Below are 57,671 nucleotides of genomic sequence, written 5' to 3' on the forward strand. Positions count from 1 at the left end.
GAGCTACGTGATGCGATTCTTGACTTATCTAAAAAACCAGGAAATGAATATTTAAAAGAATTGGTAAACCGAAAAGATGTAGATTGGCAAACAGTTCTATTAACTCAAAAAGACTGGGACTATAAATCACAAGGTTTAACAGCAGCTGGAGCTGCGATTATTGTTATTATTGTGACAATTCTTACGATGGGTTCAGGAACTGCTGCAGCGGCAGGTGCGGCTGGAGGAACAGCAGCAAGTGGGACTACAGTTGGTTTGGGCGCAAGTATGATTGGTTCAGCAGGCGTTACAACTGCAACAGTGGGAGGTGTTACAACAATTACAGGTGTTTCTACGCTTGGGGCTATGGCAAATGCTGCTATTACAAGTTTAGCAACTCAAGCAAGTGTAGGATTAATTAATAACGGTGGAGATATCGGCAAAACACTAAAAGATTTAGGAAGTAAAGATTCTGTTAAGAATTTAGCAGCATCAGTAGTCACTGCTGGATTGTTGAATGGGGTAGCGACAAACTTAAATATCAGTAGTAATGCTATTGTGAATGACATTGCCAATAATATGGCTACTGGAATGATACAAGGTGTTGGCAGTACATTGATAGATTCTGCTGTTAATGGTAGAAACCTAAGCGAAGGACTGGAAAAAGCTTTATTAGCAGGATTGGCAAACTCACTGCAAGCACCATTAGCAGGTGCTATTGGTGACACATTAGGAATGAGTAGCAATGCCTTTGTGAGTAAAGTTGTTGCTATTGCTGCGCATGCTGCAGCGGGTTGTGCAACTGGTGTGATTGACAAAGAATGTCAGTCACGAGCACTAGGAGCCGCTTTAGGTGAGGTCATTGCAGAAAATATGTTCAAACCAGCAAATGGCATTGAATATACGGAAGCAGAAAAATCAAAAATTCTCAACATTACTAAACTTACCACTGGGGTGGTTGCTGCGTATGTAGGATATGATGTGACTGCTGCTGCAAATGCAGCAGATACAGCCGTTAGCAATAATTATTTGAACCATGTGCAAGAGAAGCAAAAGAGTCAAGAACTTAAAGATTGTAATGTTCTTACTTGTGGTGGAGTAGTTGTTAAATGGGCTGCAATTAGTGCAGGACAAGATGCAAATTATGCAGCAGGCTTTGCAGTAGGTATTCCGACCTCTGTTGCTGAGTCGGTAGTGGGTTTGGCAAAAATGGCTCTTAGCCCAATACAAACCTATAAAGCAATCAAAGAAGTTATCAATAGTGAAAACGCTCTAGGTAATATTAGTGATGCTATTAAACAAGATTATACGAACCGTATTAATAAGCTTGAATCAGAATATGAAAAAGCTGGTATTAAAGGCTCATATAATGCAGGTTTAGAAGCGGGCAAACTTACAGCTGATGTAGCGAGTTTATTCGCTGGTGGCGCTAGTCTTGCTAAAGGTGGAGTGATCCTGACAGAAAAAGTAGCAGCAAAAGTTGGCTACAAAGTTTTAAAAGATCCAATAATTATTTCGGATAAAGGTATTGCAGTCAATTTAGATGGACATAAAATATATGATCCTCAATTTACTCCCTTGAGTACAAATCCCCGTGCGCTTTATAGATTCTCAGATTTTAATCATAGATCTACAGGTGGTGATATCTATTTTGGTGAAAACATTGCTACATCTTATTTCGAAGTGAGACAGGCTGTAAATGGAAAGTCTTTATTTGTGGGACAGGTTGAGGTTAAGAATATGCTAGATTTAACCGATCCTAAAATATTGAAACAAATGGGGATTGATCAAAAAAAACTAACTGAAATTGCGCCAGATGGTTATTCAAATGCAGAAAAGGCTAAAAAAGAAGCTATATATGCGTATACAAATAGAATTGCGAACCAAGCCTATGACAAAGGTTACACAGGTATTATCTATAATAGTAGCCGTAATACAGGTTCAAACAATAACCGTGCTGTAGTGTTATTTGGGGGGCGTTATGATGCTGCTAAGATTAAACCAGTGCTTGATAAGCCGATTTTAAAGAAATAAGGAGCAAATACAATGAGAAGTTTACACCAAGTAGCAGCTAGTGAAATAGCTGTAGTACCTTATTATTTGAATGGATATCAACAGAATGGTCTGCAGTACGGAGTGAATGAATATGAAAGAGCAGAACCATTGGGTGCGCAATGTGCGAATTGTCATACTATTCTATGGATAACAGGACGTAGCGATCCTATTTTAAATGAGACAAAACCTAAAAATATTCCAGATAGCGGGCCTATTTATCGTGAATATATTCAAGATAATCTAAAAAGGTTTTTGAGATCATTACCTGCGTGTCCAAATTGTCATCAACAAACTTATGATTTATTTGTACACACGACTACATTAACTAGATTTGAAGATGGTAGTTCTTATCCAAAATATCCAGAGGAATATTATGGTGTTGATGAAGAGAGGTCAGCTAAAGTCAAAGATAAAGCGGTGTGGTGGTATGGTGATGAAGCCGAGGCTAAAAGGCTAAATTTAAATTTTTTATGATTTTCTTCAAAATTAAATTATTGTCTGGTAAATATTTTGATGGCGATATTAACTTAAAATCTCGTCACTTGGAATTAAACTCTTAAATATATTTAGCTCATTACTCAAAGAAAATTAATTACATGAAGCCCATTTAAAATGGGCTTCATCCTATAAAATAGTAACTTATTCTTAATTAGTTACTATTTTATACTTCCATGAATAATAGAACAGCTCTATTAATATAAAGATTTTTAACCCGCAACGATCCGCTTCTCAAGCATTTCCATAAAGGTTTTTAAAATAATATTGTGGTTTTTGCCTTTGTGAGTAATTAAACAAATAGGTGTGCTGTAATGCATTTTTTCCTTTGAAACAGCTTGCATAAAACCATCTTCAACCCATTTTTTTGCATAGTGATCTGGTAAAAAACCCAAGAATTTTCCAGTTAAAATCAGAAATGCGATGCCTTCACGGTCACTTGCTGTCGCCTTACAGTCTAAAAGCTGATGCAACTTTGCCGCTTCTGGTGTGATGGCATAATTAGGAAGGATTGCTTGCCATATTTTCAACTCATCTAGATTCATGTTGCTGCACTGGCTGAACAACGGATGATTTTTGCCGCAATATAAAAATGAACTCTCGCTATATAAATCGAAATAGTCTAGACCAGACAATGGCGTCACAAGGGGGATAACGCCTGCGTGCAAACGGTTATCGAGCACACGGCATTCAATATCTGACAGAGTACTCATACTAATGTTAATAATCACTTCGGCATGTTCCTCGGCAAGTTGAGTCAACGTATTAGTAATATAGCCTCTAGGCATAGTCACAAGATTGTTAATAATGCCGATATTAAACTCACCCTTAAGGCGGTTATGCATTTGGTTGACTTTAGAGCGGAAGTCTTCAATGGCTGCCGTAAGCACTTCGATATATTCTAAAATTTCCCGTCCTTCATCGGTCAGGGCAAATCCGGCACGGCCTCGCTGACATAGACGAATGCCTAAACGATTTTCTAAATCACTCATATGCAAACTGATTGCAGAACGGCTAATGCCAAGAATGCTTTCTGCAGATGTAAAACTATGACAGTCGCAAACCGTTTTAAATATTTTAAGTAATTTAATATCAAAATCAGTGACTTGATTTAATTTTTTGGGTTTCATTTAGTTTTGTTTTTTTAAATCTAAACTCAAGATAATTTGAATTTATCAAACTTATCACGCTATGTACACTCAAACCATAATTTGAAAATAAACAGGAATGGTTATGTTTGATACGGATAAATTCAGCGACTCAGAGCATACTTTGGATGCGGTTCAACCTAATAATAATATGCACATAAATTATCAGGCACACTGGATGCCTTTCTCTGCAAATCGAAACTTTGCCAAAGACCCGCGCATGATTGTGGGCGCAAAAGGATCATACCTAATTGATGATTCGGGCCGTGAAATTTACGACTCACTCTCAGGCCTATGGACTTGTGGTGCTGGTCATACCTTGCCTGAAATTCAACAAGCGGTGAGTAATCAATTAGGTCAGCTCGACTACTCACCAGCGTTTCAGTTTGGTCATCCATTATCTTTTAAGTTGGCAGATAAAATTGTTCAGCATATGCCTGAAAAACTACAACATGTTTTCTTTACCAACTCGGGTTCAGAGTCGGCAGATACCGCTATTAAAATGGCACGAGCTTATTGGCGTATTAAAGGTAAACCAAGCAAAACTAAATTGATTGGTCGTGCCCGTGGCTATCATGGTGTAAACGTTGCTGGAACAAGTTTAGGCGGTATTGGTGGCAACCGTAAAATGTTTGGTCAGCTTATGGATGTAGACCATTTACCGCATACCTTACAGCCGAATTTAAATTTTACCAAAGGCTGTGCAGAAACAGGTGGGGTAGAACTTGCCAATGAAATGCTTAAGTTAATTGAGCTACATGATGCTTCAAATATTGCAGCTGTCATTGTGGAGCCTATTTCCGGTTCAGCAGGTTGTATTGTACCGCCAACGGGCTATTTACAACGTTTAAGAGAGATCTGTGATCAGCATGACATCTTGTTAATTTTTGATGAGGTGATTACAGGTTTTGGGCGTTTAGGAACGTGGACAGGGGCAGAATACTTTGGGGTAACACCAGATATTTTGAATTTTGCGAAACAGGTGACCAATGGTGCTATTCCTTTAGGTGGAGTGGTGGCAAGCCATGAAATTTATTCTGCCTTTATGCAGCAGGACCTACCCGAACATGCCATTGAATTTACTCACGGTTATACCTATTCGGCGCATCCGGTTGCTTGTGCGGCTGCTTTAGCTGCGCTTGAAGTTTTAGAAAAGAAAAACCTGTTAGCTCAATCTGCGGCGTTAGCACCAAGTTTTGAAAAAATGCTGCATGGTTTAAAAGGCGCGCCGCACATATTGGATATTCGTAACTGTGGTTTGATTGGTGCGTTGCAGTTAGCTCCGCGTGATGGTGATGCCACAATCCGAGGCTTCGAGATTGGTATGAAACTTTGGAAAGAAGGATTCTATGTTCGCTTTGGAGGCGACACGCTCCAGTTCGGTCCAATGTTTAACAGTACAGAAGCAGATATTGACCGCTTATTGAATGCCGTTGGCGATGCACTTTATCAAGTGAATTAAGGCTTATAGACATTTTAAGAGCATCGGTAAAGTCTTATAGATGCTCTTTAAAAACTAAATGAAAAATACAGTTTGATCTGAAAATTAATTGTAGTAAGGAGTAACAACAATGACAAATGGCCTAGAAGATTTTAGCTATGAAGAAGTTTCAACTGAAAATAGTACGCATAGTGAACAAGCCAAAAAAGTGCTAGGGCATTTCATTCAAGGAAGAATTGTATCTAAAACGGCAAGAAAACAGCCAGTTTACAATCCTGCGACGGGTGAAATTAGTAAAGAAGTCGAAATTGCAGATGCTCAAACGGTAAATGAAGCAGTTCAGGTAGCCGAGCAAGCATTTCCTGCATGGCGAGATACACCAGTCATTAAACGTGCGCGTGTCATGTTTAAGTTCAAACAATTATTAGAACAAAATGCTGAAAAGATTTGCGCTTTGATTGGGCAAGAGCACGGTAAAATTTCTCATGATGCTCAAGGTGAGCTGCAACGTGGTATTGAAAATGTTGAATACGCTTGCGGTGCACCAGAGCTTTTAAAAGGGGAATATTCAAAAAATGTCGGTCCAGATATCGACTCATGGAGCGAGTTCCAACCTTTAGGTGTTGTGGCTGGAATTACACCGTTTAACTTCCCAGCCATGGTGGCGTTGTGGATGTTCCCAATGGCACTGGTCTGCGGTAACTGCTTTATTTTAAAACCTTCTGAAAAAGCGCCTTCTGTGGTTTTATACCTTGCAGAATTATTAAAACAAGCGGGTTTACCTGACGGCGTATTTAATGTGGTGAATGGTGACAAGGAAGCAGTAGATGCCTTATTGCATCATCCTCGTATTCAGGCGGTTAGCTTTGTGGGTTCAACACCAATTGCTGAATATATTTACCGTACTGCAACATCCACGGGCAAACGTTGCCAAGCATTAGGTGGGGCAAAAAACCACGCGATTATCATGCCTGATGCCGATATTGATAACGTAGTAGCTTCATTGTTAGGCGCAGCTTTTGGTTCTTCAGGTGAACGTTGTATGGCATTGTCAGTAGCAGTAGCCATTGGTGATGAAGTTGCCGATGTCGTGATTGATAAGCTGACTCAAGAAATGAAAAAGTTGAAGTTTGGTAACTATGCAGATGCAAGCAATGATTTTGGCCCATTGATTACTCAAGCACATAAAGACAAGGTACAAGCCTATATTCAAAGTGCAGAACAGCAAGGCGCAAAAATTGTAGTAGATGGCCGTGATGCAAAACCGGCAGGCTACGAAAAAGGTTTCTTTGTGGGGCCCACTTTAATTGACCAAGTCACACCAAATATGACCAGCTACCAACAAGAGATTTTTGGTCCTGTACTGCAAGTTATGCGTGTGAATACTATGCAAGAAGCCATGCAACTCATTAATGAACACGAATATGGTAATGGTACTTGTATCTATACCCGTGATGGGGAAGCAGCACGCTATTTTAGTAGCCATATTCAAGTCGGTATGGTCGGTATTAATGTGCCTTTACCGGTACCTGTTGCTTACCATAGCTTTGGTGGTTGGAAGCGTTCATTATTCGGTGATTTACATGCTTATGGTCCAGATGGTGTCCGTTTCTACACACGCCGTAAAACCATTACGCAACGTTGGCCGTCTGCTCAGGTCCGTGAAGCAAAACAATTTTCAATGCCAACTTTAAATTAATTATTGCAACAAGGGGAAAACATTAAGTTTTCCCTTTTTCATTACCGTAGGATTTTAAACATGTAATAGATTGTTTTTATAAATATATTTTTAAGGATTGAAATATGAATAATGATACAACAAAAAAATTAGGCGAAGGACTTTCAAATCGCCATATCACAATGATTAGTATTGGCGGTGTTATTGGTGCAGGATTATTTGTCGGTTCATCTTCTGCAATTGCTAAGGCCGGCCCCGCGGTGATTCTTGCATACCTGATTACCAGCATTATGGTATTTCTGGTGATGCGAATGTTGGGTGAAATGGCCGTTTTAGAGCCAGACACTGGTTCATTTTCTACATATGCCCGTAAAGCGATTGGCCCTTGGGCAGGCTTTACCATTGGTTGGTTATATTGGTGGTTTTGGGTGCTTGCGATTCCTGTAGAAGCCATTGCAGGTGCTGAAATTTTACATTCATGGTTCCCGAACATTTCAGTTTCTATCTATGCATTCTGCTTTATTGTGTTCTTAAGCTTAGCTAACTTTTTTAGTACCAAAAGTTTTGGTGAGTTTGAGTTCTGGTTTTCTTTGGTCAAAGTGGTGGCCATTATCGGTTTCATTATTATTGGTATTTTGGCAATTTCAGGTATTTGGCCTTTAGCTAAAAATGTTAGCGGTGTTGCCAATTTATATAATAACGCCGGTTTTATGCCGCACGGTATGGGAGGCATTTTATCGGCAATTTTAATTACGGCATTTTCATTCTTTGGTGTAGAAATTGTCTCAATTGCAGCAGCTGAATCATCAAATCCTAAACAGAAAATCAGACGCGCCACTAATTTGGTGTTGTACCGTATTATTCTTTTCTTTGTAGTTTCGATGTTTATTGCTGTTTCACTTGTCGATTGGCGTTCACCAGATTTACAGAAGTACGGGACATTCCAATACGTTTTAATGAGCTTGAACGTACCGGGCACTAAACTCATCATTGATACGGTCGTATTTATCGCCGTTGCGAGTTGTATGAATGCCGCAATTTATACGTCTTCTCGTATGTTATTTCGTTTGGGTACTCGTAGTGAAGCGCCACAAGCCGTAACTAAAATCAATTATGCGGGTGTACCTGCAATTGCAGTATTTTCTTCAACTTTTATTGGTTTAGTGTGTTGTGTAATTAACTATGTATTCCCTGGAAAAGTATTTGGCTTATTGCTTTCAAGCACAGGGTCAATTGCTTTACTGGTGTACTTAGTTATTGCGTTTTCACAACTACGTTTAAGACATAAGCTCGAGGCAGCTGGAGCGGAAATACCATTTAAAATGTGGTTATTCCCATGGCTGACTTGGTTTGTGATTATTATTATTTTAAGTGTGTTGGCTTATATGTTCTTCTCGCCAGCATATAGTTATGAAACGACTTTATCTTTAGGTGTAACTTCGTTTGTGGTTGTTTGTGGGTTGTTCGTCACGCGAAAGCGTAAAGCAACCAGAGCGGTTGCCATGAATTTGGATTAATTAAAAAAAGAGACCATAAATGGTCTCTTTTTTCTCTCATATTCCAAGATTTAGACGAACTATTTAGTAGTCGTATCAATAGAGACTAAAACCGATAAACCTGGGCGTAATAATTTAACGTCTTTTTGATTTTCAATAAGCTTAATTCGTAAAGGAAGGCGCTGAACAATCTTGGTAAAGTTACCAGTCGCATTAGTCGCCGAGATCGGAGAAAAAAATGCGCCAGTAGAAGGAGAAAAGCTGTCTACCACACCTTTTAATTCAACGTTATAAGCATCTACATAGACATTAACTGGTTGTCCAATCTTGATCTTTTTTAATTCAATTTCACGGAAGTTGGCTTCAACATAAACCTGATCTAAAGGAACAACCACCATGAGTGGATTACCAGCACTCACAAAGTTACCTACATTAGCTGACTTTTGACCAATCATTCCGTCAATAGGTGCACGAACCTCTGTATAGCTCAAATTCAGTTTTGCTTTATCAAGCGCCGCTTGGGCTTGTTTAAGGGCTGCTTGTTTGGCTTGTACCTGAATCTTGTATTGGTTGAGCTGAAACTGTGCATCAATCACTTTTTCTTTACTGCTGTCTAAGTCAGCATATTGTTCAGTCAAAGTAGTCTTAGATTGCTGTGTAATTAATCTAGATTCCGCTCCAAGTGCCTGTAGTTGCTCATAACGCGCCGTATTATCTTTTGTGAGTTTAATTCCCGCTTCTACTTTTCTCAGCTGTGCTTCAGTTTCTCGAATAACAGTGGGTTGTCTATCCACTGCGAGCATTGCTTCACTCAGGTCAGCTTGCGCTTTTGCATAATTAGATTCAGCTTCAGCCAAAGCAGCTTGATAATCACGTGCATCAATCCTTGCTAAAAGTTGGCCTTTTTTTACGGTCTGATGATCTTTAATATAAATTTCCTCAATATTGCCAGATACCTTAGGGGCAATAGTTGAATACTCTACATCTACACGTGCATCGTCTGTTTCAACAACCGAAGAGGGTAAAAATATAAGTTTTAAAACCCATAAAATAGATGCTAAGACAATAATAAACGCAATAGCCATAACCCAATGCTTTTTGAGAAATTGCACCTTGGTTAACTTGGGTGGTTCGGTATGGGTGGTGTCTTGGGCTTCGAGAGTACTCATAAAGATTTTCCTGAGTTATGACTATTCATTAACTTAATGAGAGCAATACGTGGCGGATAAGTTCGAACTGGCAAAATCAACATCACGATAAACAAAATAGCGGTAAGGCCAGCTAAGATGAGATATTGATCGCTAATAACTAAAACTGATTGTTGCGCTTGAATCGCAGAATTTAGGGCAGATAAACCACCTGAAACACGGTCTGCACCATTTGCGGTGAGCACAGGTGGAGTAAGTGGGTTAATAACAGGGCCTTGAATATTTTGGAAAACATGTTGAGCAGTATTTTCAATCAGTCGTGTTGAATGGTATTCACCGCGTAATCGATTGACCCAGTCCAAAATACAAACACCCAGTACACCGCTAATAGCACGCGGGGTATTAATCATAGGGGATGCATAAATTGCCATGGTTGGGTGAACACTGTTTGTACCCATCATTAAGAGCGAGAGCACGACACAGGTTTGGCCTAGACATGAGATTGCATGCCAAAAATAAAATTGGTCTTGATTCCATGTGGTATCAAGTTGACTTGCACCTAGGCAACCCGCAATGACCAGAAGTAAACCAAATCCGTGTACATATCGGCTATCCACCCAAGCTTGATTTAAAAGCTTCACAACAATAGGAATATAGATAAATTGCAATGCCGCAATTTGTAAGCCAATCCACATGGTCTGAGTGGGTTTATAGCCATGCACAGCACTTAAGTAATTGAGTGGTAATGTGCTGGTGGACATACCAATAATGACAAAGCAAAAGAGTGCGAAAACAGCATAAGCAAAATTTCGGATTTCAAGCATTTGCGGTTTAATTAATGGGCTTGGATAGCGCCATTCATGTATGAAAAACCAAGGTAAAGTGATGGCACCGATTAAGGCCAATACACAAATTAATTGGGAATGGAACCAATCTAAATGATTGCCATGCAACAACATGGTGCTCAGGCTTGCTAAGCTAATAATTGCTAAAATGGCACCCATCCAATCGTAAGTTTTTATTCTTGAATAATTAAGAGGATCTTGGGGAATCCCAAAATACACCAATGCAGCGCTTAGCGCACAAAAAGGAATGGTTTGGAAAAATATCATTTTCCAGCCAATTACATCTAAATAAAAAGCTGAGAGTGCAGCACTTAAGTTGGGAAAGAACGTCGCAGTTAATGCATAGCAGGCGAGACCCCATAGCCGAATGTCAGGTCCTAAAAATCTAAGCGCACAGGCCATGAGCAAAGGAATGGTTAAACCATTGGCGAGCCCTTGTAAACCACGTAATAGATAAAAGATTTCGATATTTGGACTAAAAGGAATTAAAACGCTAGAAAAAAGGCAAAGTCCTATGGCAAAAAGCAGAACTCTGCGCATAGAAAAAATGACTGCCCAACTCGTAGACAGGATCATTCCAATAATCATTGCACTTGCGTAAATACTGTTAACCCAATAACCCGAGTCGACACTAATGCCCATTGCACCTCGAATGTCGACTAAAGTAATGCTGGTAATTCGGTTATTAAATTCAACAGTCATTGCAGCAAATATTGCACCTGCTAAACCGATGAGTGGCTTTGTATTCATCTTTTACCTTAAATCTTAAACATCAATTCATTGCACGGAGTAGATATTTACTGTACTGTACCGATCGGTACTCTACTCTTTAATTAAATTTCCGTCAATTCTCGATTTTGAACTTTTCGATGAGTTACACTTAGAGCGAAATCGCTAAAATTTTTATAAGGTCAATATGTCTGGTTCAACAAAAGCTCATGAAAAAGATCAAAAAATTTTGGATGCAGCAACAAAGTTTTTTTTGATCCACGGCTTTAGTGGCACAACGACAGACATGATTCAAAAGGAAGCGGGGGTTTCAAAAGCAACAATGTATGGTTGCTATAAGAATAAAGAAGCGATGTTTGCAGCGGTGATTGAACGTCAATGTACCAACATGCAAAAACAAATTATTTTAGTTGAGACAAAAGCCGACAATTTACGCTCAGCACTAACTGAAATTGGGAAGACCTATCTGTGTTTTATATTATCGCATTCAGGTTTGGCTTTTTTTAGGGTCTGTATTGCAGAAGCTGTAAGATTCCCTGAGTTATCTGAAAAATTCTTTGAATTGGGTCCAAAGCGTCTGGCAAATATCATTGCAGGATATCTAGAAAAATCCGTTAGACAGGGCGAAATTGAATTAAGCTCTTCTTCAGAAGTTGCTGCGAATATATTTTTATCGTTATTAAGAAGTGATGCTCATCTAAAATGTTTGACGCATCCTGATTATTTAATATCAGAGAATGAAATTAGTACTTGGGTTGAGTATGCGGTTGATTTATTTTTAAAAAATATAAATATTAAAAAAAGTATTTAAAATCACTCTAGGACAAAAAGATCCAAGTGCTGTGAATATTATTCCTCAGTTAAAACTGATAAATAAAAAAGCCCTCAATATTCAGGGTGTTTCTTATATATTCTTAATATCTACTGACGGAGAAACCCCAAAAAAACGTTTATACTCTCTGGAAAATTGCGACAAACTTTCATAACCGACTTGCATACTGGTAGATGAAATATCATATTCTTCGGTCATTAATAAACGCCGTGCTTCGGTCAATCTCATTCTCTTTTGATATTGTAGGGGACTCATTGAGGTTATATCCCTAAAATGTTGATGAAAACTTGATACGCTCATCCCCATTGTGCTTGCCAGTTCTTCAACACTAAATGATTTTGCAAAATTTGTTTTCAGCCATTCAATCGCCTTCACAATTCGATGACCTGTAGTGCCTGCCGCTACAATACGTTTAAGTCGATCGCCTTGTGGGCTCATCAATAAACGATAAAAAATTTCTTTAATAATAAGAGGAGACAAGATGGGAATGTCTTGTGGCGTATCTAGTAGTTTTATTAACCGTATAAACGCATCATTCAGCTCTGAATTGACTACTCCAACCGCCATTCCTTTTTTCTCAGTATTTACATCTTTAAAAGGAATATGCGCCTCAAGCATGATTTGGGCGAGTACATACGGGTCTAGGCGTAACACGATTGAAAGATAAGGTCGTTCAACTGAAGCTTCAAGAACCTGAGCAATTACAGGCAAATCAATTGCAGTAAAAAGGAAATGGTTAGAGTCGTAAATATAGGTTTCTTCGCTAAGAATTACCTGTTTTTTCCCTTGAGCAATCATACATAGACTGGCATCCATCATGCTGCTACTTGGTTGGGTCAATGTCTCTGCACGATATAAAGTCAGACCCATAATAGGCGTTTCGAATGTACCTTTTTCTCGGGTCCATTGATCGACTAGTTGAGCTAATTCTTGATTAGTGTCTAGAGACCTATTCGCCATTCAGATTCTACCGATTACCCTCTGTGTTTTTATTGTAGGCATTTCAAATAAGAAAAATAGTGAGAAGTACAACAATTCGGAGGATTAGGCAAATCTGTGAGAGGAATAGAACAACACTCTACAACTTTCATTTTTATACTGAGGAACATGGCAAAAACTGATCGATTCAATTCTGCTGGATCACCGTTTCCAAAACGTATTCATGGGTTTTCAAAATCAATAGCCATTAATGAATATCCAGTGAAGGAATCATTTCTATTTAAACATTAAACACGAGAGAAAAAATATGACAACTGAAGTTTTAGGTTATGCCGCGCTGTCATCAGATACTCCTTTAGTTCCGTTTAAATTTGAGCGTAGAACTCCACGTGAAGATGATGTTGTTATTCAAATTGAATATTGTGGTGTTTGCCATTCCGATCTACACCAAGCTAAAAATGATTGGGGATTTAGTGCTTATCCATTAGTTCCGGGCCATGAAATTGTCGGGCGTGTCACTTCAATCGGACCTAAAGTCACAAAGTATAAAGTGGGTGATTTAGTGGGCATTGGCTGTATGGTCGACTCATGCCGTACTTGTTCTGCTTGTCATTCAGGGTTAGAGCAATATTGTGAAGAAGGTAACATCCAGACTTATGGCGGCGTAGATCGCCATGACCAACGCCCAACTTATGGTGGATATTCACAAAGCATTACCTGTAGCCAAGATTTTGTATTAAAAGTACCTGAAAATCTGGATGCTCAAGCTGTGCCACCACTGCTTTGTGCTGGCATTACCACTTGGTCGCCGCTGCGTCACTGGAATGTTGGCAAGGGTAGTAAAGTCGCTGTAGTGGGGTTAGGTGGTTTAGGGCACATGGCAATTAAACTTGCCAATGCTCTAGGCGCTGAAGTGACATTATTTACCCGCTCAGCAAACAAAGAACAGGATGCAAAACAACTTGGCGCACATCATGTTGTGTTATCAACAGATGACGCTCAAATGAAATCAGTATTAAATCAATTTGATCTAATCGTTGATACTGTGCCTTATGACCATGATTTAAAGCCTTATATTCCAACTTTAGCTTTAAATGGAACCATTGTGTTAGTTGGATACTTAGGTGAAATCAGTGCAAATTCAGTACCTATGATTTTAGGAAGAAAATCAATTGCAGGGTCGGTCATTGGTGGAATTAATGAAACACAAGAGCTCCTCGATTTTTGTGGTGAGCATAATATTGTTTCCGAAGTTGAGATGATTGATATGAAAAATATTAACGGAGCTTTTGAGCGTATGTTAAAGAGCGATGTGAAGTATCGTTTTGTGATTGATATGAAAACATTATCGGAAGATTAATTTAGAGCTTATTTCGGCGGTTGTGCATACTGTTAGTATGCACAACATATGAGGTGAGAACGAATACGGGTGTTATGATTTAGACGGGATGTATTTACGCATAGTAAAGATAAACAGCGTAAATAAAATACTAAAACCAAAAACAGGTAAGCTGAGACCTAACACGAGTCCCCCCAATATTAACGATGTTTTTTGTGAGCCAGTTGCGCGGTTCCAAATTAATAGGCTTTGACCAACGAAGTGAGTTGTCATGAGTTTTAAATTCGAGTTTTTAAACGCAGCCCTATATGCATAAATAATCATAATACACAGTAGAAAGGCATAAAGTGCCAGTACCAATTGATTTATCCAGCCAAATAAAACCCCAATATGCGCATCAACTCCCCAACGAGTGAGTTTTGCCACTAACGAGTAGTCTTTAAACGCAAGTTGATCGATGACTTTGTGTTGTTCCATATCAATGGCGATACTGTCTGCTTGAGTTGGCCATTTACGCTGAATTTCGGCTACAGTCCAAGCTTGATTTCCACTAGTCGGTGGTTTGATTTGTATCTGTGCTGCATCAATACCATGTGCTCTGGCGATTGAAAGAGCAGTATCGTACTCACTTGAGACAATATTTAAATTAAGATTTTCACTATGAGGCATTTCGTGATGTTCATGGTGCATCACTGTAGGTAAATTATCTGTTTGAAGGGAAGTTGCTAATGTTGGTGTTTGCCAGTTAAACCACTGACGAGCAACTCGAATATTATCTCCAGCCCACTCAGACCATGTAAGACCCGTAATGGCAATTAATAATAAAAGTGGAAATAAAGTTAAACCCAACGTGCTATGCCATCTTAATAATCTATTTTTTTGTGTTTGCCTGATTTTAAGATTTTGACGGCGCTTCCACCAATTATAAAGTCCGGTTAAAATCAAAATTGCTAACCAGCTTGCAGCAAGTTCACTATAAAAACGCCCCCATTTTCCTAGTAATAAATTGCTATGTAACTGGTCGAGCGTAGTTCGAAATGGCAGAACCCCACTGGTACCATAAACCGCTAGATGGCCTTTGGTTTTAAGTGTAAAAGGATCAATAAAAACGGCTTCACTTGTAAAATCGTGGATAGGGTCTGAAAAAATTACACGAGTTGTTTGATCAGTGCTTGGGGCTGGTCTAACTTCAATCACCTGTGCAGACTTAGGCATTACTTGCTTTGCAGCTTCAATTTGCTGGCTCAGCTTATGTGGTGTTTGATTCAGTTGCTCAACGTACAGAACATCTTTATACATAGATTGTTCGAGTTGTGGCGTAATGGCATAGAGTAAACCAGTGATTGCTGCGAACAAGATAAATGGTGCAATAAAAATACCGGCATAAATATGAATTAAGCGGTAAAGACTACGCCAGAAAGATGATTGGGTCAGCATCGGAAGATAATGTCTATCAGATTTTGGGCTGGATTATAACGAGTTATTTATTTTAATGTTGATTGAGTGGTAACCACTATTAAATTATTTGATTAGCTCTGATATACACTTTTTGGCCTAGTAATTAAATAGTTTTTATTACTTGGTAAATTTGGCGTTTTTTTTGCTTACTCTTTAATATCTTAGCTATTACATTTAATTTGACCGCTGTATTAACCATGATTCAAACCGTCTTGCTCACTTATGGTGTTTTTTCATATGAAAAATGCACCAAATAGGCACATCTTCTTATTATGCACTGTATTTGTGCAAGGTATGCCGTAATGAAGTTATTCACTTCATTACTCACTTTACTCATTCTATGTGGATGTTCTTCATCTGAACAAAGTGGTAAAGCGCAAGAAAAGTTAGCAGCCCATTCGATATGTGTCTTTGATAGTACAAATACAAAAGTCTGTGTAGCCAAACCCGCCCAAAGAATTGTTTCTTTGTTTGAGTCGGGTTTAGATGGCCTCTATATGTTAGGGCAAGGCCACAAAGTGATTGGCATCCCGGCCGAAGTATACATCCAACCTTTATTGTTTAATGCCTATTCAAAAATAGATAAGCGTATTGCCAATAAGCAGCTTGCGACGCCTTCACAAGGGGCAAATGCAACCAATATTGAAAGTCTTGTGTTGTTAAAACCTGATCTAGTAATTGTAGGGAGCGGGCAGACTCAAACAATTGAGCTGTTACGGCAGTTTGGCATTGCTGTATATGTCATGGAGTCCAGTACTTACCAGCAAGTGAAAGAAGAACTTTCTGAAATTGCTATTCTGAGCGGCGCCCAAAAGCGAGCTCAGCAAATTTTAAATTTCTCTGATGAAATTGTGGCGGAGGTTGCAGCCAAAACGGCACGTCAGCCAAATAAACAATCTATTTACTATGCTTGGTCTGGTGGCCGAATTTTTTCTACCTCGGGACGTCAGTCGATTACCAATGACTTTATTGAGCTGGCGGGTGCTTACAACATTGTTCAGACCAATACGAATCAACCCAATGTAAATCCCGAGACTTTAATTGAATGGAACCCCGACAATATTGTGCTTTGGAATACCAACCCCCAACTAATTTATGAACGAAAAGAATTACAGGGTTTAAGCGCTGTGCAAAACCGAAAGGTATTTAATTTGAGTCCTGCATTTATATATAACCCACACACCATCAAAATTATTATTACGGCGATTTATTTGAATCATAGTATTTATCCCGAAAACTCCGATTTACCTGTAAGTGCTTTACAACAGCGCATTTTAACTAAGTTGTATGGTGAGCACCTTGCAAAAACGTTGGTGCAATAAATATGGAAAAACTGAAATATTATTGGTTTTACCCTTTACCTTTCCTCATGATTTTTATCTCGCTGCTTATTGGGCCAACTCAGACCTTGAGTGCATGGGACTATACGCTGTGGGGTGTACAAGCAGTTTTTGGTACACCTTATTTTGATGCAGAACAATTTAGGCTGATGCAAAACATTCTGGTAAATGTCAGATTACCCAGAATTTTACTGACCTTTATGGTGGGAGCTGCATTAGCAACCGCAGGTAATGGCTTGCAGGCCTTGTTTCGTAATCCATTGGTCGATTCTTATGTGCTTGGTATTTCATCTGGTGCGGCGTTTGGTGCAGCTTTAGCACTTTCTTTAAGTTGGCTTTCGCCAAATCTATCCGCCTTTGTTTTTGGCGTTTGTGCTGTTGGCTTAACGTATCTATTTGCACATCAAAAACATGAAAGCCAGACGTCTTTAGTGATGGTAATTTTATCGGGCATGATTGTTTCGGGGCTGTTTTTGGCAGGTCTTACGGTTATTCAATACCTAAGCGATCCATTTAAACTGCAAGCCATTGTGCAATGGACCATGGGCAACTTACATCAGGCGTCTTGGCAAAAGGTCCAATATGCCGTGCTACCGATCTGTATTGGCCTTGCCGGATTATTTGCTATGCGTTGGCGATTAAACTTAATGGCACTTGGTGCTGAAGAAGCGCAGGCTGTGGGTGTTAACCCAAGATGGGAACAACTGCTTTTAATTGCTCTAGTCACAGTATGTACGTCAACTTCTGTAGCCGCTGCAGGCATTATTAGTCTATATGGGCTCTTTATGCCGCATATTGTGAGAATGTTGGTTGGGCCAGATCACCGCTATAGTATTCCTGCCAATATGGTGTTGGGCGGTAGTTTTTTACTGTTGATTGATAACTTTTCTCGGGTTTTACTTACGTTTGAAATACCGATTGGTATTTTTACCATGCTACTTGGCGCGCCATTTTTCTTATTATTAATGAAAACTCAGAGGACTCATTGGGCATGATTCAAATTGATCAGTTAAATTATGCCTATGGGCATAAACAGGTTCTTAAAAATATTCATCTGGAGTTTCCTGAAAATCAGTTTTCCGTCATTTTAGGACGTAATGGCTGCGGAAAATCGACACTTTTTAAGCTGATGGCGGGTCTAGAACCCGTAAAAGATGGATTAATCCGTTACTCTGGAAAACCATTATCGGACTTTAAAGGTAAAGATCGGGCTGCATTGCTCGGCTTTTTACCGCAGTTTCATAAAACCGTATTTCCATTTCTGGTTAAAGATGTAGTGATTACAGGGCGTGCCGCTTTCAGCAGATATAGGCCTTCAAAGTCAGATTGGGAAAGAGTAGACCAAGCTTTGCTTGATTTAGACATCGAGCATTTGCGTGACCGTCCTTATACCGAGTTATCGGGTGGCGAAAGACAATTGGTCATGATTGCCCGTATTTTAGTGCAAGCCCCAAAAGTCATTTTGCTCGATGAGCCAACCAATCATCTCGATGTTTATTACCAGTCTTATTTAATGAAAAAGTTGCGTCAGTTATCGCGGCAAAATTTTACGGTGATTGCGATTATGCATGATCCCAATTTAGCTTTTTTATTTGCAGATCATCTGTTTTTTATGCGCCAACACGAAGTGGTTAAGCCTGAGTCAAAAACACGAATAACTGATCCAAAGTTTTTAAAAAGTGTCTACGATGTTGAGTTTCATGAAGCCATGATTCAAGACAAAACGATTGTGATACCTGATCATTCTTGGCTATGAATATGTTGAATTATCAAGTAGTGGGCAAAGTAGACTATGAGTCTGCGGTAGAGTTTGCACTTTATACAAGACAGTTGTTATTCCCAGAAATCTATCATGGGCAAGTTCCCAAAGATTTACAAAATTTTGAGCAACATTATGTCCATGACCCATTGGGCTGCTTTATTACGGTAAAAGATCAAAACCGCATTATTGGCACCATTGCATATCGAGCTTATGACCATCGTTTTGATTTAAATTTGCCGATTAATACGGTTGAGGTCGTTAAGTTATTTGTATTGCCTGAATACCGACGTAAGGGCATCGCGACCCAGCTATGTGACATATTGTTTAGCCATGCCAAAAACCATGCTATTACTAGTTTGTATTTGCATACCCATCCATTTTTGCCAGCGGCTGAAGAATTTTGGCGGCTCCAAGGCTTTGATTTGATTAAACGTGAGTGGATTGAGACCTATGACACCATTCACATGAGTAAATCTTTATAGTGCTTTATCATGCGCATGAAATCTTTTTTGAAAATGGGTAGGCGGATAACCCATAATTTTACTGAACATTGCGGTAAAAGCTGCCGAGTGTTCATAGCCCAAGCTAAAAGCAATTTCAGTAATTGAGATATTTGCTTTTAACGCATTTAAAGCATAGATGATGCAGACTCGATTACGCCAAGCCTGAAAGGACATGCCAGTTTCAGACTTAAACCAGCGGTGAAAAGTCCGTTCACTTTTATTGTGTTCATGTGCCCAATCTTTAGGACTACTATGAATATCAGGATGCTGCATAAACTCGGCACATTGTTTAGATAGTAAGGTGTTGTGAGGCAATGGAATAAATAGAGGTAGGGCTAGTGCAGCTTCTAACTCATATAACAATAAATCGATAAGAGCGCCGTCACGTCCTGAATGCTGGTAGTCAACAGGTAGCTGATTAGCCTGAATGAGCAGTTGATGAAGTAACGGTGATACTTGTACGACTTCGCAGTAGTTTGCCTGTCTTGGGGCATTACTCACTTCTATATACAAACTATAAGTACTGACTTTAGATAGCCATACCCGATGTGGTTTGCCAGCGGGTATCCATACACCGCTGTACGGTAACACGAGCCACTGTCCATCTTCAGTTTCAACTTTCATCAAGCCTTCGGGTGCATATAAGAACTGGGCACGACGATGGCTATGCGTATCTAATAAGGTATCAGCTGGATAGTCTGATCCTAATGCTAGAACTGCTTGTGGTAGATGGTCTACGTCGTTAACTGGAATATTACGCATATTTTTTTGGCTTAAACAAATAAAAAGATGGCTTTTCTACGTTAGTTTGCCATAGAGCTATTTTATATCATGCCTCTATAAACGTGAGGAAGATAACGATGCTATATGAGCTATTTTTATTTGGACTACTTTCGGGAGTCACCACTTGGTTATTTGGCTTTGGCGGTGGTTTTGTTGCTGTGCCTTTGCTTTACACCGTCATTCTTCAAAAGTGGAGCAACGAAAGTAATGTCGGCATACATGCCATGCAAATCGCCGTAGCCACATCTGCATTTGTCATGTTGTGCTCGGCAAGTTTTGCAACCTTTCGGCACTATCGGTCTGGACATATAGATTGGCAAAAGATCCGTTTTTTATGGGGTGGGATCGCACTGGGTGGAGTTGTCGGTGCGGTAATGGCTTCATTGTTTAATGGAAACTGGCTTCGCTGGATATTTATGGGTTATGTGTTCATAACCATTATAGATTGTTATTACCGACCAGGGTTTATGGTGGCATCAGCGCAAAAGCAAAACTATACTCAAAACAGTGAACTCATTAAAGGTGGAATTATTGGCTGGGTTGCAGCACTTTTAGGTGTTGGAGGAAGCGTAATGACAGTTCCTTTATTACGGCGGCGGGGTAGTTCTATGGCAGAGGCCGCGGCTATGGCAAATATTCTCACCTTACCTTTGTCTTTAACCGCAACGCTTACCTATTGTTTATTGTCACTTTGGCAATCTGAATGGACCCCCAACGGATTCATTGGTCTGATCTGGTTTGAAGCTGCATTATTCTTGGTTGTGGGAACATGGATCGGGCTATATTTTTCAGAAAAATTTATTTCAAAACTACCGGATTTATGGCGAGCAAAATTATATCCGCTACTTTTAATCATGGTTCTACTTGTAATGATTTTTGTAAATTAAATATTTATTTTAACAACTTAAATAATGAATTTAATTAAAAACTGAATATCTGATCGCTCTAAAACTGCAAATTTTATGTCTTAAAGGACTTTGAAAAAAGTTTAAAAATTAGACTTGCAATATATAGTGGCTTTGTGCCACTATATATTCATCGAAGGTCATCAGACAAAAAGAGGATGATATGGCTATCCAGCTTTTAGATGCGGCAAGAAATGCAATTCCAGTGAAATTCACGCAGTTTTCTGGTGGCGAGCGTCATGTTCAAATTGATGAGAAAACATTGAATTCACTATCTGGCAAGGTATTGATCCGTGCAAAGATGGCCTCAAGTCACGATGTGATGGACTATTTGTTACTTGAAAATATATTGCTGACTCAGGGTTTAACCATTGACCTAGAAGTTCCATATTTTCCATATGCACGTCAGGACCGTATTTGTGCAGTAGGCCAAGCGTTCTCGCTTGATGTGATGACGAAGTTACTCAACATCAATGCAGAAAAAAAAGCGGGCAAACAAGGCAAGATCACTGTTTGGGACTGTCATAGTGAAGTAACGGCAGCCTTACTCGCTGCCAATACTTCTTTTAGCGAAGTTGTAAACATCAGTTCAGTCGACATCATCGCAAAGAGTGAAGCGCTAAGCACATTGTTAAAAGATGAAAAAACAGTGCTGGTTTGCCCAGACAAAGGCGCAAAAGCGCGTACACAAATGGTTGCAGATGCTTTTAATCGCGAGCGCAAACAACCCATCACTATTGTTCAGTGTGATAAAAAACGTGACCCAGTGACTGGCAAAATTTTAGGTACACATGTACATGCAACGGATTTATCAGGCCTAACAGCGGTCATTACCGATGACATTTGTGATGGCGGTGCAACCTTTATTGGTATTGCTAAAGAACTCCGTCGCCTCAATTGCCATAAGGTCGTTCTATATGTGACCCACGGTATTTTTAGTAAAGGTATAGAGGTTTTTGATGGACTGCTAGATCAACTATTTACCTCAGACAGCTTTCCACAACAACCATCAGACAAAATTTCAGTAATTGCTTTTGCAGCAAAATAAAGAGAACAAAGATGACGATTAAACTTAATCCATTAAACGCTATCGATTTTTATAAAGCTGATCACAGACGTCAGTATCCAGCAGGTACGGAGTACGTGTATGCCAACTTTACGCCGCGTTCATCTCGACTCGCTAAAATGTTGCCTGACTTTGACGATAAAGTGGTGTTCTTTGGTCTTCAGGGTTTTATCAAACACTTTTTAATCGATACATGGAATGAAGGCTTTTTCAAACAACCTAAAGACAAGGTAGTGGCAGCATATAAACGCCGTATGGATAGTTCGTTAGGTGAAGGCGCAGTACCAGTCGATCATATTGAAGCTTTACACGATTTGGGTTATTTACCATTACGCATTAAAGCTTTGCCAGAGGGTAGCCGCGTCAATATGCGTGTACCTGTGCTTACCGTAATTAATACCGACCCGCGTTTCTTTTGGTTAACGAACTATATTGAAACGGTGTTAAGTGCTGAACTTTGGAAAAGCTGTACTACGGCCACAATTGCCTATGAATACAAACGTTTATTAGCACAATATGCCGTAAAAACTGGCGCACCACTCGATTTTGTACCTGTACAAGGACACGATTTTAGTAGCCGTGGTATGAGTGGAATTTATGATGCTGCACAATCTGGCGTTGGCCACTTAACCAGTTTTATTGGAACAGACTCGGTTGCTTCAATTGACTATGCAGAAGAATATTACAATGCCACAGGGGTGATTGGGGTATCTGTACCAGCGACCGAACACAGTGTGATGTGTATGGGCACAGAAGACAGTGAGCTAGAAACATTTAAGCGTTTAATTTGCGAACTTTATCCGTCGGGTGTTGTCAGTGTCGTGTCTGATACTTGGGACTTTTGGCGAGTGATTACCGAGTTTACGGTGGCTTTAAAACCTGAAATTTTGGCAAGACAACCGAATGCTTTAGGTTTAGCTAAATTGGTTTTCCGTCCTGACTCTGGTGACCCTGTCAAAATTATTTGTGGTGACCCAGATGCCGAAGTCGGCAGCCCAGCTTACAAAGGCGCGGTTGAATGTTTATGGGAAGTATTTGGTGGTACAACGACAGACCAAGGCTATAAAGTACTGAATGAACGTGTCGGTTTAATTTATGGTGACTCGATTACTCTAGAGCGTGCGCAGCGAATTTTAGAAGGGTTAGAAACCAAAGGTTTTGCTTCAAACAACTTGGTGTTTGGGATTGGCAGTTTTACCTATAACTACTTAACTCGCGATACTTTTGGATTTGCTGTGAAAGCGACTTGGGGACAAGTGAATGGGGTAGGCCGTGAGTTGTTTAAAGACCCAATTACTGACTCAGGTGTAAAAAAATCTGCGAAAGGTCTTTTACGCATCGAAGAAAGTGAAAATGGTTTTACCTTGTTTGATGAGCAAACAGTCGAACAAGAACAAGGTGGAGCACTTAAAACAGTCTTTGAAAATGGTAAACTTCAATATGAGTGTACTTTGGATCAAATACGTGAGAGTTTATCCATCGCATAACTGAGTTTAGATGAGCCGTTGCATGAATATCGGCTCATCATTTTCATTGAGAGACTGAACGTGACTATTCAAACTGAACAAGAATTCCTTGCCAGTTATGATCGCCGAGATTATGACGCACCTTTACTCACGGTCGATATGGCTATTTTCTCGGTATGTAATGGTCAGTTGCAGGTATTACTCATTAAGCGGCCCAACTTTCCAGCCAAAGACCAATGGGCTTTACCCGGCGGTTTTGCCGATTTAACCCAGGACCAAGACTTGATGGCCACGGCTTATCGTAAGCTAGTGGAAAAAACAGGAATTAGTTCACCTTATTTGGAACAAGTTGCCTCTGTGGGTAATGCCAAACGTGACCCGCGTGGTTGGGCCGTAACCATTTTGTATTTTGCCTTAATCGATTTTAATGCATATCAACATCAAGCATTAGCTGAATACAGCGAATGGGTGCCTGTAGCAAAAGCACAAGATTTCGCATTGGCGTTTGATCATAATGAATTGCTTAACTTGGCATTAGAGCGTTTAACCAATAAAACTCGCTATACCGCTTTGCCAGCTAGTCTCATGCCCGAGTTATTTACACTGACCGAGCTACAGACTATTTATGAAATTATTCTTGGGCAATCCTTAGATAAAAAAGCGTTTAGACGCCGTATGATAGAAGCAGGTGCAGTTGAAGAAACCAACCACAGTAAAATTGTAGGCAAACGACCAGCTCAGCTTTACCGCTATGCACTCGATTCTTTCGATTTTATATTCCCACGTTCACTCGAATTACCTAGAAATAAAGAGGGTGAAGATAAGCAAAACAATGAGCTTTCTGACTAGCGCATCTTGATGCACTTTGATTTATAATGCCGCGCTTATGATTGATGTCATGTTTTGATAAGCGCTTTGCCTATGTCACACGTTTCTCCCTGCTTCCAGCAAAACCAGTTTTTTGTGTTGGTGGAGTACCTCACTTCACTACATGAAATTTATCCTGTAAGACATGAGTTTGCAGGGTATCCGGCTGCAATGACATTGGCAGATCGCGTACATTCAGATCATGATATTGCGCCGCTTGAGGCCAGCAAAAGTTACCCTGAATCAATCGATAAAGTCTTACACTTTTCAGGTAAGGCCCGAGACATACAAGACTTTGAGCATTTTTTAGAGCAAGCTCAAACAGCCAATATTCAAAACTTGTTATTGCTTACAGGCGATAAACTCAAAGAACACCATAATGGTCGAGATGGACAGCCTCGTAGTCGTTACTTAGAGTCTGTAAACACCGTAATGGCTGCCAAGCAACATGGCGGGTTTCGTATTGGGGTTGCTTTTAATCCATTTAAATATGTCGAAGCTGAGCGTGATGCACAGTATTTAAAACTGCATAAGAAAATTAAAGCAGGTGCAGACTTTATCATTACGCAATTGGGCTATGACATTGAAGCCTTAAAACAAGTCAAATCATTTTTAACCAAGAACAATTATTCGCAGCAAATACTGGCTTGTGTGATGCCTCTGACTTTGGGCCGAGCCAATTTTATGGTGAAGCATAAAGTCGCGGGTATTGTGATTACTCCACACATGTTAAAAGTATTGGCAGATGAAAAACAGGCAGGGCATACAGACCGCGTTTATTTACGCTGTGCTTTACAGATTTTGATATGTAAACACTTAGGATTTGCAGGAATTCATTTATCTGCTTGCCATAAGCCAGAAGAGCAAATGCTGCTTGAAAGCTACATTGAGCAATACAGACATCTGGAGCTTAAAGTTTTAGAAGAGCTTTGGAATTCACTTTGGCAAGTCACGACAGGCAAAGAGTTTTCGCCTGAAATTGCTCGGTTTTCGCGTCAGCCAACCTCTAAACAATTAATTAAATATCGCCAGCTACATGTTATGCATGAAGCAATGTTTGGATCAAAAATCGCTAAAGGTGTCGGACGTTTTATTTTTAAAGCGACATTTTGGGAAAATACTTTGGTTGCCAAACTCCTACTTAAAACAGAAGTGCTGAGTAAACATAGCTTAGTGGGCTGTGAAAGCTGTGGTCAGTGCCGTTTAGGCGACACTTTATATATTTGCCCTGAAACATGTCCAAAAGGTTTAGCCAATGGGCCTTGTGGCGGTACAACTTTAGACCGCTGTGAATTTGGTGACCGTGAATGTATTCACTCAGTAAAAGCAAGACTTGCCAAAGCGGTTGAACAAACCGAAATATTAAAAGAAAAACTGATTCCAACTGTGCCTATTGAAACCAGAGGAACCAGTTCTTGGAAAAACTGGTATTTAGCGACTGAGGCTTAAGTTTTGTATTAACCGTTGATTTGATCTTGCTAAAAAAATCAAATGATAGGCTAAAGCACGGCAATAATTTAAAAATAACAATTGTTTGCCTTAATTATGTCCAATCAAAATGGCTATCGAGGAGTATACTTAAAGCAAATCTTTTGCGTTAAAGGAAAGGCTGTTTCAATGAAAAAATTGGTTGCTGTACTTGCTGTAATTGTTGTTTTAACTGGATGCGTTTACGACCCTGTTAATTACGACAAAATACACGACCAAGAGTTCCAAGACCACCTCAGGCAAAACGGTTAGTAATAAAAAAGCCCACTCAATGAGTGGGTTTCATTTTTATTTTTAATTTACATTCTTCATTAGCGCTTTTATTGTTGAGAACGAACTCTCTCTTGCTGCAACTTGGGAAAAAGTTGGGGAAAATAATGCATCAGCATATTATTTTGATTCAGACTGATAGTTTTGGATGGGAATTAATCCAAGCAATATGCGAAGCACACTACGGTGTTTTTCTTGAGATGTATTCATTTCGAGTATTATTTAATAATAAGTGCTAGATTGGATGTTGATAATTCTTCTAGCGACTTTGATTAAAATAGAACCGCTAGAGATAGCAGTTTTATATTGAATCATAATTAATCACTTGTTAAATTACCCTTAAATAAGAGGGTGTTTAAGTGCTTAGACTTTTAATTGCTTTACTATTATTAGCTATTAGCCATAGTACGTTAGCAAATAATAATTTTGATGCAGATGGCAGACTTATAAAACTTGGGATTATTGGACAAGACTTTAAATATAGAGATCTTGATAAAGCAATTGAATTTTTTAAAATTGGAAATGAAGGAGCAAAAAGTACTTTTCCTTATAAAGCCAATGATTCTATTGAAATTATAGAAGGATCAACAAGTCCATTTTATACATCAATTACACTCAAGGTACTTGTGAAACCACCAATTGAAGATGAAAATGAAGTGATCGATTTTATTAAAACTGATGAAGGTATTCAGATTTGGTGCGATGGAGTATTTTATCCTAAATATATGAAAGTGAATAATCATCAATATGAACTATTTTATATAAATAAACTTGGGAAAAAAGAAAAGCTTATTTTGTTGAATAATGAAAAATGCAAATAGTACATTTCATGCTTTCAAATGAGTTAACTAATAGTCTTTATTAATAAAAATTACTACTTCAAAGGTGGTTTTTAACCTTCTGAACTGGTAAATTTTACTCATTAATAATGATGGGTAATTAAATGAATAAAGTAACTATATTTCTATTAATAATTGGAATGACAAAATCCGTATTTGCTGGAACAGTTCCAAGAATAACTGAGGAAGAGCATGAGAAAAAATGCATCCAAATTGCCCAATTGGCTCAGCTTTTCATGACAACAAGACAAAATGGAGCCCCAATTCTTGAAGCACTGGAAATTGTTGATAAAGCATTTAAAGAAAAAGAGGATAAAGACCTAATAAAAGATATAGTAAGAGATGCTTATACCCAGCCAACTTATACTGCTCCATCAATTAAAAAAGATCAGGTGAATGAATTCACTGCTAAACACTATTTAGCTTGCTCAGGTTATTAAAGCCCTCATTCGGTCTTGGATTATCAACAATAAAACTTGATAGAGATGGTTCTGGAATATTCTGCGAAGATACTGGTGGCCATGTGTTATTGAACAGAATTAAGTATTTCAATAATACTATTTATGTCAAAAATGGTATGACTTTATAAGTAAAGTGATTAGATAAAAACATATTAAAAGCTAGGATAACTCTGAGCGCTTCTAATTTAAATATGGTCTACAAGGCTGATAACGACCTTAAACAAGTGTCGTTATCTCATACTACCAAATCAAAAAATAGATATGTTATAGAAAAGGATGGGATTGGTATTAAGCTCAAAGGAAGCACTTAACCGATCTTCTTAAAATTCGATGGATTTCGTTAAATAGGTAGACGATGACCGTACTTTTTGAAAAGGATTTTAGCCCCTCTGAGTTTACATTGTTTTCTGAAATATTGTGGAAACTTGGTTCAGGCAAAGGGCAATACAATTTACGTGAAAATATCATTGCAGATATTACCATCTTGTTGCGGGCTGATTTTGCCGCGTCTTATATTTGGGATTCAACGCATAACTTATCGAAAGAAGGCGTAATATGGAAAATCGACCCAAAAGCGATGGAGGACTATGAGTGTGTTTGGCAATTTGATGATCCGATTACGGCACAGCTTCGCAAACGTCAAAAACCAACATTTGTAAATGAAGTCATGACTCTCGCAGACCTTAAAAAAACCAGCTATTACAATGAGTTTTTGAGAACCTATGGTTTGTATCACGGCATAAATATTTATTTTGTCCGAAATGGCATAGATATTGGCGATTTACGTATTTGGCGTGCAAAAGACGCTAATATGTTTGGTGAGCGTGAAAAAAGAATATTAAATCTGCTTGAACCTTATTTTACCCAAGCCTTACCACTAGATTTATCTACACAATATGGTCTGACTCCACGAGAACAAGAAATAGTTCGTTTGGTATCTAAGGGTTTAAGTGACAAACATGTGGCAAATTTACTTGGTATCAGCTTTACCACATTGAGAACTCATCTGAATAATTCTATTAGAAAAATAGGCTGCAATAATCGCACTGAAATGGCTTTACTCATTCAACATTAAAACAAAAACAATCCTCAATTTTAAGGATGCGAATGAATAAGCAATTTGTACTAAGTTCTTAAGATCACAACTTAAATGGATTTTAAGTCACCATGTCAAATGCAGTTGAAAAAAATAATTGGATTGAGTTACAGGGTTTAGCAAATGCTTCAGTTGATGTCATTACTCAATTGATTCATGAAAGAAAAATATCTTGTGAAGAGCTTGTGCATCATTACTTCGATTCTATTGAAAAACAGCAATCTTTAAATGCATTTATTAGCACAGATAAAGCTTCAGCAATTCAACAAGCTCAATATTGGGATAAATACCTGCTTAGTGGAAAATCATGTCCAGCTTTAATGGGTATTTTAATTGCGGTTAAAGATAATATTCATGTTGCAGGTTTCCCTAATAGTGCAGGTACGCCAGCTTTAGTTGATTTTAAGCCTCAAAGCTCCGCGCCGATTATTCAAAAACTTATTGATCACGGCGCGATTATTGTTGGTAAAACCAATATGCACGAATTGGCGTTTGGGGTAACAGGTTATAATATTGCTATGCATATTGAAGGCGTTGTCGGTACACGAAATGCCGTAAATCCATTGCATATTGCTGGTGGGTCTTCTTCAGGTAGTGCTGTGGCCGTAGCAGCGGGAATGGTCCCGATTTCGATTGGTACAGATACTGGTGCTTCAATTCGTTTGCCAAGTGCATTAAATGGTTGTGCCGGCTTTCGTCCCACGGTAGGACGATATTCCCAAGAAAGTATTACCCCAATTTCACATACTCGCGATACAGCTGGCCCTATTGCACACACCGTATCTGACATTATTTTAATTGATCAGCTTATTACTCAAGAACCAAAGAAAGAACCATTACAGCCTCATCAAATTCGGCTCGGTATTAATTCATATTTTTGGAATCATTTAGATGAAGACGTTCATAAACAGGCGTATATTGCACTTGAGCTTTTAAAAGATGCGGGAGTCGAAATTATTCCTGTCGATATGCCGAATTTAGAACAACTTAATCACGCTATTTCATTTCCTGTGGTCGTCTATGAAGGCAAATATGACCTTATTCAATATTTAAAACTTCATCATATAGACCTCACCTTAGAGACTGTAGTTGATCAAATCTCAAGCCCAGATGTTCAGGCAATTTTTAAACAGAATATTCTTCCCCAATTAATTCAAGATCAGACTGGGCAACTTGTTCCTGTTTTACCTTTTTATGAAAAGGCCATCAGTGAAGCGCGTCCTCAATTGCTTGAACTCTACCAAAACACATTTAAAGCGCATAACTTACATGCTTTATTATTGCCGACCTCACCGATTGTTGCGCCACTCGCAAACGAACAAGTCAGTTCAATTGAGAATTTCCAAACACTAATTCGAAATACAGACCCCGGCAGTAATATCGGATTACCAGGGCTGAGTTTACCCATTGGAAAGGGAGTGAAATCGAAACTACCAATTGGATTGGAAATCGATGGTTTACCTCATCAGGATAGTGAAATACTTGCGATTGGAGTAACTTTAGAAGAAATTTTTAGTGCTTTAAATCAGTAAAAAATAATCCGTAAATTCACTAATTCCTAAATAAAAAAGAGTTAAAAAATAACTCTTTTTTAACATTAATTTTGTTTTTTAATAATATTGGGGTTCTTAGGTGTATGTTGGGTTGGGGCTGGGGGATTCTATTTTATTTAATAATTAATCAAAAGTTGTCGGAATAGTCTTTTAATAAGCGCTTTTTTACTATTTTGACTAAGCCAGAATATTTATATTTTATCCTTCTATTAATATTATAAAATTTCTCTATAACTATTTAGCGGTTACATAGATCTTTAAATAATTCTACTTAATTAATACAAATAGAAAGTTAACCTTTAATATTAGTGAAATAAATCTCTTTATATGTAAGATTTTTTTAAATAACTCAAACTGTGGTAATTATTTGAATTTTAATGGTAATTTTTATATATTTGAGCTGTTTTCATAAGCAATTATTTGAAAAAATATAAAATTACATAATTTTTAAACATAGTTTATATAACTTGCTTTATTGACATAAATAGAAAAAATATCTGGCAAAGAGGTCAATGATATTTAATTCACTTAAGAACCATAATTTGCACCAAATTTTACGATGTCACGATTCATTGAATAAAACCAAGTGAAAAGTTACGTAAAAAAGAAATCAATAGTTTTATTGACTTAAATAAAAAATCGAATATTACAAATAAGCGGAATGAATATGGATAACGTAGCTCAGCTAGAAACTGATACTAATTTCCAAAGTCGAAAGAAAATAACTTGGGGTGTCTTTAGTGTCCTGTTATTATTTTTAGTTGCTGGTATTTTATATTATTTTTTTGTATATCGATTCTATCAATCTACGGATAATGCTTATGTGCAAGCCGATGTCACGTGGGTGATGCCAAAGATTTCAGGCGAAGTGATGGAGTTATTAATTAACGATAATCAGGTAGTAAAAAAAGGGGAAACTTTAGCAGTATTAGATCACCGCGATTATCAAGCTCGTTATGATCAAGCTCGTTCAGTAGTCAGCTTGAAAGAAGCTGCACTGGGTGTACAACAACAAAATGAAAAGTCTGCCAAGTCTTCAATTATTGAAGCTCATAGTGGCGTAGTGGCAGCACAAGCTGATTTAACTCGTTTAAGAAAAGAGTTTGAGCGTTATCAAGATTTATTAAAAGATGGGGTGATTACCCGACAAAACTTTGAAGGGGTTCAGTCTCAATATTTAACGGCGCAAGCTCAACTCAGCAAAGCGCAAGCCGCCGTAAATGCGGCAGAAGCTCAGTTGGGGAGTTTACAAGCGAGTCGAGCGCAGCTTCTAGCAGATATTCAAAGTGCCAATGCAAACTTAAACCTGTATCAGGTCGATTTGGCTTCATCAAAAGTGGTCAGTCCTGTAAACGGTAAGATCGGTAGCCTTGCAATCCAGAAAGGTTCACGTGTTTCTCCGCAAACCCGCTTAATGGCGATCATTCCTGAAAATAGTTTGTATGTACAAGCGAACTTCAAAGAAACCCAAATTGAAAAAATGCATATTGGTCAGAAAGTTAAATTAAAACTTGATGCCTACCCAAGCCTGACCTATACCGGAAAAATTGAAAGCTTTTCACCAGCTTCAGGCGCAACTTTTTCACTCATGCCACCAGACAATGCCACAGGCAACTTTAACAAGGTTGTTCAGCGTATTCCTGTGCGTATTGCCATAGATTCAAGCCCACATATTGATTTGATAAAACCTGGAATGTCGGTGAGTGCCACCGTTGACCTAAGAACTTAATAATAAAATTTTAGGTAATAACCAATGAATAAGCACCTTGAGGCCGAGTGGAGATTCCCAGCAAAAACTGCATGGGCAATTTTTGCTGCCATGATTTTTGGCAACTTCATGGCGATTCTTGATATTCAGATTGTGGCGAGTTCTCTAAACGAAGTTCAAGCTGGTATGAGTGCAAGTCGTTATGAAGTTACTTGGGTGCAAACGGTTTATTTAATTGCCGAAATTATTGCAATTCCAATGTCGAGTATTGTCTCGCGGGTGCTTTCAACACGGGTGTATTACACCATCTGTGCAATTGGTTTTACGGTGAGTTCTTTACTTTGTGCCTTGGCATGGAACTTAGAAAGTTTATTAGTGTTCCGTGGCATTCAAGGTTTTATGGGCGGCGGCATGATTCCGACTTCCATGACGGCGTTGTACTTACTTTTTCCAGAACCAAAACGCTCATTGCCTTTGGTGATGTTTGGAATGATCAGTACTTTGGGGCCAGCTATTGGCCCAACCATTGGCGGTTGGCTCACCAATAATTTCTCATGGCACTGGATGTTCCTGATCAATATTATTCCGGGCATCATCATTGCTACGGTCATTTACTCAGGTCCAAATATTGACCGTGCAAACTATTCACTCATCAAAAGTATGGACTGGTTTAGTCTGATTGGTATGGCCATGTTTTTGGGTGGGCTTGAATATTTCCTTGATGAAGGCGCACGGCATGACTGGCTTGCAGACACAGGCGTTCGGATTGCGTTTATGATCTGCGTTGTGGGCGGCATGATTTTCTTCTCTAGAAGTTTTACTCAGCCTAAACCTTTGCTCGATTTATCTGTATTTAAAAATAAAAACTTTACCTTAAGTGCCATCACAACGTTTGTGATCGGCATGGCGCTCTATGGCTTGGGTTACATGATTCCCGTGTTTCTTGGGCAAGTCCGTGAAATGAACAGTAGCCAAATTGGTCACGTCATGATGGTGACAGGTATTGTCATGTTCTGCTTTGCGCCGTTTCTTGCATGGCTGATTCCTAATTTTGATACCCGAAAAACGGTATTTGTTGGAATGATTCTGGCTGGCTTTGGTGTTTGGCTCAATTCACATTTGAGTATTCATAGCGATTACGACTTTATGTTTTGGCCGCAAATTTACCGTGGTATTGGTCTCATGATCTGCCTGATTGTGGTTTCGCATTTAGCCATGAGTACTTTGCCGCTGAGTAAAGTGGCCGATGCCAGCGGTATTTATAACCTGATGCGTAATATCGGCGGCGCGGTTGGACTGGCACTGATTAATTCATCGTTAGATTGGTTGACTGCGCTTCATGTCACCCAGATTAATCAGGGGATGACACCGCAAAACTGGATTTTTACAGAAAGACTCGATCAACTCACGGCGCAATATCAAGAAGTCGGCTCAAATGCCCAGCAAATCGCGCTGAGTGTGATTTATCGCGACATTCATTTTCAGGCACTGACCTCTAGCTTTAATGATCTATTACGCATGCTCGCAATCATCATGTTTGTGACCGCATTTTTAACCATCTTTATGGATCGGGGGAAGAAAATGAACATGTAGATATTAAAAAATAAAGGCAGCTTTCAAAGAATGAAAAACAATAGGGCATATCAAAACGTATCCCTTCATAGAAAAAGAACATTGATCTGAGTTTTCTAAAATCGGTTGATGAGATCGGGGAACTCACAAATTAGAGGTGGAAGGTTAAAGGATTATGATTAATACAACGTATAAACTAATTTCAAAATTGAACCTGAAAAACACGACTTATGGTCAATATTTTGAAAAGGAACAAATCGATACAGAGCGATTAAAAGTGATGTATTCCATTTACGAACAGTATTATGAAAATACGAGATTTTCTATTTTCGTAGATGATTTCCAAAATAAAAGCGGTGCGATCTTAATTTTTGATTCGGAAACAAATGAGATTGTCGGTTTCTCGACTGTGGTGGTGCAGCATTTCTACTTAAACGGTAAAGACTACACCGTGTTATTTAGCGGTGATACGGTCATTTTGAAGAAGTTTTGGGGTACGCGTAGTCTGCAAAGTACCATGCTAAAACTGATGATTAAGCTTCGAATCAAATATCCATTTAACGAACTCTATTGGCTCCTCATTTCTAAAGGTTATAAAACCTACTTACTGCTCGCCAATAACTACTATGTCTATTACCCAAATATTAAAGACGAAAACCAACATCTTTCCGAAGTCGTTGAGCACTACTGTGAAAAATTCTTTGGCGAATACTATGACCGTGAAGCGGGCCTTTTAAATTTTGGTGATGACTATCAGCCATTAAAAGGCGAAGTCGCACCGATTACTGCCGAAATGAGAGAAAAGAACCCAAATATTCATTTCTTTGAACAAAAAAATCCGACATGGAAAGCTGGCACAGAACTACCGTGTATTGGCCGTCTTGGTTGGAAAGATATTGCCCGTTTCCCTGTGAAACTAATGACTAAACCGACCAGTAAAGGAAAGTTTGAAGCATGCGTAACCCATAAAACAAAACGTAGAGAGGCCATCCAATGAAAATTAATGAATGGCTAACTTTGGGTTCGCATCTGATTTTAAAAAAATGGTGCGATGCATCTGACCGTAATTTTCAAAAACAATTTAATGCCTTAGAGACCACACAACGTCAAATTTTGCATTTGATATTACAGACCTCTACCTTTGCCAAAGATAAAAAGGTTCAAAACTATGAGCAGTTTGTAAAAGCATTTCCTGCGACACGTTACGGTGCATGGCGAGAAGACATTCAGCGTTACCGTGAACAAAAGCTTTCACTCTCTAGCAGTAAGCTCGTTCGTTTTCAGCCGACCAGTGGTTCGAGTGAACAAATCAAGTTTATTCCATATACCAAGCTGTTTTTAGATGAGCTTGACCATGCAATTGCGCCGTGGATGGCGAGTTTATACCGTAAATGTCCACAGTTGAGTTCGGGGACGCATTATTGGTCGGTGTCATGGTTGCCTGAAAGTCAGCGTGAAGTTTTAAAAGACAAAAACCTAAATGACGATAGTGCGCTACTTGGTGTAGGTAAGCGAATTTTGTCTAAGTTTACCCAAGCTGTTCCAAGTAATGTTGCTTTTGCAGCCAATGCCGACGATGCACTGTTTGCCACCATTTGTTATTTGGTCGCAAACCGTAACTTAGCCATGATTTCGGTATGGAGTCCAACTTTTGCGCTGCAATTACTTGAACGTTTGGAGTTACTACAACAAGACGTGATTGAGGTTTTACAAAGTGGTTCATGGGGTAACCGTCAGGCTTCATTAAAAGAAGTGACTGCACCGCATAGCCCTGAAAGTGCTCAAGCCTTAAGTAAGGCTTCAAACGGCGCACAGATCGACTTTAAAAAACTTTGGCCAAAGTTAAGTCTAGTTTCGAGTTGGGACACCGCAGGTTCAAAAGCTTGGGCCGAAAAATTAAAAGAGAAGTTACCCAGTGTGCAGTTTGAAGGAAAAGGTCTATGGGCGACGGAAGGTGTAGTGACTATTCCCTACAACGACCAATACCCGCTGGCCTACCAAAGTCACTTCTATGAATTTGAGTATTTAGAAGGCGATAAACAAGGGCAAATCATTCCGTCGTGGCAACTTAAGCAAGGTGATGTAGTAAGTCCGCTCATTACTTCGGGTAATGGCTTGCTGCGTTACTGTTTGGATGATTGCTTAAGAGTGACTGGCTTTTTAGAGCAAATTCCTTGTTTTGAGTTCCAAGGCCGCCGTTTTGGGGTCGATTTGGTCGGTGAGAAACTTGCACCTGAAACTGCTCAACAGTTGTTGTCTCAGTTGAATGAAACTGAATCGAAAGCGATTTCTTTACTGGCGATTGATACCCAACAACAAGTTAAACCATTTTATTGCGTGCTTTTTGAAGGCGACATTCATCACAGCATTAGCAATGAATATATCGACAGTATTTTGCGTCAAAACTTCCACTATGAACTTGCACGAAACTTGGGGCAGCTCGACCAGCCTCAAATTCGTCAGGCCAATAATGGTTGGAATGCCTATAAAAAACTGGTCATGTTTGATGGCATTATCGAAGGCAATATCAAGCCTGAGCCACTCAAAAAAGTCACCCTCAATAGTTTGGAACAACTATGAAAGGGATGAAGCCATTTAACTCTCGTTTTTTAACACTTCGACACGCCTTGTATTTAGGCGTGTTGGTTGTGTCGAACACACACGCCATGACTTTAGACGAGGCTTTGTCTGCCAGTTTAAGGCATGAAAGTCAGCTTGAAGTCAGCCGTTTAAGCGTGAACCAGTCCACCGCAATGCTTGAACAGGCCAAGCAACGTGATGGACTCAAAGTCAATTTAGTTGGTCAACTGGACTATGAAAGAATAGATACGCCTTCACACGTCTTGTTTCCAACCGAAGGAAACCGTAAAGGTCGAAGTTTGCAGTTGCAGGCAGATTATCCGATTTATACGTCTGGACGACACCGTTTAGGAATAGATGTTGCCGAAAGTCAGCTTTCTGCCCAAAACCAAGGTTTATCAGATCAACGGTCGGAAACCATTTTAAATACCGTGATGGTTTATACCGACGTATTAAAAAAGAAAGCCATTTTAGAACTTAGACAAAAGACTATGGCAAATCTGCAGCGGTCTTTATATGAGTCAAAGCGCCGTTTTGATGTGGGTATGATTACCCGTGCAGACTTGGCTCAGGTTTTGGCACAAGTTGCACAAGGCCAAGCCGATATTACACAGGCCCAATCTAACCTGACCGTAAGTGAAGCACAGTTTTATCAAGTAACGGGTGTAACGCCTGAAAATCTTGTTGCCATTAAACAGCTACCCGCTATTCCCGCGAGCTTAGATGAAATTTTGGCACAAACCAAAAACCATCCAGCTTTAATGCGTAGTAAATACGAAAAGCAGGCCGCAGAGAAACAATATGCTCTAACCAAACGCGAACTCTGGCCAACGGTCATGCTGACCAGCCGTGCTGGAAAGCAAGATGAGGCAAGCTATATTGGCTCTGAAAGTAATAACTATATGGTTGGGGTACAACTTAATGTACCGCTCTATGACGATGGTTTAAATCGCGCTAACGTCAAAAAAGCACAGGCTGATATCGATTTGGCTCATCAGAAAATACGAAGTCTTGAACTAGACTTAAATAAGCGTACCCGTACGACCTATGCGCAGCTTCAAACCATTCGACAAAATAAAGAAGCATTGGCAAATGCCATAGAGGCTGCGTCTATTGCCTTTGTCTACACACGTAAAGAGTTTGATGTTGGCACCAAAACGACATTTGATTTGCTTAATACAGAGCAAAAGCTACTCGATGTCCAAACCCAAAAAACCGTGAATGACCAAGACGAAGTGGTGTTTGTCTATCAGCTACTCGACCAAATGGGACGTTTAAATAGTTTGGTTCCTACACAGACCGCACAACAGGTGAATAATGAATAAAACAAATACACCACTTGCTGACAGCACTCTCATTACCCGTGAAGCAACTTTGGCAGATGACGAGGCTTTACGAGAGTTAATCGCAGTACCTATGACCACCAAAGGCATACAAATTAGCTTTCAGCGCGAACCGAGTTATTTTCGGGCTTCTGACATTGTCTATCGGCATAAATTGCATGTCGTGATTGAAGATACCGAGAGTCAAAAAAATGTCGCTTGTTATAGCAATGGTTACCGCCCGTGTTATGTCGATCGGAACATTCAAAACTTACGTTATGCGGGTGATTTACGGGTAGATCACAACTACCGTGGTAAATCACTGGTAAAGGTTTTGGCAAAGCATGTAAAACAAACCATGCATGAACCGAACTATAGCCAAATGATTATTTTTGATGATAACCATGCCGCGCGGGCTGCCATCCAAACGGGCAAAACGGGTATGCCTGATTATTATGATGAAGGGCTTATAGAGACACTTAGCCTGACGAGCACTGGCGCAAAACGGAAAATCACGGCTTTTTTAAAGCAGGTTGATAAACAGAGTGATCTTCAAGAGATCCGTACTTGTAGTGCCGAAGCTCAGCACGTGGAAGCTATGAACCAATTTATTAGCGACATGGCAGAGTTTTATAACTTTATACCTGCCTATAACTTTGAAGAACTGGCTCAAGGTCATCGGTATTTTTCAGGAATAAATCTCTCGGACTTTTCACTTTATTTTAAGGGTGAAAAGCTGGTAGGCATGTTTGGCTTGTGGGATCAGCACAGTATTAAGCAAACCAAGATTCTAAATTATAGTTCCGCTATAGGCGTGCTTAGACCCGTTTATAACTTGCTGACTCCAATTACTAAAGGCATGCGCTTGCCTAAACTCGGTGACTCGATTCAGTACCATGTGCTACATACGCTTATGTGTCATCCACAAGATTTGGCTTTGCATCATAAAATGCTTGAAGATGCCTATAACAAGTCAAAACAGCAGGGCGTTGGTGTGGTGAGCTTTACGCTTTCACATAAAGACCCGCGCTATCAGTTAAACCAGTTTTATAAAGGCGAACGCTTAACAGGAATGCATGGTTTTATTAGTTATGAAGGTGACCCACGACCACATTTTGATAAAAACTTAATTCCATATTTAGAAGTTGGGCGTATTTAATTTAAAGCTTGAAGTGATACTTTGAATGAAGCCCACGGAAGTGGGTTTTGTCATTTTGAATATGAGTACCAAAGTTGAAGATCAGTTTATAAAAGAAAATATAGCGATTATTTATAATATAATTATTTAATTTTTAATGGAAAAGTATTTTAATTTTTATTGATGCTTAGTCACTAAACGTACATATAGCGCAACTACTATACAAATCGAAATTTAGAACATGGTAGTTAAGTGATGAAAAAAAGTTTATTGGGCGGCCTTATTCTGTCTTTGTGTACAACTCCAGCTTTTGCACTAAATATTTTATTGGTTAACGATGACGGTCTAACCAGCAATGTCAAAGCACTCTATGATGAATTAAAAGCAAATGGTCATAACGTGCTGGTGTCTGTACCGTGTTCACCACAAAGTGGCCGTGGTGGCGCAATCGTGATGTACAGCTCAACAACGATTACCGCGGATAATGATAAGCAAATTGCGGCTGAAAACGGTTGTCACAACGGCGCTGCACCAATTGGCGCACCTGCTGCGGGGACGTTTACCAAAGCGGGTTATACCAATGGTGACTGGAACTACACGCATGGTACACCAGTCATGGCAACAGTTTATGGACTAGATGTGGTTGCGCCAAAGCGTTGGGGGAAAGCGCCAGATTTAGTTTTATCTGGCCCAAATGAAGGACAAAATGTCGGAAAAGTCGTTGTGCACTCTGGCACGATTGGCAATGTACAGTTTTCGGCAGGCCGCGGCATTCCATCAATTGCCTTAAGTGCCGATACCAACACGGTAGATGACAAAACTTTAAACAACCCTAACTCTGCGATTGTGGCAAAACAAACCGTAGTGTTATTAAAAGAATTACAAGCTAAGGCAGGTAAGGGCCAATTGTTGCCAAAAGGCATTACCTTAAATGTGAATTTCCCTAAAAATTTAACAACCAGCACACCTTTTGCTTTTTCAAAAATTGGGACCTATGACTTATATAAATTGAAATTCCAAGTGACGAAAGACAATAAAGGCAATAACCAGTTTGGTTTAGGAATTGATGTGGCACCATCGGCACCAACTGCAGCTCAAATGTCGGATGAAAGCGCCGTAATGCAAAACAAAATTGCTGTGACTGCCATGCAAGTTGCTTACGACCAACGACCAGCAGGTCAAGAATGGCTCAAAATTCGTTTAAAAAGCCTATTTAACAAGTAAGGAGAAAGACCATGAAACGTTGTTTGTTGGTTTTACTTCTTGGGCTTGGATTGGCGGCTTGTAATGACAGTGATCACGATGACCAAGTCTCGACTGAAAAACCTGCACTTGCTCCTAGCTTAGATGTCGGTACTTATATTATTAGTACTGAAACTGATGAAGAGTTACCAATGGCGGGTAAATACTATTCTGGCGCAGATGGTTCTAAATTATTGGTTTTAGATGATGACGAAAACCGTGCCAAAATTGTGATGAGCTATGACGCAAAAACCAAAGCTTGGCAGAGCAATCAGTCTAATCAAGCGATGACCGTTGAATTGGCGCATTATGAAAAAATTGATGATCAGAAAATTATGCTGAATCAATTGGTCGGCAATTACGATTTATCTTTTCCGGATGGAACAACGGTCAATGCCGAGGTCAATGCACAAGGCAAGATTGTCTCAAAAGACCCAAATTGTGTGTTTACAGGTGTTATTACTGAAAGTGCTTTAGCGGACACTGCAAACTATCAACTGACCGATAACAAATGTGATGCGCTAAAAAATAACTCGAAAGGTTATGTTGTGGTAGATGAAGACTTAGAGCCTATGAGTTTTAGACTCGTATCTGACACGATTGCATCAAAAGACATTTGGGCATTTGCACAATCTTAAGAATAAAAAGGCAACGGATTCATTTCGTTGTCTTTTACCCCAACCTATCTTGCGCCGTTGAAACAGCTAACATGGTTTGAAGATAATAATCTACACGTGATTGATTATTTTCTTTATGTGAGTTATGCGCATTAAAGGCTGCGTCATGAAGTTTCACGACTCGAGCAATTGGATTTAAACCACAACGAATTAAATATTCTTCGCGTGTTTCAGTTTCCCGTTTAGTTAATGCATCAACCGCATCACGGACTTCTTTTCCGAATAAACTTTCGATTTTGGCTAGGGTAAGAGGTGTGTCTTCAACGCTATCGTGGAGAAGGGCTGTAATAATATAAACTTCTGAAAATTGGTGCTCAATTAATGAATTGACCACACCTTTAATATGGTAATCAAAGTAATCATGAGGACCATACTTTTGACCTTGATGTGATTCTTTTGATAATTTCTCTGCGAGTTCAACTTGATTTTGAGTCATTTTTTGCTCTTATTACTTCAAGTATATGACACGGCCTAATTTGTGAGATGGGACGCTTAAGTCATAATTTTATACTGGATAGCGACTCTTAAAAACATCTCTTAATAACAGTAGTGTCTCTTTTTATTTATTCATTTTTAATTGAGTTAGGACAATTCAGACTTTAAGTTTTTGAAATTTTAAACTTTAACTTAATGATATAAGGGTAGGTTAAAAATATTACTTAAGAATTTCCTTAATTATGTAATTAAATGAAAAACAATAATTATTTAAATAATTTCTAGCCAATTTCACATTGACACTTCAAATATTGGAGATTACCATTTGCGGGCTGGCCTACATCGCCAGACGGTTTTAGCAGACCGTATACGACCGCATCAGGATTATTTCTTCTGAGGAATAGTTTTGTGCGTACGCTCCTCGTTCCCTCCCGTAGCGGTAGGACGGGAGAGGGACACCCTCGGGTGTGCTGGTTGTCGTACCAGTCTGCTAACCCTCTTTCGTTCTGCCACCATAATTCTAATGTTTTGGCAGAACTCCATATATAAGGAGTTGGCTTTGTACATTCATCATTTCTTGGCAACCATTGCCAAAAGCTATAACAACACAGCTTAAAACATTTAACGCAGCTTGATCGCCGTAAGGCTTTTTCAGGCTTTAGCTCGTTATTACTTAAAACTTACTTAGACAATTAAACCTTGAGATGTGCTGCGCACAGTCTTTACGGCTTTGCTATGCCTTTTTTCTCCCAAAAGGCAGCGGTTTTTATATCTCATTTATATACAACAATAATTTTTATAACGGTAAAAATATGCCAAAAATAGTTCTCCCAACACGTGCAGTACAAGTCGTAAATAAATCAATTGAGTTATTTCACTACAACGGATTTCATCTGGTCGGCATCGATAGACTTGTGAAAGAGTGTGAAGTGACCAAGGCAACTTTTTATAACTACTTTCACTCTAAAGAACGGTTGATTGAAATCTGCCTGATTGTGCAAAAAGAGCGCCTAAAAGAAAAAGTGGTTTCAGTGGTTGAATATGATCGCAGCACCAACGCAGCCGATAAACTCAAAAAACTCTATCTTTTACACACAGACCTAGACGGACTGTATTACTTATTATTTAAAGCTATTTTTGAAACAAAACTGACTCATCCAAAAGCGTACATAACCGCCGTGCGATATAGAACATGGCTCACCAACGAAATATATAGCCTGCTTAGAGCGCTTAACGCCGATGTTTCTTTTACTGATGCCAAATTATTTTTATACATGATTGAAGGTGTAATTATTCAGCGTTTAAGTTTAGGCGAAGTTGATGAAAGAATGGTTGAGGTGTTTTTGAGGGGGATGTCGGCAACTAAAATTTAAGCTGTAGAGTACCTTTTAGGTATTTTTGATATAACACTGTATAAAACTTAAAAAGGTAGAAAGACTAAGTTCTCTGATTAGCAAGCTCTACTTAGGAGCCCAAATAATACAGTAACTTATGGTTTACCCCACAAACACCCCAAGCTGGGGTATATTTAATTAAATGCTTTATGATAAATAGGGGATGTAATGTATAGTAAAAACAATGTCTTGCTTCCAAGCAAATCAGCATATTCATTAGAAGAAGCATGTAAAGAATTGAATTTATTTTTCAATCGAGATGATATAGATATTAGATATATATTAGATTTAGTTCATCAAGGGCATATTTGGATGCATGCAAAATTTAGTAAGAATAATTATCTTTTTGCCCTCCCTATGGAGTGGGAATTAGATGAAAATTTTAATAATGAAAATGAAAAGAGAATAGAAGAAATACTTTTTTTTAATAGAATGCTTAATTATCAAAACATTTATAATAAAATGGGGGATTATGATCTATATCTTAAGTTAACTTTAGAGACAGCATTCGATTTGCTTAATAATAAAATTATTATAAAACCATTAATATTAGATATTTATGATCCGTGTGAATATTTTTACCTTTATGATAATTATCTTAAAATTGATTCTGGATATTATTTGGAGTTTAAAAAATATCCTAAAGGGCTTAAAAGAGATGATTATTTTGATACGGTTCTTATAAATCATTCAGAAAAAGAAATTATTAAAAAAATGTCTTTTTTTGAGATATATGATGAAATTTATAATGGTACAGAATTTGCCGATCTATACTACGAGTTTCCTGAGGTAATGGAGATTGTAGAAATACAAAATAGGCATGCAACTGATAGAATAGATAAATTTAAGTGGAAAAAAGGATGGGAAAAGTATTACTGGTACGGCGATAAACAGTTAGAGGATTTTGAAATGGAATATAATTTAGAAGATATTTATATTCTAAAAGAAGACATGGATTTTTTAAAAAGAGGTGAAAGTAGAAAAATTAGATGTAAGATCAAATTATACTAGTAAAAATAGCATTTCTAATAAGTCAATAAATAAAATTATCTATGCTTTGGCTAATATGGCAAATATAGACATCTCCCAACCTCAAGCTGCTTTTTCTCAACTACAATTATATTGTGAAAAAAATAACTTGGAATTACCAAATAAGGATACATGTGGCAAGGCTTTTAAAGATGCTAAGTACTATTTTGATAATTTTAATTCTAAATAGACTCTAAATAGAACAATGCTAAAAAGACTTTACACATACTAGCCTCATCCCCACGATGAGGCTTTTTTATGAGTATTACAGTTTTAAAAAATGATTCATTAACAAATTACTTTTCTGATGACGCGGTAGCAATAGGGCAAATTCAACTGATCGATCCAATGCAATTACTAGCAGATCCAAATCTTTTACGTAATGCTTTACTGACTTATTCAGAAAAAGTGATTGAGCTAGAGCACAAAGTTGAAGTTATGCAACCTACAATGGAAGCATTTGACCGTATTGCTAGAGCCGAGGGAAGTATGTGCCTAACTGATGCTGCTAAAGCTCTACAACAAGAGCCGCAAAAATTTAATAAGTGGCTTCACATGAATGACTGGATTTATAAACGTCATGGCAGCAAACATTGGGTTGCCTATCAAGAGAAAATTAAAGCGGGATATTTAGAACATAAAGTAACGGATATCCAGTTGCCTGATGGAACGATCAAAATCACAGAGCAGGTGAGAGTAACACCAAAGGGTTTAACCAAGCTTTCAAAGCTTCTAGGAAACAATAATGCATAATTTAGGCAATAAAAAAGCCCTTCAGAGAATTCTTGGCGGAATCAAAGGGCTTTGGATTGCTAACACAAGGAGTATTAACACTGAACAGTATCGTATAAGGGTTTGGGAAAAATCAAGTCTACGATATTAATGATGTTGCTGAGGGTTAAGGTTTACTAACGAAATATATAGCCAGCTTAGAGTGTTTAAATCAGATGCTTCTATTTACGTTAAAGCAATTTAAAAAGCCCTGAATATTCGGGGCTTTTCATTTAAATTTACTTTAATGATTCTGGTACATAATTTGGTGAATCAGTACCATAAAATGACTCAATATCGGCATCATACAAAGACTTATATTTATCTTTTGATGCGACATCTTTAGTTTCATCAATAAATTTCTGTATTTTTGCTTTATAGTCAGTGTGACCAGCTTTATACATTTCAGTTAAATATACAAATTGGGCGTCTCTGTACTGGGGATCATTTTTGCTAGATGATTTACTCAATTCGGTTTGTATGAGTTGGGCAGAAGCTTCGTGACACTGTTGAATTTTTACTTTGGCCTCATTTAATTTTTCAAGCAAAGTACATCTAAACATTATCCGTTGAGGCAAGGGTTTCTCTTTGATCTGTTGTTCATTTAACTCATAAGCCTCTTTATACATACCAGACAGCATATAAATATTCATCAATGCCATTTCTCTTTGTTTTTTAGCAGTAACTTTCTTAATTTCAGGTATTAAAGGCGCTAAAGTTTGTTTTATCTTTTCATCTTCACCAGAAGTCACAACTTCATTTGTGATTGTTTCATATCTATCTAAAATCACTTTATCACTTGCGGATAATTCCGTTTTTACGTTTTGAGAGCTGCTTTTCTCAGTAGTATCTACCTTTGCTTGTTCATTTGATGCCTTGCTACAAGCAGTAACTCCAAATACAGAAATGAGAACAATAGTACTGATTAATTTTCTATTCATGATTTACGTCTTGATGCTGAATTTAAAGTAAAAGAGAAGCGAGTGTGAGGTGGGTTTGGTCGAACAGTACCGCCATCAAATTTTGCGGTGTAACCCATAGTTAAAGTTGCTTCAATAGTTGATAAATCAGGTTTGGGTAGAGTTACCTTACACTGACCTACAGGCTCCTTAGAGTTTTCTGTTGACCATACGCCTTTTCCCTTTTCCAAACGTGTTTTTCCTAAGCTTTGATTGTTATGCACAAGATCAAGTGTCGCGTATGGAAAAATTGTAGCATCACCGCTTAATGTTGGAGGAAGCATAGAAACTGTCACGAAAAGTTCTTGCCCTTTTAGAATATAAGTAACTATGAAAGTACATACACCTGAAACAGCCTGACTAATTGCCCCAAAAAGATTTTTCTTATCTTCATCGTACGGGAAAATACCATTTGTAAATTTTACATATTTCGTTGTGTTTTGCTCGATGTAGTAGTTCTCATATTCATCTTTAACAAAACTGTCTGTGGCTGGTTGTTTCTGTGAAATTGGAGCTGATGATGATTGTGAAGCTGATGAAGCCGCACCACCACCATTGTCCTGAACAACCAAGTTTTGTTGAGGCAGTAATTTGCAACCACAAGAGAGTGAGTCATTTACTCGAGCAGCAGCTTTCCCAAAGATTTGCATGCACGGATCGCCAGATACAATAGTTGCAACGACTTTATGAGTTGGACAAGTTGCTTTGTCACCAACACAGGCAACGGGAATTCCGTCAATCAGGAACATACTATTCCCTGAGATTACTTGACCACCGCCAGTAGTAGGGCAGCCTATAGTTATATATGGTGTCGCCAAAACTATTCCTTCTTATTTTCATGAAGTGGTGGAATGATAGCAAAGAGGGGTAGACAGTGCTGTATAGTTTTATTTATCAGGATGCACAGCCCATACGACCAATAATAATGTGATTTAAAAAGATAGGCATGAAGATTCTTTTGAAGAATTTTTTATGTCATTCTCCTTAGAGATTAAATGTTTATTCGATTAACTTTATGAGGATGGTTGGTAAGAATGAAGTCATTTCTTATATATGACTCCTTGATAAAAAGATATGTTTTATTAACTGTGGGGCTAATTATTATTGCTTTTATGATAGCTATCTTTTTTAAAGGGGAACTTGAAATTGATTTTGCGATTGGGGCTGTTTGCGGCTATTTAAATATTTTTCTATTGTTAAAGAATTATAGATTTCCACTTATTCCCGAAGTTAAAGAAGATAGTGACGACCTTGTTATGTATACAAGGGTTAGTCTTCTTATTTTTTTTGTTTTGATAGAGTTTGGTTTTTTACTTGCCGCATTATTTTAAATTTTTATGAATGTATGAGTAAGAATGAATTAGAAATGATTAGAATTTTGCTCTTAATTAAATAAACACAGATATCTCGACAACATCTGGGAACTACAACGGCACCGCGATTTATTATAAAAAGCTCGTTTGATTACCACTAAAACGTATCTATTTGGAAAGCTCCCCCCAATTGAGAAACTTTCCAATATTTGGCTTAAAGATGTTTTTGAAAGAACGGAATAATTTTTTCTAAAGCTTGAGCAACAGACTCAGGTTGGTCATATAAGTCATAGTGGCTAGCGCCTTTAACCACAAAAAGGTTCTTATCTTTAGAAGCAGCTTTGCTATATAACTCATAACCATCGCGATAAGAACCGAATCCACCCGCTATATCACCAATCACAATTTGTAAGGGTTGAGTGAGCAAGTGTTCTGCCAAATGAAATGCATCAAACCCAACAGCAGCCGCTAAACCTGAAAAGCGAAGTTTATTTGGTGAACCTTCTGCCTGACCGCGCGGGGTTTTGTAGTAATCAATCGCTTCTTTGATATCAATATCATTGATTCCAGCTTGCTCACGCTCTTGTTGTGAGTTTGGAATGTACTGGGTAATAAACGGTTCGGCACCACGAGCTTCCGCAGTACGCTGTGCTGCAATGGCTTCTAAAGTTTTAATGGCAGCTTCAGGTGTTTGGTCGCCTTCACGCATTAAACGACCATAGTTTGCTGCAACCACAGTTGCGACTGCTTTAAAACGGCGTTCAGTCATAGCAGCATTAACAGCATAACCACCGCCACCACATACGCCTAATACACCAATACGGTTTTCATCAACATAACTAAGCGTTGTTAAATAGTCGGCTGCACAGCGGAAATCTTCTACACGTGTTGCAGGGTCTTCAAGAAAACGAGGTTCGCCACCGCTAGCACCTTGATACGATGCATCAAATGCTAAAGTGATAAACCCAGCTTCAGTGAGTTTTTCACCATAGATTGCGCCTGCAGTTTGCTCTTTACAACTACTAATTGGATGCGCACATACAATTGCTGCATATGTTTTGTTTTCATCGAAATCTTTTGGAAAACGAATAGTTGCAGAAACATCGATATTTTTATTTTTGAAAGTTACAGTTTTCATCATCTTCTCTCCGAAAGAAGAACTAGGTCGATGAAATTAATATAACCCTAGTGATTTATTATGATAATCCACTATAATCAGATAGCACTTATATTGAATACTTATAAATAATGAAAGAAAATTTAAATGATTTGCATACTTTTATGGTGGTTGCTCAGGAACGTAGCTTTACGCGTGCAGCGGCAAAACTCAGGACGTCACAGTCAGCCATTAGCCAAACACTCCGTAATTTAGAAGACCGAATTGGCATAAAACTATTATCAAGAACAACACGGAGTGTGGCACCTACAGAAGCAGGGGAATATCTACTGAATTTGCTTCAACCTGCAATAGAAGAAATAGAAAATGGCATAAATCAAATTAGTGCTTTAAAAAATGATCCAGCAGGAACATTACGTATTAGTGCAGATGAATATGGAATACAAAGTGTTTTATGGCCAGCAGTTGAAAAACTCATACAACAATTTCCAAAAATTTCAGTAGAGATCATATCTGATTATGGTCTTGTCGATATTGTAGAAGGGCGTTTTGATGCAGGACTTAGAAGAGGCGGTTTAGTTTCTAAAGACATGATCGCTTTACAGGTGAGTGAGCCAATACAAATGCTAACAGTTGCAACTAAAGAGTTTTTAGCTCGTTATGGTCATCCAAAGCATCCAAAAGATTTAGTGGAATACCACTGTATTAATTTAAGATTACCAACACATGGTGAACTCTATCGTTGGCAATTTACCAAACAAGGTAAAACACAAATAATTACTGTTAATGCTAAAATCGTTTTTACAACCCTATCTCCAGTGCTTCAAGCAGTAAGGAGCGGTGTAGGAATCGCTTATTTACCTATTGACATGGTTCAGCCTTATATTGAAAGTGGTGAACTGGAAGAAACGCTAAAGGACTGGCGACATAGCTATGAACCTTATCATCTGTATTATCCCCACAGACGTGAGCAAGCACCTTTATTAAATATCTTAATCGATGCGTTAAAAGAAAATTTTAATAAAAAATAGCTGCTCATTAAATAAACATGGGTATTTCAGAACATCCGTGTAAGAAAATTGGTTTAAGCTAATGATGAAAGAAGAAGTTTGCTTAATTTATTCATCATTTAACGCACATTCAAAATTACTTGGATTTTCTTTACATCTTACCTTTTTCAAAAAATTCATCATTTTAGGGTCGTAAATACCTGCTTTGGTTAGCTGTATACGTGCTTCACGCATCATTTTCATATAGTTTAATTGTTCATTTTTAGGAATATCCATCCAGTACTTTGAAGGAATATCACTTTCATATTTAGCAATAACGCCAAACGTTCTGTTTAGTTGGCTGGCTACCCAAGTTCGAGACTTTTGCCCAAAACCTGCTGGAAATTGGTCTTTACGAATAATGAAGTTGGCTGAAATTTGAGTCAAAGGAAAACGAACGATAGCTCCTTTTTCACCTAAACCTTTGTATAGCTCAAAAGGTTTAAATGCCACAACAGGAGCGGGCACAATATCAATTTCATGGTTATTAAACTTCGCACCTGCATTGGTGACATCTACCGATACTGCCTGACCTCCAACATGTTGCACAAGCTTTGGTTGGGCTTCGTCGTATTTAAATACCCCAATTTTTTTACCGGCAGCTTTAGCGAGTGTATTGATACTTCTATCATTTACAAACAAATATGCAGGGCCAATTGTCCCTAAACCTGCAATTTCGTAAGGACCGACCACCATGTTTTTTGCGGCCATTGGTGAGGACAACAGCTTATAGGCATTAATTGCCGTTTTCATATTTGTTAATGCACCAACTGCATCTAAAGATCCTGTATATTTATTAAATTGACGGCCACGTAAACCGCTAATAATAGCGCCATCACATTTTCCAACTTTTAAATCTTCTGCCGCAACTCGTTCATCAACATATGCTTTTAAAGATAGATCAGCTCCCCAATTTTTGGCTTCAAGTGCATAATCTTTGGCTAAAGCGAAAGCGTCGCCCGATTTACCAATGGGGTCAAAAACACAGACAACTTGTTGTTTTGCATAAAGAGTTGTTGTTAAACATGTGCTTGCAACAAGTAGAGTGGTTTTAAAACGATCCATATCTAATTATCCATTATTTAAATTATAAAAATTATTTTATAAATCTTGGTTAGGTTAGATATGGCATTTCAATAAGAATTTAAAGAGAAAAGGTCAAAAGACAGCTTCGAATCAGCAAGTCATTATGAAAAAAACTTATAATTTATAAATAAAGCCCTCAAATAGAGAGTTTTTATAATGTTTGAAAAACTACTCAAAACTTAGAGCTCTTAAAAACCGTTACCTCCCACAGAAAAAGTGAGTAACATTAAACACTAGAATACTTATTACGCATCAAAACTATGAAGAAAAATACAAAGCTTGATCAAGACACGCTATTTATTAAATTGCTATTTAAATCTACATCGGAAGTGACAGATGAGGAAATTGAGTACTATCGAAAGTATCCCGATCAAATAGACCAAGTCACTGCACCTCTCAATATTCATAAAATATTCTTGTGGGCTGGTGCATTATTGGGAGTTGTCGTAGTTGCCATAGCTAAATTCCTTAAATTTTCAGGCTCATTAGATTTTTTGTCGGAGGGAATGCTAGAGTTTGTTATAGATATTATTTATGAAACGGGTATTGCTTTAATTGGCGCAGCGGTTACAGCTTATATGTTGGGTGTCCTATTAAATAAACAACAAGAAAATGCCACAAAATGGCGAGAAGAAGTTCGCAGAAGGATAAAAGAGGAGGAAGAAAAATTTCAAAAGTAAAATTATTGTTAATTCTCCATAGGAATTTTTATGGTGAAAATACTTCTTGCCCCCTGATTGCTATATTGAATAGTACCTTTTAGTGCCAAAATAATTGCATGTACAACAGCAAGTCCTAAACCTGTGCCACCAAATTCTTTATTTCTTGATTCTTCTAATCTAAAAAAGGGTTTAAATAAATCATCTTGAAACTCGGTTGCAATGCCTGGGCCTTCGTCCTCAATTTTTAATATCCAGTTTTGTGATACCAGTTCCGATGAAATTTTAAGTTTGCCCGCATTTGAATAACGAATAGCATTATCAATTAAAGCAATCAAAACTTGCTTAATACGACGGCGGTCACTAAAAATAGGAGTCGTAGTAAGATTAAGTTCTGGTACGAGGTTAGCTTGTTCCAAGCGATCTTCAAATGCTTTAAGAACCTTTTCAACTACGGGCTTGGAGTCAAATAACTCATAATTTAATCTGAGTTGCTGGTTCTCTACTAAACTTAATGTTCGTAAGTCCTCAACCAAATGAGATAAGCCTTCAACCTGACTTAGAAGGCTTTTAAATAGAGCTTCATCTGGTTTAAAAACGCCGTCGATTATGCCTTGTAAACGACCTTGCAAAATCGTGATGGGGGTTCTTAACTCATGTGCTATGGCGGCATTCCATACTTGTGCATTTTGAACAGAAACTTCTAACTTCTGGGCCATGTCATTAAAGTTATACAAAAGCTCTGACATTTCGGCGGAGTGTATTCTGTTGTCGTAAGCTCTAGCCGAGAGATCACCTTGACTAATTTTTTTTGCTGCTTCAGCTAAAAAGTTAATCGGTACAATAAAACGTTTTGCGAGGTGCATGCCGATCACTAATGAAATCATACAGCCACTGAAAATAACAGTAGCCAACCAAATCCAATCTACAAAATGAAAAGTGGTCCAATCTTCTTGAAGTGAGCTTAAAGAAATCCAGCCTTTTTCAATCGCATAGTTATAAATGACATAACCCAGTACAACGGAAAAAAGAGTAACGCTTAAATTAACAATACTTAATGCAATAAAGAGCTGTTTGCTAATTCCTAACTTACTTTTCATAGAATATTCCCTAGCGATCTTTTTAATATTATTTAGGCATCATCTTTTGCAGCTAGTGGATTATCGAGTCTATATCCTACGCCACGCACGTTAATTAACATTTGAAGTATTCCTTGTTCCTCCAATTTCTTTCTAAGCTTACTCACATGGCTATCTACGGTTCGTTCTAGTGCATCACTATCATTCATGCAATGATTCATGAGCTCACCACGTGTAAATACCTTGTGGGGCTGGTCAATCATGAAGGAAATAATTTTATATTCGGTCAGCGTCAGATTAAGCAATATTTTTTTATTTTCGGATTGAAGATAAACACTATGTGTGTCTGTATCAATTTCAATGTTTTTGTAGATTTTATTTTTAGTGGATGCTTTGTTTGCAAATTGAGTTCTTCTTAGCACTGCCTGAACTCTAGCAACGACTTCATTTGGGTTAAAAGGCTTAACCACAAAGTCATCTGCACCTATGCGTAATGCCATAACCTTATCAATATCTTGATCTAGCGCCGTCAGCATAATCACGGGAGTTTGAGCTTTCTGACGTATTTTATTTAACACGTCCCAGCCGTTGAGCTCGGGTAATTTAATATCAAGTAAGATTAAATCGATGGGTTGGCTAGCGTGCAATTCAATTGCTTGCTTTCCATTCATGGCACGAATAACCGTCATTCCTTCACGTTTTAAATAATTTTCAATAATGTCGCCAATATCGTAGTCATCTTCCACAACGAGGATAACTTTATGTTGGTAATCAAAAGAAAAAGAATGATCAAACATAGAAAATCTGGCTATACAAAATGCTTCAATTCATCATACGCTAAATTATCGATATTTCTCCACACTTACTCCACACTTTAGTGATTATCCCTACACACTCATCAAAAATAATGTCAGCATCAAAAACTCACTAGGTTTGGACAGTATGCAAAAGCATCTTTTACTTCCTTTATTTTTATCTATTGGGCTGGTATTACAGGGGTGTGGTTCAAAAGAAGCGGCTCAAGCTGAACCACCACCAGCTAAAGTCAGTGTCTTAAGTATTCAATCGCAATCGGTTAATTTCAGTGAAAATCTTCCTGCACGGGTACAGGCGTTCCGTACGGCTGAAATACGTCCGCAAGTCGGAGGGATTATTGAAAGAGTTTTATTTAAGCAAGGTAGTGAAGTTAGAGCAGGGCAAGCTCTATATAAAATTAACTCAGAAACTTTTGAGGCAGATGTAAATAGCAATAGAGCCTCACTCAATAAAGCTGAAGCTGAGGTGGCACGATTAAAAGTGCAATTAGAGCGTTATGAGCAGCTTTTACCAAGTAATGCGATTAGCAAGCAGGAAGTAAGTAATGCTCAAGCTCAATATCGTCAGGCCCAAGCTGATGTTGCTCAAATGAAAGCATTGCTGGCTAGACAAAATTTGAATTTGCAATATGCAACTGTTCGGGCACCAATCTCAGGTCGTATTGGGCAGTCTTTTGTCACTGAAGGTGCATTGGTTGGTCAAGGCGATACCAATACCATGGCCACAATCCAACAGATTGATAAAGTCTACGTCGATGTAAAGCAATCGATTAGTGAGTATGAGCGTCTACAAGCTGCTTTAAAAAGTGGTGAGTTATCTGCAAAAGGTGAGAAAACTGTCCGTATTTCTAATAGCCACGGACAGCCTTATAACGTCACAGCAAAAATGTTATTTGAAGACATTAATGTTGACCCGGAAACAGGTGATGTCACGTTCCGTATTGAAGTAAACAATACCGAGAGAAAACTACTCCCGGGTATGTATGTACGAGTTAATATTGATCGAGCTTCTATCCCACAAGCTTTATTAGTTCCAGCTCAAGCCATTCAACGCAATATTAATGGTGAGCCTCAGGTATATGTCATCAACGCTAAAGGGTCAGCTGATGTTCGTCCTATTGAAATCGGACAGCAGTATGAACAGTACTATATTGCCAATAAAGGCTTGAAAGTGGGTGACAAAGTCGTTGTTGAGGGTATTGATCGTATTAAGCCAAATCAAAAATTGGCATTGGCAGCATGGAAAGCTCCAGCAGTGGTCAGTCATGCTTCAAGTGTAGAAAAGAAAGCTTCTATAACTGAGGGGGCGCAACCATGATGTCACAATTTTTTATTCGTCGTCCCGTTTTTGCTTGGGTTATTGCGATCTTCATTATTATATTTGGATTGCTAAGTATTCCTAAACTGCCAATTGCACGTTTTCCAAGTGTAGCTCCTCCACAGGTGAATATCAGTGCGGTTTATCCCGGCGCTACAGCTAAAACCATTAACGATAGCGTTGTTACTTTAATTGAACGCGAATTATCGGGTGTAAAAAATCTACTCTACTATAGCGCGACAACAGATACCTCCGGTACAGCACAAATTACTGCTACCTTTAAACCGGGCACAGATGTGGAAATGGCTCAGGTTGATGTCCAGAATAAAATCAAGGCTGTCGAAGCTCGTTTGCCACAAGTTGTACGTCAGCAAGGCTTACAGGTTGAAGCTTCATCGTCCGGATTTTTAATGCTGGTCGGGATTAACTCTCCAAATAATCAATATTCCGAAGTTGATTTAAGTGATTATCTAGTCCGAAATGTTGTAGAAGAGCTAAAACGTGTTGAAGGTGTAGGGAAGGTTCAATCTTTCGGTGCAGAGAAAGCTATGCGTATTTGGGTCGACCCGAATAAGCTTGTTTCTTATGGTTTATCGATTAGTGATGTGAATAATGCAATTCGTGAAAATAATGTCGAAATTGCACCCGGTCGACTTGGTGATTTACCAGCTGAGAAAGGTCAGCTCATTACTATTCCGTTGTCTGCGCAAGGGCAATTGTCTAGTCTCGAGCAATTTAAAAATATCAGCTTAAAAAGCAAAACTAACGGTAGCGTAATTCGATTATCTGATGTTGCTACTGTAGAAATAGGTTCACAAGCCTACAACTTTGCCATTTTGGAAAATGGTAAACCTGCTACTGCGGCAGCAATTCAGTTAAGCCCTGGTGCTAATGCCGTGAAAACTGCCGAGGGTGTTCGAGCAAAAATTGAAGAATTAAAATTAAATTTACCGGAAGGCATGGAGTTTAGTATTCCTTACGACACGGCGCCGTTTGTTAAAATTTCAATTGAAAAGGTAATTCATACATTACTTGAAGCCATGGTTCTGGTTTTCATTGTGATGTATCTATTTTTACACAATGTCCGTTATACGCTTATTCCTGCAATTGTGGCACCTATTGCTTTACTCGGTACTTTTACCGTGATGCTGCTTGCTGGCTTTTCGATTAATGTACTGACCATGTTCGGTATGGTGCTTGCCATTGGGATTATTGTCGACGATGCGATCGTTGTCGTTGAAAACGTAGAAAGGATTATGGCGACTGAAGGATTATCTCCTAAAGACGCAACGTCTAAAGCAATGAAAGAGATTACCAGCCCGATTATCGGTATTACGCTGGTATTGGCTGCAGTATTTTTACCCATGGCATTTGCGAGTGGTTCTGTAGGGGTAATCTATAAACAGTTTACCTTGACCATGTCGGTATCTATTCTATTTTCAGCACTATTGGCACTCATTTTAACACCAGCACTTTGCGCGACGATTTTAAAGCCAATCGATGGGCATCATCAGAAAAAAGGCTTCTTTGCATGGTTTGATCGTAGTTTCGATAAAGTCACTAAAAAGTATGAGTTGATGCTGCTTAAAATCATCAAACATACTGTTCCTATGATGGTGATTTTTTTAGTGATTACCGGTATTACGTTTGCCGGAATGAAATTCTGGCCAACCGCATTTATGCCAGAGGAAGATCAAGGCTGGTTCTTGACTTCGTTCCAGCTGCCTTCAGATGCAACCGCAGAGCGTACCCGAAATGTAGTCAATCAATTTGAAAACAATTTGAAAGAAAACCCCGATGTAAAAAGTAATACCACCATTTTGGGATGGGGTTTTAGTGGTGCAGGACAAAACGTAGCTGTGGCTTTTACGACACTTAAAGACTTTAACGAGCGGACTAGCTCTGCATCTAAGATGACAAGCGCCGTTAATACCTCAATGGCAAACAGTACGGAAGGTGAAACTATGGCCGTATTACCACCTGCTATTGATGAGTTGGGTACTTTTTCAGGCTTCAGTTTACGTTTACAAGACCGTGCTAACTTAGGTATGCCTGCTTTACTGGCTGCTCAAGATGAACTTATGGCAATGGCAGCCAAAAATAAGAAGTTCTATATGGTTTGGAATGAAGGGCTACCACAAGGTGACAATATTTCTTTAAAAATTGACCGCGAAAAGCTTAGTGCGCTCGGTGTTAAGTTTTCTGATGTTTCAGACATCATTTCTACCTCGATGGGTTCAATGTATATCAATGACTTCCCGAATCAAGGGCGTATGCAACAAGTGATTGTACAAGTTGAGGCTAAATCACGTATGCAACTCAAAGATATCTTGAACTTAAAAGTGATGGGTTCGAGTGGTCAATTAGTTTCGTTATCAGAAGTAGTAACACCTCAATGGAATAAAGCACCGCAACAATATAATCGTTACAACGGACGACCATCTTTGAGTATTGCTGGTATTCCTAACTTCGATACGTCATCGGGTGAAGCAATGCGTGAAATGGAACAACTGATTGCTAAATTACCGAAAGGTATTGGCTACGAGTGGACAGGTATTTCCTTACAGGAAAAACAGTCTGAATCACAAATGGCCTTTTTACTTGGTTTATCAATGCTCGTTGTTTTCCTCGTATTGGCTGCACTCTATGAAAGCTGGGCAATTCCACTTTCTGTGATGCTGGTTGTGCCACTCGGTATTTTTGGAGCAATCATTGCCATTATGTCTAGAGGGTTAATGAATGATGTGTTCTTCAAAATCGGGCTAATTACCATTATTGGTCTATCGGCAAAGAATGCAATTTTGATTGTTGAATTTGCGAAAATGCTAAAAGAGGAAGGCATGAGTTTGATTGAAGCCACTGTTGCCGCAGCCAAACTTCGCTTACGACCAATCCTAATGACTTCTCTTGCATTTACGTGTGGTGTAATTCCTTTAGTTATTGCAACAGGTGCAAGTTCAGAAACTCAACATGCTTTAGGCACAGGGGTTTTTGGTGGCATGATTTCAGCAACCATTCTGGCTATTTTCTTTGTTCCCGTGTTTTTTATCTTCATTTTGGGTGCAGTAGAAAAGCTATTTTCCTCTAAGAAAAAAATCTCATCCTAAGTTCAATGCATCAGGGGAATACTTAATTTCCTCTGATGCTTCATATGCTCAAAATTTACTTTATTTGGAGAATACTATGTCTAAATCGGCAATCGTATCTCGTGGACTCATTCTTTCTACACTCTCAGTCACTTTAGTTGCATGTGTCAATATGCAAGCGCCACAGCCTGCAATCACATCTCATATTCCTCAAAATTTTAGTCAAAATCATTCTGGAAAAACGATTGCAGAAAAAAGTTATAAAGAGTTTATTTCTGATCCGAAATTATTACAGGTCATTGAAATCAGTTTAAATAATAATCGTGATTTGCGTACTGCTACGCTCAATATTGAACGTGTACAGCAAGAATACCAAGTCACTAAAAATAACCAGTTACCTACTATCGGTGTAATGGGGAGTGCAGTACGGCAAGTGAACCCATCTATTAATCCTAATAACCCAGCTTCAACATTTCAGGTGGGTTTAGGAATGACTGCATATGAACTAGACTTTTGGGGCCGTGTACAAAATTTAAAAGATGCGGCATTAAATAATTATCTGGCAACACAAAGTGCGAGCGAAGCAGTTCAAATTAGTTTAATCAGCAATATCACACAAGTTTGGTTAAATTATGCCTTTGCTCAAGCTAATTTAAACCTTGCAGAGCAGACTTTAAAAGCTCAACTTGATTCTTATCATCTTAATAAAAAGCGCTTTGATGTCGGTATTGATAGTGAAGTTCCATTAAAACAAGCGCAAATTTCGGTAGAGACTGCTCGAAATGATGTTGCAACTTATAAAACTCAAATCCAACAGGCAAAAAATTTACTGGATTTGTTAGCAGGTTATTCTGTTCCGCAGAATTTACTTCCGGATCATTCTATTCAAAATATTACCATTGAGAAAAACTTTGCAGCAGGTTTGCCAAGTGATTTATTAAATCATCGACCAGATCTTAAAGTTGCCGAATATGAGTTGCGTGCAGCTGGGGCCAATATTGGGGCTGCGAAAGCACGTATGTTTCCGACTATAAGCCTTACTGGTTCTACAGGGTATGCATCGACTGAACTTAAAGATTTATTTAAAACTGGTAATTTTGCATGGTCGATTGGACCTAGTATCGATCTACCAATTTTTGATTGGGGAACAAGAAAAACTAATATTAAAATTGCAGAAACTGACCAGAAAATTGCTTTAGCTAAATATGAAAAAGCCATTCAATCAGCTTTCCGTGAAGTTAATGATGCGCTTGCTACACATGCACATATTGGTGAACGATTAGATGCTCAACGTCGTTTAGTTTCAGCCACATCTGCTACATATAAACTATCGATGGCACG

General features: G+C 38.6%; 50 protein-coding genes and 2 pseudogenes (1 of these 52 running past the window's edge). 39 read left to right on the forward strand and 13 right to left on the reverse strand.

Going from position 1 to position 57,671, the window contains the following annotated elements:
• Window positions 1-2,013 (forward strand): DUF637 domain-containing protein (locus J536_RS11660; protein WP_032062959.1); only part of this gene is annotated, 2,013 nt, incomplete at its 5' end.
• Between the two features lie 12 nt (window positions 2,014-2,025).
• Window positions 2,026-2,508, forward strand: coding sequence for a hypothetical protein (locus tag J536_RS11665; RefSeq protein ID WP_017385962.1), 483 nt, complete (start codon window positions 2,026-2,028; stop codon window positions 2,506-2,508).
• 233 nt (window positions 2,509-2,741) lie between these two features.
• Here the strand turns inward: J536_RS11665 and J536_RS11670 are convergent, their stop codons facing one another.
• Window positions 2,742-3,659 (reverse strand): LysR family transcriptional regulator, encoded by a 918-nt coding sequence (locus J536_RS11670; protein ID WP_032062960.1) that lies wholly within the window; start codon window positions 3,657-3,659, stop codon window positions 2,742-2,744.
• A gap of 97 nt (window positions 3,660-3,756) precedes the next feature.
• Here J536_RS11670 and J536_RS11675 point away from each other — a divergent pair, with 97 nt between their 5' ends.
• The 3 genes from J536_RS11675 (at window position 3,757) to J536_RS11685 (ending at window position 8,313) form a co-directional block, all read left to right on the forward strand.
• Complete coding sequence (locus J536_RS11675) at window positions 3,757-5,139, forward strand: aspartate aminotransferase family protein (RefSeq protein ID WP_081404124.1); 1,383 nt, start codon at window positions 3,757-3,759, stop codon at window positions 5,137-5,139.
• A 109-nt stretch (window positions 5,140-5,248) separates the two neighbouring features.
• The gene (locus J536_RS11680) at window positions 5,249-6,817 is read left to right on the forward strand and encodes a CoA-acylating methylmalonate-semialdehyde dehydrogenase (RefSeq protein ID WP_032062962.1); all 1,569 of its coding nucleotides are present in this window, start codon (window positions 5,249-5,251) and stop codon (window positions 6,815-6,817) included.
• A 104-nt stretch (window positions 6,818-6,921) separates the two neighbouring features.
• Entirely contained in the window at window positions 6,922-8,313 is a 1,392-nt protein-coding gene (locus J536_RS11685) for an amino acid permease (RefSeq protein WP_032062963.1), read from the forward strand.
• A 59-nt stretch (window positions 8,314-8,372) separates the two neighbouring features.
• Here J536_RS11685 and J536_RS11690 read toward each other — a convergent pair whose 3' ends face one another.
• Both J536_RS11690 and J536_RS11695 read right to left on the reverse strand, forming a co-directional pair.
• The gene (locus tag J536_RS11690; protein ID WP_032062964.1) at window positions 8,373-9,461 is read right to left on the reverse strand and encodes an HlyD family secretion protein; all 1,089 of its coding nucleotides are present in this window, start codon (window positions 9,459-9,461) and stop codon (window positions 8,373-8,375) included.
• Window positions 9,458-11,035 carry an MFS transporter gene (locus J536_RS11695; protein WP_032062965.1) on the reverse strand — a complete coding sequence of 526 codons (1,578 nt, stop codon included), beginning with the start codon at window positions 11,033-11,035 and terminating at the stop codon, window positions 9,458-9,460. The genes J536_RS11690 and J536_RS11695 overlap by 4 nt, the downstream gene beginning before the upstream one ends.
• 166 nt (window positions 11,036-11,201) lie before the next feature.
• Here J536_RS11695 and J536_RS11700 point away from each other — a divergent pair, with 166 nt between their 5' ends.
• Window positions 11,202-11,825 (forward strand): TetR/AcrR family transcriptional regulator, encoded by a 624-nt coding sequence (locus J536_RS11700; protein WP_032062966.1) that lies wholly within the window; start codon window positions 11,202-11,204, stop codon window positions 11,823-11,825.
• Window positions 11,826-11,918: 93 nt separating this feature from the next.
• Here the strand turns inward: J536_RS11700 and J536_RS11705 are convergent, their stop codons facing one another.
• Complete coding sequence (locus J536_RS11705) at window positions 11,919-12,806, reverse strand: AraC family transcriptional regulator (RefSeq protein WP_032062967.1); 888 nt, start codon at window positions 12,804-12,806, stop codon at window positions 11,919-11,921.
• A 286-nt stretch (window positions 12,807-13,092) separates the two neighbouring features.
• Here J536_RS11705 and J536_RS11710 point away from each other — a divergent pair, with 286 nt between their 5' ends.
• Window positions 13,093-14,145 carry an NAD(P)-dependent alcohol dehydrogenase gene (locus J536_RS11710; RefSeq protein ID WP_032062968.1) on the forward strand — a complete coding sequence of 351 codons (1,053 nt, stop codon included), beginning with the start codon at window positions 13,093-13,095 and terminating at the stop codon, window positions 14,143-14,145.
• Between the two features lie 72 nt (window positions 14,146-14,217).
• Here the strand turns inward: J536_RS11710 and J536_RS11715 are convergent, their stop codons facing one another.
• Window positions 14,218-15,561 carry a PepSY-associated TM helix domain-containing protein gene (locus J536_RS11715; RefSeq protein WP_032062969.1) on the reverse strand — a complete coding sequence of 448 codons (1,344 nt, stop codon included), beginning with the start codon at window positions 15,559-15,561 and terminating at the stop codon, window positions 14,218-14,220.
• A 323-nt stretch (window positions 15,562-15,884) separates the two neighbouring features.
• Here J536_RS11715 and J536_RS11720 point away from each other — a divergent pair, with 323 nt between their 5' ends.
• Genes J536_RS11720 through J536_RS11735 form a run of 4 tightly spaced genes read left to right on the forward strand, consistent with a single transcriptional unit; the run spans window position 15,885 to window position 19,166 of the window.
• Window positions 15,885-16,904 carry an ABC transporter substrate-binding protein gene (locus J536_RS11720; protein ID WP_032062970.1) on the forward strand — a complete coding sequence of 340 codons (1,020 nt, stop codon included), beginning with the start codon at window positions 15,885-15,887 and terminating at the stop codon, window positions 16,902-16,904.
• A 2-nt stretch (window positions 16,905-16,906) separates the two neighbouring features.
• On the forward strand, window positions 16,907-17,917 hold the full coding sequence (locus tag J536_RS11725) for a FecCD family ABC transporter permease (protein ID WP_081404125.1): 1,011 nt from the start codon (window positions 16,907-16,909) through the stop codon (window positions 17,915-17,917).
• A complete protein-coding gene (locus J536_RS11730; protein ID WP_000614440.1) occupies window positions 17,914-18,678 on the forward strand; it encodes an ABC transporter ATP-binding protein in 765 nt (254 codons plus the stop codon). Before J536_RS11725 ends, J536_RS11730 begins: the two co-directional genes overlap by 4 nt.
• Window positions 18,675-19,166, forward strand: coding sequence for a GNAT family N-acetyltransferase (locus tag J536_RS11735; protein ID WP_032062972.1), 492 nt, complete (start codon window positions 18,675-18,677; stop codon window positions 19,164-19,166). The genes J536_RS11730 and J536_RS11735 overlap by 4 nt, the downstream gene beginning before the upstream one ends.
• Here the strand turns inward: J536_RS11735 and J536_RS11740 are convergent.
• Window positions 19,161-19,949, reverse strand: a complete 789-nt coding sequence (locus tag J536_RS11740) for an AraC family transcriptional regulator (protein ID WP_032062973.1) — start codon at window positions 19,947-19,949, stop codon at window positions 19,161-19,163. The two genes, J536_RS11735 and J536_RS11740, sit on opposite strands and share 6 nt — an antisense overlap.
• 98 nt (window positions 19,950-20,047) lie before the next feature.
• Here J536_RS11740 and J536_RS11745 point away from each other — a divergent pair, with 98 nt between their 5' ends.
• From J536_RS11745 to J536_RS11825, 19 genes and pseudogenes are all read left to right on the forward strand, one after another.
• The gene (locus tag J536_RS11745) at window positions 20,048-20,857 is read left to right on the forward strand and encodes a sulfite exporter TauE/SafE family protein (RefSeq protein ID WP_032062974.1); all 810 of its coding nucleotides are present in this window, start codon (window positions 20,048-20,050) and stop codon (window positions 20,855-20,857) included.
• Window positions 20,858-21,038: 181 nt separating this feature from the next.
• Window positions 21,039-21,923: a phosphoribosyltransferase family protein gene (locus tag J536_RS11750; protein ID WP_032062975.1), complete on the forward strand. Its 885-nt coding sequence runs from the start codon at window positions 21,039-21,041 to the stop codon at window positions 21,921-21,923.
• Between the two features lie 11 nt (window positions 21,924-21,934).
• Window positions 21,935-23,428: a nicotinate phosphoribosyltransferase gene (locus tag J536_RS11755; RefSeq protein WP_032062976.1), complete on the forward strand. Its 1,494-nt coding sequence runs from the start codon at window positions 21,935-21,937 to the stop codon at window positions 23,426-23,428.
• Window positions 23,429-23,488: 60 nt separating this feature from the next.
• The gene (locus J536_RS11760; RefSeq protein ID WP_032062977.1) at window positions 23,489-24,256 is read left to right on the forward strand and encodes an NUDIX domain-containing protein; all 768 of its coding nucleotides are present in this window, start codon (window positions 23,489-23,491) and stop codon (window positions 24,254-24,256) included.
• A 72-nt stretch (window positions 24,257-24,328) separates the two neighbouring features.
• The gene (locus J536_RS11765; RefSeq protein ID WP_032062978.1) at window positions 24,329-25,723 is read left to right on the forward strand and encodes a methylenetetrahydrofolate reductase C-terminal domain-containing protein; all 1,395 of its coding nucleotides are present in this window, start codon (window positions 24,329-24,331) and stop codon (window positions 25,721-25,723) included.
• A gap of 168 nt (window positions 25,724-25,891) precedes the next feature.
• A complete protein-coding gene (locus J536_RS26420; protein WP_013197824.1) occupies window positions 25,892-26,014 on the forward strand; it encodes a hypothetical protein in 123 nt (40 codons plus the stop codon).
• Window positions 26,015-26,391: 377 nt separating this feature from the next.
• Entirely contained in the window at window positions 26,392-26,853 is a 462-nt protein-coding gene (locus J536_RS11770; protein WP_032062979.1) for a hypothetical protein, read from the forward strand.
• 122 nt (window positions 26,854-26,975) lie between these two features.
• Window positions 26,976-27,311, forward strand: a complete 336-nt coding sequence (locus tag J536_RS11775; protein ID WP_032062980.1) for a hypothetical protein — start codon at window positions 26,976-26,978, stop codon at window positions 27,309-27,311.
• A gap of 5 nt (window positions 27,312-27,316) precedes the next feature.
• Window positions 27,317-27,565: pseudogene (locus J536_RS26150) on the forward strand (J517_1871 family lipoprotein); the annotation flags it as partial.
• A 122-nt stretch (window positions 27,566-27,687) separates the two neighbouring features.
• Window positions 27,688-28,407, forward strand: coding sequence for a response regulator transcription factor (locus tag J536_RS11780; RefSeq protein ID WP_032062981.1), 720 nt, complete (start codon window positions 27,688-27,690; stop codon window positions 28,405-28,407).
• 92 nt (window positions 28,408-28,499) lie between these two features.
• Complete coding sequence (gene iaaH, locus J536_RS11785; RefSeq protein ID WP_032062982.1) at window positions 28,500-29,960, forward strand: indoleacetamide hydrolase; 1,461 nt, start codon at window positions 28,500-28,502, stop codon at window positions 29,958-29,960.
• 688 nt (window positions 29,961-30,648) lie between these two features.
• Window positions 30,649-31,710, forward strand: coding sequence for an HlyD family secretion protein (locus J536_RS11790; RefSeq protein ID WP_032062983.1), 1,062 nt, complete (start codon window positions 30,649-30,651; stop codon window positions 31,708-31,710).
• 24 nt (window positions 31,711-31,734) lie between these two features.
• Window positions 31,735-33,282, forward strand: a complete 1,548-nt coding sequence (locus tag J536_RS11795; RefSeq protein ID WP_032062984.1) for a DHA2 family efflux MFS transporter permease subunit — start codon at window positions 31,735-31,737, stop codon at window positions 33,280-33,282.
• A gap of 187 nt (window positions 33,283-33,469) precedes the next feature.
• Window positions 33,470-34,258 carry a hypothetical protein gene (locus tag J536_RS11800; protein ID WP_171071499.1) on the forward strand — a complete coding sequence of 263 codons (789 nt, stop codon included), beginning with the start codon at window positions 33,470-33,472 and terminating at the stop codon, window positions 34,256-34,258.
• Complete coding sequence (locus J536_RS11805; protein ID WP_032062985.1) at window positions 34,255-35,841, forward strand: GH3 family domain-containing protein; 1,587 nt, start codon at window positions 34,255-34,257, stop codon at window positions 35,839-35,841. Before J536_RS11800 ends, J536_RS11805 begins: the two co-directional genes overlap by 4 nt.
• A complete protein-coding gene (locus tag J536_RS11810) occupies window positions 35,838-37,166 on the forward strand; it encodes a TolC family protein (RefSeq protein WP_032062986.1) in 1,329 nt (442 codons plus the stop codon). The genes J536_RS11805 and J536_RS11810 overlap by 4 nt, the downstream gene beginning before the upstream one ends.
• Complete coding sequence (locus J536_RS11815; protein WP_032062987.1) at window positions 37,159-38,322, forward strand: hypothetical protein; 1,164 nt, start codon at window positions 37,159-37,161, stop codon at window positions 38,320-38,322. Before J536_RS11810 ends, J536_RS11815 begins: the two co-directional genes overlap by 8 nt.
• A 231-nt stretch (window positions 38,323-38,553) precedes the next feature.
• Entirely contained in the window at window positions 38,554-39,525 is a 972-nt protein-coding gene (surE, locus tag J536_RS11820) for a 5'/3'-nucleotidase SurE (RefSeq protein WP_081404126.1), read from the forward strand.
• Window positions 39,526-39,536: 11 nt separating this feature from the next.
• The gene (locus J536_RS11825) at window positions 39,537-40,181 is read left to right on the forward strand and encodes a hypothetical protein (RefSeq protein WP_032062989.1); all 645 of its coding nucleotides are present in this window, start codon (window positions 39,537-39,539) and stop codon (window positions 40,179-40,181) included.
• A 34-nt stretch (window positions 40,182-40,215) separates the two neighbouring features.
• Here the strand turns inward: J536_RS11825 and J536_RS11830 are convergent, their stop codons facing one another.
• Window positions 40,216-40,656 carry an HD domain-containing protein gene (locus J536_RS11830; RefSeq protein ID WP_032062990.1) on the reverse strand — a complete coding sequence of 147 codons (441 nt, stop codon included), beginning with the start codon at window positions 40,654-40,656 and terminating at the stop codon, window positions 40,216-40,218.
• Window positions 40,657-41,467: 811 nt separating this feature from the next.
• Between J536_RS11830 and J536_RS11835 the strand changes: the two genes are divergently transcribed.
• The 3 genes and pseudogenes from J536_RS11835 (at window position 41,468) to J536_RS11845 (ending at window position 43,831) form a co-directional block, all read left to right on the forward strand.
• Window positions 41,468-42,028 carry a TetR/AcrR family transcriptional regulator gene (locus tag J536_RS11835; RefSeq protein WP_032062991.1) on the forward strand — a complete coding sequence of 187 codons (561 nt, stop codon included), beginning with the start codon at window positions 41,468-41,470 and terminating at the stop codon, window positions 42,026-42,028.
• Window positions 42,029-42,217: 189 nt separating this feature from the next.
• A pseudogene (locus J536_RS11840) lies at window positions 42,218-43,268 on the forward strand (hypothetical protein).
• Between the two features lie 68 nt (window positions 43,269-43,336).
• Window positions 43,337-43,831 carry a phage antirepressor KilAC domain-containing protein gene (locus tag J536_RS11845; RefSeq protein WP_032062993.1) on the forward strand — a complete coding sequence of 165 codons (495 nt, stop codon included), beginning with the start codon at window positions 43,337-43,339 and terminating at the stop codon, window positions 43,829-43,831.
• A gap of 257 nt (window positions 43,832-44,088) precedes the next feature.
• On the opposite strand, the gene J536_RS0104405 is transcribed toward J536_RS11845, so the two are convergent.
• Together J536_RS0104405 and J536_RS11850 are read right to left on the reverse strand one after the other, a co-directional pair.
• Window positions 44,089-44,790, reverse strand: a complete 702-nt coding sequence (locus J536_RS0104405) for a hypothetical protein (protein ID WP_032062994.1) — start codon at window positions 44,788-44,790, stop codon at window positions 44,089-44,091.
• Window positions 44,787-45,626, reverse strand: a complete 840-nt coding sequence (locus J536_RS11850; protein ID WP_081404128.1) for a PAAR domain-containing protein — start codon at window positions 45,624-45,626, stop codon at window positions 44,787-44,789. The genes J536_RS0104405 and J536_RS11850 overlap by 4 nt, the downstream gene beginning before the upstream one ends.
• A gap of 216 nt (window positions 45,627-45,842) precedes the next feature.
• On the opposite strand from J536_RS11850, the gene J536_RS11855 reads away from it, so the two are divergent.
• Window positions 45,843-46,139 (forward strand): hypothetical protein, encoded by a 297-nt coding sequence (locus tag J536_RS11855; RefSeq protein WP_024437106.1) that lies wholly within the window; start codon window positions 45,843-45,845, stop codon window positions 46,137-46,139.
• A 196-nt stretch (window positions 46,140-46,335) separates the two neighbouring features.
• On the opposite strand, the gene J536_RS11860 is transcribed toward J536_RS11855, so the two are convergent.
• Window positions 46,336-47,259, reverse strand: coding sequence for an alpha/beta hydrolase (locus J536_RS11860; RefSeq protein WP_024437105.1), 924 nt, complete (start codon window positions 47,257-47,259; stop codon window positions 46,336-46,338).
• A 110-nt stretch (window positions 47,260-47,369) separates the two neighbouring features.
• Between J536_RS11860 and J536_RS11865 the strand changes: the two genes are divergently transcribed.
• Window positions 47,370-48,269, forward strand: coding sequence for a LysR family transcriptional regulator (locus J536_RS11865; RefSeq protein ID WP_032062996.1), 900 nt, complete (start codon window positions 47,370-47,372; stop codon window positions 48,267-48,269).
• A gap of 87 nt (window positions 48,270-48,356) precedes the next feature.
• Here the strand turns inward: J536_RS11865 and adeT1 are convergent, their stop codons facing one another.
• Window positions 48,357-49,352, reverse strand: a complete 996-nt coding sequence (gene adeT1, locus J536_RS11870; RefSeq protein WP_032062997.1) for a putative multidrug efflux protein AdeT1 — start codon at window positions 49,350-49,352, stop codon at window positions 48,357-48,359.
• Window positions 49,353-49,633: 281 nt separating this feature from the next.
• On the opposite strand from adeT1, the gene J536_RS11875 reads away from it, so the two are divergent.
• A complete protein-coding gene (locus tag J536_RS11875) occupies window positions 49,634-50,053 on the forward strand; it encodes a hypothetical protein (protein ID WP_032062998.1) in 420 nt (139 codons plus the stop codon).
• Window positions 50,054-50,061: 8 nt separating this feature from the next.
• Here the strand turns inward: J536_RS11875 and adeS are convergent, their stop codons facing one another.
• The gene (gene adeS / locus J536_RS11880) at window positions 50,062-51,132 is read right to left on the reverse strand and encodes a two-component sensor histidine kinase AdeS (RefSeq protein WP_032062999.1); all 1,071 of its coding nucleotides are present in this window, start codon (window positions 51,130-51,132) and stop codon (window positions 50,062-50,064) included.
• A 32-nt stretch (window positions 51,133-51,164) separates the two neighbouring features.
• Window positions 51,165-51,908 carry an efflux system response regulator transcription factor AdeR gene (gene adeR / locus J536_RS11885; protein WP_032063000.1) on the reverse strand — a complete coding sequence of 248 codons (744 nt, stop codon included), beginning with the start codon at window positions 51,906-51,908 and terminating at the stop codon, window positions 51,165-51,167.
• Between the two features lie 145 nt (window positions 51,909-52,053).
• Between adeR and J536_RS11890 the strand changes: the two genes are divergently transcribed.
• The 3 genes from J536_RS11890 to adeC all read left to right on the forward strand — a co-directional run.
• Entirely contained in the window at window positions 52,054-53,244 is a 1,191-nt protein-coding gene (locus J536_RS11890; RefSeq protein ID WP_032063001.1) for an efflux RND transporter periplasmic adaptor subunit, read from the forward strand.
• Window positions 53,241-56,351: a multidrug efflux RND transporter permease subunit AdeB gene (gene adeB, locus J536_RS11895; RefSeq protein ID WP_032063002.1), complete on the forward strand. Its 3,111-nt coding sequence runs from the start codon at window positions 53,241-53,243 to the stop codon at window positions 56,349-56,351. Before J536_RS11890 ends, adeB begins: the two co-directional genes overlap by 4 nt.
• 76 nt (window positions 56,352-56,427) lie before the next feature.
• Window positions 56,428-57,671, forward strand: partial view of a multidrug efflux RND transporter AdeABC outer membrane channel subunit AdeC gene (gene adeC / locus J536_RS11900; protein WP_032063003.1) — the 5' portion only. The gene runs 154 nt beyond the window's last position; only the first 1,244 of its 1,398 coding nucleotides appear in the window; the start codon lies at window positions 56,428-56,430; its stop codon lies beyond the right edge, outside the window.

The organism is Acinetobacter sp. 809848, from assembly GCF_000581275.1.
Lineage (GTDB): Bacteria > Pseudomonadota > Gammaproteobacteria > Pseudomonadales > Moraxellaceae > Acinetobacter > Acinetobacter pittii.

What these genes read in the sequence shown, in the direction of transcription:
- J536_RS11665 (WP_017385962.1), top strand. Translation starts at nt 2,026, where the DNA reads ATGAGAAGTTTACACCAAGTAGCAGCTAGTGAAATAGCTGTAGTACCT.
- J536_RS11670 (WP_032062960.1), bottom strand. Translation starts at nt 3,659, where the DNA reads ATGAAACCCAAAAAATTAAATCAAGTCACTGATTTTGATATTAAATTA.
- J536_RS11675 (WP_081404124.1), top strand. Translation starts at nt 3,757, where the DNA reads ATGGTTATGTTTGATACGGATAAATTCAGCGACTCAGAGCATACTTTG.
- J536_RS11680 (WP_032062962.1), top strand. Translation starts at nt 5,249, where the DNA reads ATGACAAATGGCCTAGAAGATTTTAGCTATGAAGAAGTTTCAACTGAA.
- J536_RS11685 (WP_032062963.1), top strand. Translation starts at nt 6,922, where the DNA reads ATGAATAATGATACAACAAAAAAATTAGGCGAAGGACTTTCAAATCGC.
- J536_RS11690 (WP_032062964.1), bottom strand. Translation starts at nt 9,461, where the DNA reads ATGAGTACTCTCGAAGCCCAAGACACCACCCATACCGAACCACCCAAG.
- J536_RS11695 (WP_032062965.1), bottom strand. Translation starts at nt 11,035, where the DNA reads ATGAATACAAAGCCACTCATCGGTTTAGCAGGTGCAATATTTGCTGCA.
- J536_RS11700 (WP_032062966.1), top strand. Translation starts at nt 11,202, where the DNA reads ATGTCTGGTTCAACAAAAGCTCATGAAAAAGATCAAAAAATTTTGGAT.
- J536_RS11705 (WP_032062967.1), bottom strand. Translation starts at nt 12,806, where the DNA reads ATGGCGAATAGGTCTCTAGACACTAATCAAGAATTAGCTCAACTAGTC.
- J536_RS11710 (WP_032062968.1), top strand. Translation starts at nt 13,093, where the DNA reads ATGACAACTGAAGTTTTAGGTTATGCCGCGCTGTCATCAGATACTCCT.
- J536_RS11715 (WP_032062969.1), bottom strand. Translation starts at nt 15,561, where the DNA reads ATGCTGACCCAATCATCTTTCTGGCGTAGTCTTTACCGCTTAATTCAT.
- J536_RS11720 (WP_032062970.1), top strand. Translation starts at nt 15,885, where the DNA reads ATGAAGTTATTCACTTCATTACTCACTTTACTCATTCTATGTGGATGT.
- J536_RS11725 (WP_081404125.1), top strand. Translation starts at nt 16,907, where the DNA reads ATGGAAAAACTGAAATATTATTGGTTTTACCCTTTACCTTTCCTCATG.
- J536_RS11730 (WP_000614440.1), top strand. Translation starts at nt 17,914, where the DNA reads ATGATTCAAATTGATCAGTTAAATTATGCCTATGGGCATAAACAGGTT.
- J536_RS11735 (WP_032062972.1), top strand. Translation starts at nt 18,675, where the DNA reads ATGAATATGTTGAATTATCAAGTAGTGGGCAAAGTAGACTATGAGTCT.
- J536_RS11740 (WP_032062973.1), bottom strand. Translation starts at nt 19,949, where the DNA reads ATGCGTAATATTCCAGTTAACGACGTAGACCATCTACCACAAGCAGTT.
- J536_RS11745 (WP_032062974.1), top strand. Translation starts at nt 20,048, where the DNA reads ATGCTATATGAGCTATTTTTATTTGGACTACTTTCGGGAGTCACCACT.
- J536_RS11750 (WP_032062975.1), top strand. Translation starts at nt 21,039, where the DNA reads ATGGCTATCCAGCTTTTAGATGCGGCAAGAAATGCAATTCCAGTGAAA.
- J536_RS11755 (WP_032062976.1), top strand. Translation starts at nt 21,935, where the DNA reads ATGACGATTAAACTTAATCCATTAAACGCTATCGATTTTTATAAAGCT.
- J536_RS11765 (WP_032062978.1), top strand. Translation starts at nt 24,329, where the DNA reads ATGTCACACGTTTCTCCCTGCTTCCAGCAAAACCAGTTTTTTGTGTTG.
- J536_RS26420 (WP_013197824.1), top strand. Translation starts at nt 25,892, where the DNA reads ATGAAAAAATTGGTTGCTGTACTTGCTGTAATTGTTGTTTTAACTGGA.
- J536_RS11775 (WP_032062980.1), top strand. Translation starts at nt 26,976, where the DNA reads ATGAATAAAGTAACTATATTTCTATTAATAATTGGAATGACAAAATCC.
- J536_RS11780 (WP_032062981.1), top strand. Translation starts at nt 27,688, where the DNA reads ATGACCGTACTTTTTGAAAAGGATTTTAGCCCCTCTGAGTTTACATTG.
- iaaH (WP_032062982.1), top strand. Translation starts at nt 28,500, where the DNA reads ATGTCAAATGCAGTTGAAAAAAATAATTGGATTGAGTTACAGGGTTTA.
- J536_RS11790 (WP_032062983.1), top strand. Translation starts at nt 30,649, where the DNA reads ATGGATAACGTAGCTCAGCTAGAAACTGATACTAATTTCCAAAGTCGA.
- J536_RS11795 (WP_032062984.1), top strand. Translation starts at nt 31,735, where the DNA reads ATGAATAAGCACCTTGAGGCCGAGTGGAGATTCCCAGCAAAAACTGCA.
- J536_RS11805 (WP_032062985.1), top strand. Translation starts at nt 34,255, where the DNA reads ATGAAAATTAATGAATGGCTAACTTTGGGTTCGCATCTGATTTTAAAA.
- J536_RS11810 (WP_032062986.1), top strand. Translation starts at nt 35,838, where the DNA reads ATGAAAGGGATGAAGCCATTTAACTCTCGTTTTTTAACACTTCGACAC.
- J536_RS11815 (WP_032062987.1), top strand. Translation starts at nt 37,159, where the DNA reads ATGAATAAAACAAATACACCACTTGCTGACAGCACTCTCATTACCCGT.
- J536_RS11825 (WP_032062989.1), top strand. Translation starts at nt 39,537, where the DNA reads ATGAAACGTTGTTTGTTGGTTTTACTTCTTGGGCTTGGATTGGCGGCT.
- J536_RS11830 (WP_032062990.1), bottom strand. Translation starts at nt 40,656, where the DNA reads ATGACTCAAAATCAAGTTGAACTCGCAGAGAAATTATCAAAAGAATCA.
- J536_RS11835 (WP_032062991.1), top strand. Translation starts at nt 41,468, where the DNA reads ATGCCAAAAATAGTTCTCCCAACACGTGCAGTACAAGTCGTAAATAAA.
- J536_RS11845 (WP_032062993.1), top strand. Translation starts at nt 43,337, where the DNA reads ATGAGTATTACAGTTTTAAAAAATGATTCATTAACAAATTACTTTTCT.
- J536_RS0104405 (WP_032062994.1), bottom strand. Translation starts at nt 44,790, where the DNA reads ATGAATAGAAAATTAATCAGTACTATTGTTCTCATTTCTGTATTTGGA.
- J536_RS11855 (WP_024437106.1), top strand. Translation starts at nt 45,843, where the DNA reads ATGAAGTCATTTCTTATATATGACTCCTTGATAAAAAGATATGTTTTA.
- J536_RS11860 (WP_024437105.1), bottom strand. Translation starts at nt 47,259, where the DNA reads ATGAAAACTGTAACTTTCAAAAATAAAAATATCGATGTTTCTGCAACT.
- J536_RS11865 (WP_032062996.1), top strand. Translation starts at nt 47,370, where the DNA reads ATGAAAGAAAATTTAAATGATTTGCATACTTTTATGGTGGTTGCTCAG.
- adeT1 (WP_032062997.1), bottom strand. Translation starts at nt 49,352, where the DNA reads ATGGATCGTTTTAAAACCACTCTACTTGTTGCAAGCACATGTTTAACA.
- J536_RS11875 (WP_032062998.1), top strand. Translation starts at nt 49,634, where the DNA reads ATGAAGAAAAATACAAAGCTTGATCAAGACACGCTATTTATTAAATTG.
- adeS (WP_032062999.1), bottom strand. Translation starts at nt 51,132, where the DNA reads ATGAAAAGTAAGTTAGGAATTAGCAAACAGCTCTTTATTGCATTAAGT.
- adeR (WP_032063000.1), bottom strand. Translation starts at nt 51,908, where the DNA reads ATGTTTGATCATTCTTTTTCTTTTGATTACCAACATAAAGTTATCCTC.
- J536_RS11890 (WP_032063001.1), top strand. Translation starts at nt 52,054, where the DNA reads ATGCAAAAGCATCTTTTACTTCCTTTATTTTTATCTATTGGGCTGGTA.
- adeB (WP_032063002.1), top strand. Translation starts at nt 53,241, where the DNA reads ATGATGTCACAATTTTTTATTCGTCGTCCCGTTTTTGCTTGGGTTATT.